This is a genomic window from Vreelandella halophytica (assembly GCF_968193635.1).
In genome coordinates this window covers 2,736,305-2,793,737 of the sequence record NZ_OZ309107.1, presented here as the reverse complement: position 1 = coordinate 2,793,737, position 57,433 = coordinate 2,736,305, and the positions used below count along the sequence as shown (strand labels likewise).

Here is a 57,433-nt window from a genome sequence, read left to right as displayed (position 1 = left end):
CAGAAAATAGTCCTGCTCGCGGACCAGCGACGAGGCAATAAAGGCAAACAGCAGTAGCGTGACCGTGGGCCATACTTTTAACACCTGGCGCACATAAATCAGCATGAGGCAGCAGGTCGCCAGCACCGCGGTTTGGGTCAGCTCGGTAAAGCCGTTTTCGCTAAAGCGAAGCACGGGCATATAGAGCGCTTCCAGGTAGGCGCCCTGGGCGATTGCACCGATGAACAAAACATAAAGCGTTGCACGCATGAGAGTCGTTTTAAAATTGATGGGCCAGTTGGGTGGGGGGAGTGACATTGAGCTTCCTTACAAGACATAGCGTCGGCTATAAACATTCATTGATGAATGTTCATTATATCGTCACTTCTTCGTGCTCGCACGCTGATAATGCCGTCAAGGCGCTCCATGGGCGCTTTTGTCACCCGATTGTCACTTTTTAACCTGGCGCCGCGCGTGGGGGTAGCTTTTTTTCGATATGCGCCGCGAGATAGTCGACCAACTGACGAATTTTGGGCGAAAGATGGCGGTGGCGGGGGTAGACCGCCCAGACGGCAGTATCGTGGTGTTGAAACGGCTCCAGTACCGCGATTAGCTCGCCACTTTCAAGGTAAGGCGCCACGTAGTAGTCGGGAAGCTGGGCAAGGCCGAGCCCTTTCAAGGCGGCGTCCAGTAGCGCAGGCCCGGAGTTGCCGCTCCAGCGACCCTCCAGGCGAACCTCGCGGCGCTGGCCGTTGACCTCGAAAAGCCAGTAGGGCCGCGAGCCCAAAAGGCAGGGGTGCTGGCTGAGTTCCGAAAGCGTATGGGGGCGGGGCGCCTGGCGAAAGTAGCTGGATGCGCCGACGATATATTCGCGGCGCTCACAAAGACGCTTGGCGATCAGCGAGGAATCCTTCAATACGCCCATGCGGATCGCGATATCGAAACCTTCGTCGATCAGCTCGACTTCGCGATTGGTGAAGTGCATGTGCACTTCGAGCTCCGGGTGCTGGCACTGAAACTCGTTGACCAGCGGTGCCACGAAGCGCTCGCCGAAGGTGGTCGCGCAGGTCAGCTTTAAAAGGCCTTTGGGTTTAGCCTGAAGCTCGCTAATGGCCTGCTCGGCATCGCGCAGGCCATCGAACAGATGGCGGCAGTGCTCGACATAAAGCGAGCCGGCATCGGTAAGGCGGATTTGGCGCGTGGTGCGATAGAGAAGCTGCACGCCGAGCTGGTTTTCCAGTTGGCTGACCAGCCGGCTGGTGTGCGAAGTGGATACTTTCAGATGGCGCGCGGCGGCAGAAAACGTCCCTAGCCGTACGACTTCGACAAACGCTTCGATACGATCCCAGTGCTGCATGAAACTCCTCGAAGCCCATTGTTGCTGTCCAGCAATAATGTTGTGAGTATATCCCTATTTATCCCTGGCGCCTAGCTGACTACACTTACCCGCATCGAGTAAGGTCTTTGCTCTTTGTCCCAGGAGATATGGTATGAAATCACGCGCTGCTGTAGCGCTTGAAGCGGGTAAGCCGCTCGAGCTAGTCGAGATCGATGTAGAAGGCCCCAAGGCCGGTGAAGTGCTGGTCAAGATGGAAGCCACCAGCGTTTGTCATACCGATGCCTATACGCTGTCGGGTAAGGATCCGGAGGGTAACTTCCCTGCGGTACTGGGCCACGAAGGCGCGGGTATCGTCCAGGAAGTAGGCGAGGGCGTAACCAGCCTGAAACCCGGCGATCACGTCATTCCGCTTTATACCGCCGAGTGCGGCAAGTGTAAGTTCTGCCTTTCCGGCAAGACCAACCTTTGCAGCAGCGTACGCGCGACTCAAGGGAAGGGTGTCATGCCCGACGGTACCTCGCGGTTCTCGCTGGATGGCCAGAAGCTGCATCACTATATGGGCACGTCTACCTTCAGTGAGTACACCGTCGTACCGGAAGTATCGCTGGCCGTGGTCTCCAAAGAAGCGCCCATGGACAAGATTTGCCTGTTGGGGTGCGGCGTGACCACCGGTATCGGCGCGGTGCTCAATACCGCTAAGGTTCAGCCCGGCGACACCGTGGCGATCTTCGGTTTGGGCGCGATCGGCCTGGCGGCGATTCAGGGCGCGGTAATGGCCAAGGCGGGCCGTATCATCGCCATCGACGTCAACGAAGACAAGTTCGAACTGGCCAAGCAGTTCGGCGCCACCGACTTCGTCAACCCGAAGAAGTACTCGGACCCGATCCAGCAGGTCATCGTGGATATGACCGACGGCGGCGTAGACTACTCCTTCGAGTGTATCGGCAACGTCAACGTCATGCGCTCGGCGCTCGAGTGCTGCCACAAGGGCTGGGGTGAGTCGATCATCATCGGCGTGGCCGGCGCTGGCGAAGAGATCTCCACGCGGCCTTTCCAACTGGTGACCGGCCGAGTCTGGAAAGGCTCCGCGTTCGGTGGCGTCAAAGGGCGCAGTGAGCTTCCGGGCTACGTGGAAAGCTACATGAACGGCGAGATCAATATCGACGATTTCATCACCCACGACATGCCGTTCGAGAAGATCAACGAAGCGTTCGACCTGCTTCACAAGGGCGAAAGCATTCGCACCGTTTTGCACTTCTAACGTGTCGTCAGACGGCCGTATGCATTTAACGCTATCGTCACAAGCGTGACCAAACGCGGTGGGCTATCCCGCCGCGTTTTCATCTTTAGGAGCTTACTCATGAGCATGAGCGAAACTCTGGAGCTCGTCTCCGCCAACCGCAGCTTCGGCGGCTGGCACAAGCGCTACCGCCACTACTCGCGGGCGCTGGACTGCAACATGGTCTTTGCCGTTTACCTGCCGCCCCAGGCTGAAAACGAGCGCGTGCCGCTGGTCTGGTGGCTTTCCGGGCTTACCTGCAACGACGAAAATTTCATGCAAAAAGCCGGCGCTCACCGCGTGGCCGCCGAGCTTGGCATCGCCATCGTATGCCCGGATACCAGCCCGCGGGACACCGACCTGCCCGGCGAGCACGAAAGTTTCGATCTGGGCTCCGGGGCGGGCTTCTACGTCAACGCCACCCAGGCCCCCTGGAAGAGCCACTACCGCATGTACGACTACGTGGTCGAGGAGCTTCCCTCCGTGGTGCGCCAGCACTTCCCGGTGAACGGGCGGGAGTCGATCAGCGGGCACTCCATGGGCGGACACGGTGCGCTCATTCTGGCGCTGCGCCATCCTGGCCGGTTTAGTTCGGTATCCGCTTTCTCCCCGGTCGTGAATCCGATGAACTGCCCCTGGGGCCAGAAGGCCTTTAGCGCCTACCTGGGCGAGGATGAGTCCCGCTGGCGCCAATACGATGCCTGCGAGCTGGTCGCCAACGGCGCCTCGCGTCAGCGTTTGTTCATCGACCAGGGCGACGCGGACCAGTTTTTGGAAGAGCAGCTCAAGCCGGAGCGTTTAGAGGCCGTGTGTGAAGAGCACGACCATCCGCTAACGCTGCGCCGCCAGCCAGGGTACGATCACAGCTACTTCTTTATCGCCTCGTTCATCGAGGAGCATCTGCGTTATCATGCGCAGCACCTCATGAAACCCTAAGGATGTCGTAATGCTCAATCGTGCGCTTCGCCGCTATTTGCGTCTTCTATGGCGCGTTGTATGGCGTGGCGCACTCGCCTTCGTGCTGCTATCCGTAGCGCTGGTGCTGCTCTTTAGCGTGGTGCCGCCGCCGGGGTCGATGATCATGGCCGAGCGCAAGGTGCAGAGCATTATCAACCGCGAGCCGATCACCATTACCCGCCAGTGGCGAAGCTTCGAGGATCTATCGAGCAACGCCAAGCTCGCCGTGATCGCGGCGGAAGATCAGCGTTTTCCCCAGCACCGCGGCTTCGATTTGGTCGAATTGCGCCGCGCCTGGCAGGCCCGCCAGGAAGGATCTCGCCTGCGCGGCGCCAGCACCTTGAGCCAGCAAACCGCCAAGAATGTCTTTCTATGGAGCGGGCGCAGCTGGCTGCGTAAAGGGCTCGAGGCATGGTTTACGCTATTGATCGAAACCTTCTGGAGTAAAACGCGCATCCTCGAGGTGTACCTGAACGTGGCCGAGTGGGACACCGGCGTATTTGGCCTGGAGGCCGCGGCGGATCACTACTTCGGCGCCTCGGGCGGTGCCATGACCGAACGTCAGGCCAGCTTGCTGGCCGCGATCCTGCCCGACCCACGTAACCGCAGCGCCTCGCGCCCGGACGGCCAGGTCGAGCGGCGCAGCCAGTGGATCCGCCAGCAAATGCGCAACCTGGGCGGCGTGGGCTACCTCGAGCGGCTCTAAACCTTCTCTAAGGGCTTCATCGGCGACGCCCGTCGCCGGAACGCTTTGCGCTGTCACCTCTTAAAACGCTAAAGCACCACGACCTGTAAGCTGCTTGGTTACATTTATTAACACTTTGTTGCGTATAATTTCACTAAAAGTTGAACCTGTGGAAGCATGTCGCGTCTGAATCACCACATACATAATGCGCAAAGAGGTTTCTTATCATGCAACGTTTGACTGCTTTGTTTTCAGCTGCACTGCTTGCAACCGGCCTGATGGCAGGTACCGCCAACGCCCAGCAAGCGCAAGACCCGGCGCAAGACCCGATGGCCACCCAGCAAGCGCCGGCTCAGGACTTCTCTGATCAGCAGCTACAGCAGTTCGCCGATGCTTCTCAAGAAATCGCCGTGATCTCTCAAGAGTACACACAGCGTCTGCAGGAAGCAGAAGACGAGTCCGCACAGCAGGAAGTACGCGCCGAAGCCAATGACCGTATGCTCGAAGTCGTCGAGGACAGCGGTTTGGATGTCGATACCTTCAACGCGATCGGCCAATCCATTCAGCAGGATCCGGAAATGATGCAGCGCGTTCAGGAAATGGCTAACCAGTCGTAACTGAATAAGTGCCTGGCATGGCGGGCGTATAGCAATCAATAGTGCTTTAACGCTCGCTTGCCGCTGCATTACCCGAAAGCCCGGTGCCTTGCACCGGGCTTTTTTGTGCGCGCTGCTTTACCGAGTGCTTGAATACCGCCAAACTTGATCCACTGAAGTGAGCGTTGCACTCAAGGAGTCGCTATGGATGTGGAATTGTGGGAAATACGCCAGCACATGGGACAGTTCCCGCCCTTCGATGGACTGTCGGATGAGCTGCTGGACGCGATTGCCGAATGCGTAGAAGTTCGCTATTACAAAACCGGTAGCGAAGTGCTAACGCTCAACGAAGTGCTCGATGAGCTTTGCTATATCCGAAGCGGGGCGGTCGAAGTGTACCGCCGCCGGGGCGAGCTCTATAACCGGCTGGGCGAAGGCGATATTTTTGGTCATTTCAGCCTGTTGAGAAATCATCGCGTGCGATTTCCCGCCACGGCGATCGAAGATACGCTCATGTACTTCATTCCCAAGCATATCTTCCAGCGCCTGTGTGAAGAGGACGAGGACTTCGCCGACTTCGTCGAACTCGAGCGCCCCAGGCTCGAAAGCGCCGCCCAGCAGCAGCAAAAATCCAACGACATGATGGTCACGCGGATTCGCAAACTGGTGTCGCGCTATCCGGTCATGGTGGAGTCCACCATCAGCGTGCAGCAGGCGGCGGTCCAGGTCAGCCAGGCCCAGGCCTCGGCCGTGCTGGTCATCGACGAAGGCAGCGAGAACCCGCGCTACAGTTTCAAGGATAGTGAAGGCAAGACCTGGCAGATGTGCGGTATTTTGACCGACAGTGACTTTCGTAACCGGGTCGTCGCCAAGGGCCTTTCGCCGCAGACGCCGATAGGCGAGGTGGTGTCGGATAAGCTGATTACGGTCCAGTCCGACGCCTCCATTTATGAAGCCATGCTCATCATGCTGCGAAGCAATGTGCACCATTTGCCGGTGCTCTATCGCCAGCGCCCGGTGGGCGTGGTGCATCTCTCCGACATCATCCGCTACGAAACCCATAGCGGGCTTTACCTGGTCAGTAACATTTTCAATCAGTCGAGCGTTCAGGGCCTGGCCCGCTTGGCGTCGGATGTTCGCGCCTCGTTCGTGCGCATGCTGCAGGAGGGCGCCAACTCGGTGATGGTGGGAAGCGCGCTCTCGACGATCGGGCGCAGCTTCTCCCGGCGGCTTTTGGAATTGGCCGAGGAAGAGCTGGGCCCGCCGCCGGTGCCGTACTGCTTCATGGTCAATGGCTCCATGGCGCGTAACGAGCAGGGCATCGTGACCGACCAGGATAACGCGCTGGTACTTTCGGACCGGTTCGACCCCGCCCAGCACGACGACTACTTCAAGGCGCTGGCCGCCTTCGTCAGCGACGGCCTCGACGCTTGCGGCTATACCTACTGCAAGGGCGATATCATGGCCACCAACGAGCAGTGGCGCCAACCCTTGCACGTTTGGAAAAATTATTTCGAGGAGTGGATCGCCAACCCTACGCCGGAGAAACTGCTACATAGCTCGATCTTTTTCGATCTGGACAGCATTTACGGCGAGGACCACTACGTGGAAACCCTGCAGGACCTGATTGCCCAAAGAGCGCCGGAGGCCCCGCGCTTTTTGGCCGCAATGGCCCGCAATGCCCTCAATCGCACGCCGCCGCTCGGGTTTTTCCGCACGTTCGTGATGGAAAAAGATGGCAAGCACAACAACTCGATCAATCTAAAGCGCCGCGGCACTGCGCCCATGGTGGATCTGATACGCGTTCACGCCCTGGCGTGTGGCTCCAAGGCCCAAAATAGCTTCCAGCGCTTGAACGATATCGATAATACGCAGCTGCTTGCCTCCGGGGTGAGCGACAAGCTCAGCTATGCGTTCGAATTTTTGTGCATATCGCGGCTTCGCCACCAAATGATCGACCTTCAGGAAGAGCGCGAACCGGATAACAACATCGAGCCGGAAAACGTCGACGATAGCGAGCGCCACACGCTCAAGGACGCGTTTCAGATGTTGAGCAACGCGCAGAAATTCCTGAAGTTCCGCTACCCCATGCCGACCCAGCGCTAGAGGCTAAATTATGAAAGGAATACGGCCGCGCCAGCGCATCAAACAAGCCGACTGGGCCGGGTATATGGCCAAGCGCGCTAACCACGCTAAAGATCCGGCCCTCAAGGCCTTTTTCGATACCGCGTTGCCCGGCCCGGACACGCCCATCTCAGACGTACCCATGGTCGCGCTGGATATGGAAACGACCGGACTGGATGAGCGCCGTCACGCCATCGTCAGCATCGGCTTGATCCACTTCACGCTCGACCGTATCCCGCTCTCGACGCGGCGTTACTGGCTGGTCAAACCCTCGAGGCCGCTTAACGGGGAGTCGGTGGCCTATCACCACATCACACACTCGGAAATCAGCCACGCCCCGGATCTGAACGAGATTTTGGGCGATCTTTTGGACGAGCTGGCCGGTCGGCTGGTGGTGGTGCACTTTCGCAATATCGAGCGGCCGTTTCTGGATGCAGCGGTGAAGTCGCGCCGCAAAGAGGGCGTACTGTTTCCCATGATCGATACCATGTCGCTGGAAGCGCGCCTTCACCGCCAAACGCTATGGTCGCGATTTCGCCGCTGGTTGGGCAGGCCCCCGGTCTCGATTCGTCTCGATGCCAGCCGTCAGCGTTACGGTTTGCCCACCTATCAGGGCCACCATGCGCTGGTCGACGCCATGGCCACCGCTGAGCTCTTTCAGGCCCAGGTAGCGCACCGTTATTCGCCGGATACCCCGCTCAAAAACTTCTGGTGCTAGCCGCCGCCATTTGTTGAGCGCAAAAAAACGGGCAGCCCTGGGGCTGCCCGTTTTCATTTTGCCTGCTAAAAACGTTTGTCTAAACCGCTTTGGGTTCGCTCATCAAGCCCTTGATGATGGCATAGCACGCCACCAGAAGAATAAGGGCGAACGGGAAGCCGGTAGACACCGCCATGGTTTGGAGAGCCGTCAATCCGCCGCCCAGCAGTAGCGCGATGGCAATGGCGCCTTCGATGATGGCCCAAAACACGCGCTGGGAGGTGGGGGCATCCACTTTGCCGCCCGCCGTGATGGAGTCCACCACCAGGGAGCCCGAGTCGGACGAGGTCACAAAGAAGATGATGACCAACAAAATCGCGACGAAGGACGTGATTTGTGCCAATGGGAGTTGCTCCAGCATGACGAAAAGCTGAAGGTCGACGCCCGCATCGCGCACGGCGCCAATACCCTGACTCACAACCTGGTCGATAGCTGTGCCACCAAAGGTGGTCATCCAAAGTACGGATACCAGCGACGGTATGATCAACACGGAAATCAGGAATTCCCGGACCGTACGGCCCCGCGATACACGGGCGATGAACATGCCGACGTACGGGGACCAGGAGATCCACCATGCCCAATAGAAGGTGGTCCAGCCCTGGCTGAAGCTTGCATCCTCGCGGCCAAAGGGCGTTGAAAGCGCGGTGAAGTTAGTCGCGTAGCTCCACAGGTTTTCAAAAAAGCCCGACATGATGAACAGGGTAGGGCCAACGGCAATCACGAAGAACAGCAGCAGCGCCGCCATGATGATGTTGATCTTGGAAAGCAGCTGCATGCCTTTATCGACACCGGCCGCAAGGGACGCGATGGCCAGCATCGTGATGCCGATAATCAACAGGATCATCGTAATGTCGCCTTCCGGCGCGCCGAACAGATAGGTCAGTCCCGCGGCTGCCTGGCTAGCGCCTAGACCGAGCGACGTCGCCAAACCAAAAAGCGAAGCAAACACGGCCAGAATATCGATTAAATGGCCGGGCCACCCCCAAACGCGCTCGCCCAAAATAGGGTAGAACACCGAGCGCATCGAAAGCGGCAATCCCTTGTTGTACGAAAACAGGGCCAGCGAAAGTGCCACGATGGCGTAAATCGCCCAGGGGTGCAGACCCCAGTGATAGATAGTGGCGGCCATGGCCAGTGACGTAGCACCCGCAGCGTCACCCGCGGCGCCCCCCAGCGGTGCCCCACTCGCACCCTCAAACGAGGTTCCGAAGTGGGTGATGGGCTCATTGACAGCGAAGAACATCAAACCAATGCCCATGCCCGCGGCAAACAGCATCGAAAACCAACCCATATAGGTGTAGTCGGGTTTCGCGTTGGTGCCACCCAAACGTATTTTACCCAGCGGGGAGAAAATCAAGCCAATACATAAAATAACGAAGATATTGGCAGCAGTGATAAAGAACCAGGACAGTTTGCCCGTTAAAAAGTCAAAAATGGCATCGTATATCGGCGAAATCGTATCTTGCAGCGACAAGGTCAATACCACGAATAGCAATATGACGATCGCTGAAATGCTGAATACCTTGCCGTGCAGGTCAAGGTTGAGACCCATTTTATTGGTCGTAAAGTTGTCCTGGCCGACGACATAGTCGGTATCGATCAGGTTCGCTGCTCCTTCGGGCGCAGGAATCCCCTCCGACCCCGGTTCCTCCGGGGCATCATTTGGTTCTTGTTTATCCACGGGTACCTCTCCGTTTTGGTTAGAAATACGCCCTCGAGCGCTGTGTCGTGCTTGCGGCGCCATATATTAACAAGGATTGTATTGATGAGTCGTGGTGATTGTTGTTTGTAAAATAATTGATGATAAAAAGCGCCAACCGTCCAATGGCTGACACGGGTGCCACTAAACCGGTTATCTCGCCATATACGCTACGCATACAAAACGGGCGGCCCCAGAGGGCCGCCCGTTTCGTGTTGCTGCGCTGTACGCGTTTGGCTTAAACCGCCTTGGGTTCGCTCATCAGACCCTTAATGATCGCATAGCTTGCGACCAACAGGATGATGGTGAACGGGAAGCCGGTAGAGACCGCCATGGTCTGCAGTGCGGTCAAGCCGCCGCCAAGAAGCAGCGCAATGGCGATGGCCCCTTCGATGATGGCCCAGAACACACGCTGCGGCTTGGGAGCGTCCACTTTACCGCCAGCGGTGATCGAGTCGATGACCAGTGAACCCGAGTCCGAGGAGGTCACGAAGAAGACGATGACCAGCACGATCCCGATGAAGGAAGTGATCTGCGAAAACGGCAGTTGCTCGAGCATCAAGAAGAGCTGGAGATCGCCGTCGCCTTCCCGTACGGCTTCGATGCCCTGGCTGATGAACTGGTCGATGGCGGTGCCGCCGAAAGCGGTCATCCAGAGGACCGATACAACGGTGGGCACGATCAATACCGAGATCAGGAACTCACGTACCGTACGCCCGCGGGATACCCGGGCGATGAACATACCGACGTAGGGCGACCAGGAGATCCACCAGGCCCAGTAGAAGGCGGTCCAGCCTTGGGTAAAGCCGCTGTCATCGCGCCCGAAGGGGTTAGCGAGCGCAGGCAGGTTGACCACGTAGTTGAACATGTTTTCGAAGAAGCCCGTGGCGATGAACAGGGTCGGGCCGACAGCGATCACGAAGAAGAGCAGCGCCGCCGCCAGGGCGATGTTGATCTTGGAGAGCAGCTGTACACCTTTATCGACGCCGGCAATGATCGAGCAGATGGCGATCATCGTGATACCGATGATCAACAGGATCATCGTAATGTCGCTTTCCGGTGCGTTAAATAGATAGGAGAGGCCAGCGGCTGCCTGGGTAGCGCCCAGCCCCAACGAGGTGGCAAGACCGAAGAGCGTCGCGAATACCGCCAGGATATCGATGACGTGGCCCGGCCAGCCCCAAACACGCTCACCCAGAATAGGGTAGAACACCGAGCGCATCGAGAGGGGAAGCCCCTTGTTGAACGAAAAGAGCGCCAGCGAGAGCGCGACGACCGCGTAAATTGCCCAGGGGTGTAGGCCCCAGTGGTAAATAGTGGCCGCCATGGCGAGCGCTGTCGAGGTGGCCTCATCGCCCGGGGCGCCCATCAAGGGAGCGCCGGAGCCCCCTTCCAGAGCGGTACCGAAGTGGGTCAACGGCTCGCTGACACCAAAGAACATTAGCCCGATACCCATACCCGCAGCAAAGAGCATGGAGAACCAGCCCATATAGGTAAAATCCGGCTTGGCGTCGGCTCCACCAAGGCGAATTTTGCCTAGAGGGGAGACAATCAACCCAAGGCAGAGAAGCACGAAGAGGTTGGCGGCAAGGATGAAGAACCACGCCAGGTTACCGGTCAAAAAGCTGAATATAGCGTTATAAAACGGCTCGATCGTGTCCTGAAGGGCGAGGGTTATAATCACGAACAGCAGGATAATCACCGCCGAGATACTAAACACCTTGCCGTGAAGGTCGAGGCTGAACCCCATCTTGTTGGTGGTGATATTGTCCTGACCGATGACGTAATCGGTGTCGATGAGATTGGCGGGGCCGTCGGGCGAGGGTATCCCCTCGCCAACGGGCTCTTCCTGGGACTGATTGGGTTTTTCGTTTTCCACTCGGTCTTTCTCCATATTGAAGCGAATTCATGACATGGGGCCGGGTTGCTATCCAGCAAGATAGGTCATGCGAGAAACTTTTACTGCATCAGAAAGTATGATTTTCTACGAACAATTTATGCATCAGGCCGAGAAGAGCCTTGCCCTTCCCGGCCATGGCAGCGGGGAGCGCTTAGGAATCGAGCCACTGCTCGACCACATCCTGGTTCTCTTCGACCCACTGCTTGGCGGTTTCGTAGGGGTCGCTGCCATCTTCCTGGTTCATCAGCATGACCTCGCCCATCTGCTCCGGCGTCCACTCGAAAGCGTCGAGAATGGCGTAGGCTTCGGGCATTTCGTCTTCGAAACCGTTGCGTACCACGGTGTGGATCTGTTCGGCACCGCCGAAGACGCCTTCCGGGTCGTCAAGGTATTTGAGATCCCAGCGGGCGAACATCCAGTGCGGGGTCCAGCTGGTGACGACGATATCTTCTTCGTTATTGATCGCATTGCTGAGTGCGGCGACCATGGTGGCATCGCTGCCGCTACGCAGGTTGAGCTCAAGGTCATAGGTATCGACGACTTCCTCGGCCAGGCCCATCAGGCCAGCACCCGGGTCAATACCGATGATCTCGTTGTCGAAAAGGGCTGCGTTATCGTTTAGCGCGTCGATGGAGTCCACATCGGTGTACTCGGGGACGACCAGGCCGAGCTTGGTGCCGTCCAGGTTGGGACCGAGGTCTTCTACGTCGCCGTCGATGCGCTCCATGTATTCGGCGTGGGTGGTCGGTAGCCAGGCCGCCACGATGGCATCGGCATCACCGGTAGACAGCGCCTGGAACATGGCCGCCGCGGACAGTGAGGTCATGTTTACCTCGTAGCCCGCCTGTTCGAGCACCGCGGCGATCACGTTGGTGGAGGCTACTTCCGAGGACCACTCGACGTAGGCGAGATTGATCGTGCCCTGCTCCTGGGCCTGGGCAAGCGTGCCCGTCATCAGGGTGCTACCGGCAAGCGCGCCAAGGGTGGCGAGACGAATCGAACGATTGATGCGTGTTTTCATGTTGTTTCCCTTATTGATGAATGACGCTTTTATAAGAGGTCAACGCCTCTACTTGATGAGAGCCAAAACATACTGGAACGCGTCCCGTTTTGGCCTCTCAAGCCTGGTGGCTTATACGCCGGGCTTCAACTTTCAAGCCCGGCAATAAGCCGAAGGTTCTACTGCTTACGCGTTTTGCGCAGCGATTGAGTCAAACGGTCCAGCAGCATGGCCAGAATGACCACCGCGATACCGGCTTCGAAGCCGTCGCCTGGCCGCAGGCGCTGGATGGCGCGCCATACTTCGCTGCCCAGGCCGTCGGCGCCGATCATCGCTGCGATCACCACCATCGAGAGCGCCAGCATGATGGTCTGGTTGATACCGGCCATGACCGTGGGCAGCGAAAGCGGCAGCTGCACTTTGAAAAGCTTTTGAGCGCGGGTCGCGCCGTAGGCATCGGCGGCTTCGATCAGATCCGTCGGGACCTGGCGAATCCCCAAGGTCGTGAAACGAATGGCCGGCGGCATGGAGAATATGACGGTGGCAAAAATGGCCGATACCGCCCCAATGCCGAAAAACGGGATCGCCGGAATCAAATAGACGAACGCGGGCATGGTCTGCATGAAATCCAGAATCGGCATGATGACGCGATAAAGCCGGTCCGAGAGCGCTGCCAGAATGCCGATCGGTAGCGCAATCACCACCGCCACCAGGGTGGCGATCACCACCAGCGTCAGCGTCTCGATCATCGGGTTCCAAAGACCCAGATTCCAGATCAGTGCCAGACCCGCTACCGCGCCAATGGCCAAGCGCGTGCTGGCCAGTCGCCAGCAGAGCAGGGCGATCAGCGCCATCAATGCCCACTCGGGTAGCCACATCAGGCTGTCATTCAGGCTATTGATACCGGTTTGGGTAAAACGGGAAATAGCCCGCGTGACGACCGAGTACTCGCTGGTTAGCCATCTCAGCGCCGTCTCGATCCAGTTACCCAAGGGAATGCGTGGAATATCCATTACTGCTCTCCTGCTCGTGCCAGTTCATCGAGTACCGCGCCTTTAACGACCACCCCGAGCAGCCGCTTTTGTTCATCGACCACGGCAATCGGGAAGCTCTTTTCGCTGAACATGGCGAACAGGTGCTGCAGGGGCTCCTCGGGGGGGACCTGACGGAAGTCCTGGGTGAGATACCCGGCGAGCGAGTCGGCGCCGGCCTCTATTGCTTTGCCCGCGGCGTCTGCGGTTAATAGCCCGTGCAGGCGGCGGTCGCGGCCGGTCATGTAGATAGAGTCGAGGCTGTATTCGCGCATACGGCGAAGCGCAGTGCGCGGGCCGTCGGTGTCCCGGGCACTGGTGCGCACCGGGCGCATGGCGCTTTCGGCGGTCAAGATACGCGAGCGGTCCACGCCTTCGATAAAGCGGCGCACGTAGTCATCCGCCGGTTTGGTCAGAATTTCTTCGGGGGTGCCGATCTGAACGATTTCACCATCTTTCAATAGCACGATGCGATCGCCAATGCTTAGCGCCTCGTCCAGGTCGTGGGTGATGAAGACGGTGGTTTTTTGCATGCGGGTCTGCAGCTGAAGAAGCTCTTGCTGCATGTCCTTGCGAATCAAGGGGTCCAGTGCGGAGAAGGCTTCGTCCATGAGCAGAACGCTGGCATCGTTGGCAAGCGCTCGGGCAAGGCCCACGCGCTGCTGCATGCCACCGGAGAGCTGGTTGGGGTAGGCGTCCTCCCAGCCTCCCAGCCCCACCTGCTGGAGGGAGCTATGGGCAAGCTCCCGGCGCTTGGCCTTCTCAATACCGCGAATCTCGAGACCGAATTCGGCGTTTTGTTGGACCGTTCGGTGAGGGAAGAGCGCAAAGTTTTGAAAGACCATCGAGAAATGGCGCCGACGGCACTCCAAAAGCGCTTTTTCGCCGAGGGAAGGGATGTCTTCGTCGTCGATGACGATTTCACCTTCGGTGGTTTCGATAAGCCGGTTCAAACAGCGGATGAGCGTTGATTTACCCGACCCTGAAAGCCCCATGATGACCAGGAGTTCGCCTTCATAAACATCGAAAGAAATGTTGGAAAGGCCCAGGGTTTGTCCGGTTTTCTCGAGAATCTCGGAGCGCTTTAGGCCCTGATCGCGAAGCTCGAGTGCTTTCTTTGGTTGTTTCCCGAATACCTTGCTTAAATTCCGAACCCGAATTTTAACAGGACGTGTTTCATCCATTGACCGTGCCTTTTATTGAAGTGACTTGTCGTTGGGCATCCTTGTGGCGCAAGCGCCACAGCAACCGTTGATCCTACGGACCCCAAGGGATCATAAAAGCAAATTAACTATTACACTTTGATTTATTAAATTTTATTATACATAAACGATGCCGGTGTGTCACAACGCCCTGGTCACACGGTTAACTAACGCTACATGTGTCATTTTGATCCCACCTCAATCAGCATAGATGAAACCTGGAATACGCGAGTTATTTTTTTAAATAACTGTTTTATAATGATTTAATTTTTTAAAGAGCGATTTTGGCACATAACATGTAACAGTTTTATCAAACACTATTTTCGTCGCTTCAAATGCCTATCGAGTCTTGACGACTCACTGGCTGGATTCGATAAAGTTGATGAAGCAATCGATGAATTAATGGAGACAGGTCTTATGGATAAGCAAGCGAAACCGTTCAAGCGCAAGTCGCTCATCGCACTCGGTATGTTGGCGACGGTAAGCTCGCTAGCGCTTGCAGGCTGCGGCAACGATGACGAAGAAGTGCCGCCGACCCAACAGCCCGAGACCATGCAGCAAAACGATGGCGTCACGAATGAGCCGGGTACCATGAACGATGACCCCGCCATGAACGACGACCCGGCCATGGGCAACGACCCTGCCATGAACGACCCCGCGACGACGGACCCGGGTCTTGACGACAACGCCGCCACGTCGCAAGAGCCGATGCCCGGCGATGAGACCGAGCCCATGAACGATCAAGACCCCGAAGAGAACCCGGGCTTTGGTGAAGGTACCGACCCCATGCCGGGTGACGAAACCAACGACGACGAACAACTGAACCAGTAAGTTTTTTACCGCTCCCTACGGTGGTGATTCGGCACGGCTGTCTGTTCCCTGCGGCTGTCACTAGCGGATCATCACCATTACCCCCGCCCCCCGCGGGGGTTTTTTTGGTTACTACCCTGGTGAATGTGCCTAAAAGCCCATTGACCGAAAACCGCTGCCCGGCTGGGCGTTTAGCGCGCTAATCGAGCTGGTAAAAACCCGGCGCTAGCGCTACGTTAAGTAAGCCCCGTTCGGGATTACCGATTCAAGGATTGCCTTAAGGTCAAGGAGAAGGACATGGCGACAAAACGTAATAATCGCTTTACGGCGCTTTTGTTGAGCGCCTTGCTGGCGCTGGGTGCACTTGGGCTGGCGGGCTGTGGTGACAACGACGCACCCAATCCGGATGCAGAGCCGGAAGAAGAGCAGCCCATGGGGACCGGGCCCATGTCCAACGATGACGCAGGGGAAACACCCAGCGACGACGTTTAAATCTCGGGCATTAAGCGCTGATAGGCAAAAAGCAAAAGGGCCAGGCAGTTACACTGCCTGGCCCTTTGCCGTCGAGAATGCCGGTTTCGCAGCGAATGGCTGCGCGCAGCCCGGCGTTTAGCTGTCGTCTTCCAAACGCCGGTATAGCGTGCGCCGGGCAATCCCGAGTACCTCCGCCGTACGGCGCTTGTTGCCGCCGGTCGCTTCCAGCACCTTGCGGATATAGCGCTTTTCGACCTCTTCAAGACTTGGCCAGCGGTGCTGCGCCGGTGCTGGCGCCTGGATGCCGGGGAGTACCTCGCCGCTTAGCGTGGGCGAGAGCTCGGCCTCGGAGTGCGAGCCCGCATGGTCGCGAAGCCGTTCGGGCAGGTCGCCGTGCTTCAACAAACCCTCTTCGCTCAGCGTGACCGCGCGCATTACCGCGTTCTCGAGTTCGCGCACGTTGCCGGGGAAGGGGTAGCTTAAAAGCGTGTTCAACGCATCGGGTTCGATCTGTTCGATCTGCTTGCCCTGGGCTTCGGCGTGCTTGTCGATCAGGGCGAAAATCAGGTGCTCGATGTCGCTTCCGCGTTCGCGCAGCGGCGGTATGCGTAGCGAAAACGTCTCCAGGCGGTAGAACAAGTCGCTGCGAAAGTTCTGCGCCTCGATCTCTTTTTCCAGATGACGGTGAGTGGCGGCGATAATGCGCACATCCACCGGCTCTTCGCGCTCGCCGCCCACCGGGCGTACGGTTTTCTCCTGCAACGCGCGCAACAGTTTGGCCTGCAGGTTGATGGGCATTTCGCCGATCTCATCCAGAAACAGACTGCCGCCCTGGGCGCTTTGGAAAAGGCCCTTGCGCGCTTCGTTGGCGCCGGTGAAAGCGCCTTTCACGTGACCAAAGAACTCGCTCTCCATCAGGTCGGCGGGAATGCTTGCGCAGTTGACCGGCACGAACGGCGCCTCGGCTCGCGGGCTTTCCTGGTGAATCGCGCGGGCGAGCAGTTCCTTACCGGTGCCGCTTTCGCCCAGAATGAGAATCGGGGCGTTGCTTTTGGCAAGCCGAGAGGCGTCGTGAAAAAGCGCCTGCATGGCGTGACTTTTACCCACGATGCCGTGGAAGTGGTTGAGCTCGTTGTCGTGATTGAGCGCCAGGCGCTGGCGCTCGAGCACCCGAAATACCGCTTCGCGTATGGCGTCCAGGTCCAATGGTTTGGTGAGAAAATCATCGGCGCCGAGTTTGAGCGCCTCGACCGCCTGGTCGATGGTGCCAAAGGCGGTAATGACGATGATACCCAGCTCCGAGCCGCTTTGGCGCAGTTGCTGTAGTAGCTGGATACCGGTCATGCCGGGCAGACGTACATCGGTGATCATCATGGCCACGGGCGTGTGGCTTAAAAGCGCCATGGCCTCTTCGGCGCTGGGTACGCCCAGCGTCTGATAACCCGCGTCGTGCAACTCCTCTTCCAGGAGCTCACGGATCGCGGGGTCGTCTTCGACGACCAGTAACGGTAAAAGGTGGTCCTGTTCGGTCACAAACGTCTTCCTCAAGCGGATGCGGTTTCACTCAAGGGGAGGGTGATTTCAAACCCCGCCCCCCCGAGGGCGCTATCGAACACGCCAATCGTCCCGCCGTGATCGTTGATAATGCGGTGTACCATGGAAAGCCCCAGGCCACTGCCCTGGCCTACGGGCTTGGTCGTAAAGAACGGGTCGAACACCTGCTGGTGATTCGACGCCGGAATGCCCGGGCCGTCGTCCTCGACCATCAGCGTAATTTCGTCTTCCTGCTGCTGCGCGCGTACCTGCACGAGGCTGACATCCGGCGCTTGCGCTGCGTTGCGCAGCAGGTTGGTCAGTACCTGCACGATCTGTTGGCCGTCGACCAGCACGCAAAGCGACGGGTCGGGGAGCTTGATATCGAGGCGGATGCCGCGCGGCTCCAGCTCCTCTTCCACCAGTTCACTGGCACTCATGATCAGGTGGTCAAGCGACTGTCGGTCTTTCTCCACATTGTGCTGGCGGCCAAGCTCCATCAGCTGGCGTACGATCTCCACGATGCGCTCGACCTCGCCACGAATGCGGCCAAGCCTTGCCCGCTCGTCGTCGCCGATCACATCCCGCCGGGCCAGACGCTGCGCCTGGCCGTTGATGACGGTAAGCGGCGCGCCGATTTCGTGGGCAACGCCGGCGGCGAGTACGCCGAGTTCGGCAAGCTTTTTGGATTTGCGCAGACGCTTCTCGAGCTCGATTTCGCGCCGGCGCCGGGCATCGATGTCCTGGTCCTTTTCGGCCATGGCGTCGAGCATACCGTTGAGCCCCGAGGCCAGGCGGCGGTACTCGACCGGCCCCTCGACACTTGCCCGCTGGCTACGATCCCCGTCTTCGACCAAAAGCATAACACGCAAGAGCTGGTTCAAAGGCCGTTCGATATAGCGGCGAAAGCCCCACCAGATGCTCAGCACGATGCCGCCGGCACCAATGATGAACACCAGCACCGCGACGATACTGATAAAGCCCGTATAGTTTTCGATGCCGGTGTTGAGCCGGTTGACCTGCAGGACGCCATACACGCTGCCGTCCTGGGTGCGCAGCGGAATCAGCGCCGAGTAGTAGGTCCAGCCGTCGTGCTGGCGGTAGTTGCTGTAAAGGTCGTCGCGCTCGATCACGCTTTGAATTTCATCCGGGGTAAACAGGTTTTTACCCAGCCCCAGGCCGTAAATTTCCCGGCCCTGCACGTCGAATACGTAAGCGCCGTAAATACGGTGAAACGAGAACGCGGACTGTAGCGCCTCCTCGAGGGGGGCGGCGCTGTCGCGGGCTACTGCGTAGCTCAATGAAGTGCTCAGCGCCCGGGTGATGATTTCGACCTCGGTTTGAAGCTTGGAACGGACGTTATCCTCGAGCGCTTTGATGGCCACGAAACTAAACACGACCAGTGCCATAAATAGCGGCACGATGACCGTTAAAATCATTAAGTTACGTAAGCGCATCGGGTATCCATCGTGCCAGAAAAGGTGTCAAAGGTTAATCGACCGGCATCAGACGATAAAGCCCGGCCTGGTCGCTATCGGTCAAAAGGTAGATGCCGCCATCCGGGCCCTGGCGCACGTCGCGAATACGCCCGATCTGACCTTCCAGTACGACCTCGCTTTCGACCACGCGCTCGCCGTCGATCACGAAACGCTCGAGCTTTTCGCTGGCAAGCCCGCCGGCCAGCAGGTTGCCCTGCCAGCGGGCAAAGCCTTCGCTTGAGACTTCCGCAAGCCCGGAGGGCGCAAAGCGCCCCTCCAGGTCCACCGCCGGGTCCGTCATGCCGGGGGCCGAGTTCGCGCCCAGCGGCTCATTGGTGGCGTAGTCGTTGCCCAGAGTTACCTCGGGCCAGCCGTAGTTGTGGCCGGCCTTGATCAGGTTCAGCTCGTCGCCGGTGCGCGGGCCATGCTCGGAGACCCACGCCTGGCCGTTTTCGCGCACCACCATGCCCTGAATGTTGCGGTTGCCAAGCGTATAGATCTCATCGAGGGTGTCGGCATCGTCGATAAAGGGGTTGTCCTGGGCGGCGGCGCCGGTGTCGGTCAGGCGAAGGGTAGAGCCCGCATGGTCATCGCTTGCCTGGGCGCGGCTGGGGTCGGAGCCCCGGTCACCCACGCTCATCAACAGCGTGCCGTCATCGAGCCACGCCAGGCGCGAGCCGTAGTGGCGGCCAGGGCCCGAGGCGCGATCCTGCTCGAAAAGGTGCTCGACACCCCCCAGCTCTTCGCCTTCCCAATGCACTCGCGAAAGTGCGGTACGCGTGCCGTTGGCGTCGGGCTTGCTCCAGGTGAAATAGATCCAGTCGTGTTCTCCGTCGCCAAAATCCGGGTGGAGTACGACGTCCAAAAGCCCGCCCTGGCCCTGACTGCTCACATCGGGCATGCCGCTGAGCACCTGCGCCTGGCCCTCGCTATCCACCAGGTTCAGATGACCGCTACGCTCGCTGACCAGGTACCGCCCGTCGGGTAGAAAGGCGACCGCCCAGGGGCGTGTAAAGCCCTCGGCCACGCGTTCGATGGAAAACGTGGCGGCATCGGTGGTCACGGCGTCGGTGATGACCTCGGCCTGGGCGCTATGCAAACCGCCCAGCAGCAACAGCCCGCCCAGTAACGGTGAAAAAAACGGTGAAGCACGGCGGTCGAGGTGCGTGAGCGCCAAGGCAGGCGTTGTCGTCATGAGCGTGATCTCCGGCTTGGGAATTATACTTAATCTAGCAGTGACTACGCTCAACGGGGTAGGTTCCGTTAAACGCTACATCATCAGCGCCAGCAGCGCCGGCAGATAGAAAAGCGCCAGCAGGGTCGAGCAGAACACCAGGCTTGCCACGTAGACCGGCTCGCGCTTGGCGCGCTGGGCGAACAGGTAATTGAACACGGCCACCGGCATGCACATCTGCAAAATCAAAATACTCTGACCCAGCGGCGGCAGATTCAAAAGCGTCGAGACGAGCCAGGCAAGCCCGGCGGCCAGTGGAATGCGGACCAGGCTAAAGCCAATGCCGGAGCGCAGGTTCTTGACCTGGATGCTGGCAAGCGACACCCCCAGGGTGATCAGCATCAGCGGGACGGTAAACCCGGACATCAGGTCCACGGTGTTGGCAAGCCAGGCCGGCAGCGCCGTGTCGGTCAAAAGTAGCGCCGTGGCGATCAAAATCGCGTAGACCGTAGGGGTTTTGACCAGGGTTTTGAGCGGATTGCCGCGGCTCGAGAGCATCGCGCCGATCGTGAACTGAAAAAGCGAGACGGTCACCATGATGGTGATGCCGTAGATAAACCCGGCACTGCCAAAAGCGTAGAGCACCACCGGCAGGCCCATATTGCCGGTATTGGGATACATCATGGGCGCCAGGATGACCCGCCAGTCCTTGCGCAAAAGCCGCGCGGCCCCAAAGGCCATCAGCCCCATGAGACTCAGCACCAGGGCCGTGGCCAGCATGGTTTTACCGAACGTATGGGCATCGATCGAGGCACCGGCAAGCGAGGCCAGTACCAGCGCCGGGGTGCCGATATTGAATACCAGCCGGGTGACGAAATCGATCGGGTAGGGGTAGCCCAAACGGACCCACATAAAGCCGAGCCCGGCCCCGGCGAGCACCGGGGCCATGACGGCGAAGAGTTCAACGAGCATGGAGCGTCCTTGGCGAGCGTAAGCGCCTATTGTCGGCAATTAGGTCGTTAGCTGGCAAGGTTTCCCGGCGCGGCCCGGCAAAAAGCCCGGCTTTCCAGCTAGGCTGAAAGGGGCGGCACCTGCCAAGGCGTGGGCACGCGCTCGCGCAGAAAGCTTAGCAGCGCGCTGACCCGGCGCGAATGATGGCCGTAGGCGTAAAGCAGCGACACCGGCAGAGGTTTGGGCTCCCACCCGGCCAGGCAGTGCACCAGCTCGCCCGGGTGATGCGCTTCGCGCTGGTCGACTATCCAGTGGGGCAAAAGCCCGATGCCCTGGCCGCTGGCGATCGCGTTGATATGCATCACGGTCAAATCCACGCGCAGCCGCGAGCGGGGCGGGGAGAAAACGTATTCCGGCGCATCCGCGTGATAAAGCGCCAGCCCCTTCGATGCGGTATCGAGCAGGTCTATCCAGGCATGTTGGTAGAGCTCGCCTGGGTGGGCCAGCGCAGGCGCTTGCGCCAGGTAATGCGGGCTTGCGTAAAGCCCTCGGGTAAGTTGGCCCAGCCGCTCCTGGTTCAGGCCGCAGTCGTCGATGCTACCCAGCCAAATATGCACGCTGTTGCTATCGAGTTTGGCGGAGGGGGTTTCGCGACAACGCAGGGTCAGTTCGATCCCGGGGTAGCGGGCCAGAAACGTCTCGGCCACGCCGGCGACCCAATCCCTTGCCAGTACGCCGTGCGCTTCCAGCGTGATCTTGCCGCTAATCTCTTCGCGCAGCTCCGAAAGCGCTTCCTGGCTTTGCCCGGCCAACGCTAAAAGTTCGTTGCAGTAGCCGTTGAATAATAGCCCCGCCTCGGTTGGAATCAGCTGGTTCGCCTGGCGTCTTAAAAGCGGCTGGTTTAAGCGCGCTTCCAATTGGCTGATACGCCGGCTTAAGGTGGATTTGGCCAGACCCATCTTCTGAGCGCTGCGCGTTAGACTGCCGGTCGCCATCACATCCGAAAATGCGGCAAGTTCATCGAAATCAAACATGAGAAAGGCCCGCGGGCAGTGATATTGCGCTCATTGTGCCAGTTTGCCGTGTAAATGAAAATAAGAGACATTCCTGTTCCACCTCGTTGAACGGCGTGTCCCACCGCGACACCGCGTGAGTATGTGACTATGTGAATGCTAATAATTAGCATTCAAAAACCCATTAAAAAATGGATCACATAGGAACATCGTCATGGCTTTCCCCTTGAGACGAACTCTGATCGCAAGCGCCGTCTCCGCGCTTGCTTCACAGCCTTTATGTATGGCTGAAAACGGCTACCTACGGGTAGCCATTTTTGCGTTGGAGGAGCCGGGGGCGGGGTGTTCGTAGCGTGCTAAAAAAGCCCCGGTGTTTGCCGGGGCTAAAATCAGTAAGCGAGATCAGAGAGCATCGATCGAAAGCAACCAGCCTTAGAAGTCGTAGGTGGCGGAGAGCCAGTAGCTGCGGCCATCCACCGCCACGCCGGTATTCGAGCGCCCGGTTTGCGTGTAGCGGTAGGCGACGTAGGTATCGCCGTCGAAGGTGTAGGTGTCGTAGTCGGAGAAGTCCTTGTCGAGCAGGTTGTCGACCCGGCCGGTCAGGCGAACGTTGTCCGAGAAGCGGTAAGATGAGCGCAGATTGAATAGCTCATAGCCATCCAGATCGTTACCCACTTGTTCGACCAGTGCGGCGGAGTTCCCCGAGACGCTGCCGCTAAAGCGGTCGCGAGAAGCGTAGTATTCGCCTTCGAGCGTTGTGGTCCAGCGCGCGTTGATCGCCCAGGAGAGATCCGCGGTTAGCTTGTGTTTGGGCGCGTTGGTCAGCGCCTGGCCTTCGTTGTCGCCGGAGGTCACTTCGGTATCGGTGTAGGTGTAACCGCCGCTGATGCTCCATTGGGGGGCAAACTGGTAACGGCTGGTCAGCTCGATACCGCGGGTTTCGGCGCGGTCGACGTTGATTTCCTGATTGAAGCTATCCTGGGTGGTGAAGTCGCCCACGCTGATGCAGTTGGCCGCATCCGCAAACGGGCGGTTGCCGCTGCTATCGACAAACTGGCAGTTCGGAAGGTCGTCACCATTGGCGATACGGTCACGGAACTGGGTAAAGAAGACCGTCGCCCCGGCGGAGAAGTTATCCAGGTTGTCGTAGATCGCGCCGATTTCGTAGTTGGTGCTCTTTTCCGGCGACAGGTTGGGCGAGCCTAGACTCGCCGAGAGCCCTTGGTTGCCAAAACCGTTAACGCCGTCGTGCAGCTGGTTCAGCGTCGGGGTCTTATAGCCCTGGCTGATGCCGCCCTTGAGCGTCCACTCGTCGGTGGTATTCCACACCAGATAGCCGCGCGGGCTGAAGTGGCCGCCAAAGGCGTTGTGGTGCTCAAAGCGCCCGCCCAGGGTCAGCGCCAGGTCGTCGCGTAAAAACCACTCGTCCTCGAGAAAGACCGCCCAGCTCGACTGGCTGAATTTTTCATCGCCTGCAGTGGCGTCGATCAGCTCGGCGTCAATGTACTGCCCGCCCACGGTGACCATGTGATCATCCAGCGGCGCCACGAATTTGGTATCCACCACGATGTCCCGGTTTTCGAGCTGGCGCGGCTCGCCGCCCTGGGCCACGTAGCCGTAGGCCGGGGCGTTACCTGCGGGCAACGTGCGGCCCAGCGACTCGGTTTCGTTGCGGGTAATGCTGGTGTCCCAGGTGCCCGCGCTCAAACGCGCGGAGTGGCCCAGGGCGATCTGGTCGCGGTTGAAGCGCAGCTCGTCCTCGTAGCCGAAGAAGGAATTCGGCTCCGGCGTCTCGCAGTCGCTGCGGCGCAGGCCGTCCAGGCTTCCCAGGCGGCAGTCGTCGTTATCGTAGGTCTGGCGGGCGCGCTCGGCGTCCAGCCAGATTTCGTGGGTATCGTCCGGGGTGAAGCTCACCCGGCCGCCGATCGAGTAGATGCGTGCCTCCGCCGGGCGGGGGTCACGGCCGACGCTGTCCTCGACCAGGCGCTCGGAGCTTGCGCGGTCGAACAAACGCCCGCGTAGTTGGACGCCGAGGGTGTCTTCCACCAGCGGGCCCGAGGCGTAGAGGTTGAGGGTAGAGCTGTTGCCTTCGTCGCGGTCCTCCTGGAAGGAAGTCTCGACGCTGACCGACCCCGCCCATTCGGTCCCCACCCGGCGGGTGATGATATTGATGACCCCGCCCATGGCGTCGGAGCCGTAAAGCGTCGACATCGGCCCACGGATGACTTCGATACGCTCGATAGCGGAAAGCGGCGGCATGAAACTGGTGGAGGTCGAGCTAAAACCGTTGGGCGTGACATCGCCGGAGGTATTCTGGCGGCGCCCGTCGATCAGGATCAAGGTGTAGTCGCTGGGCATGCCGCGAATCGAAATCTCCCGCCCGCCGGTTTTGCCGGTACCGGCGCGGGTATCCACGCCGGGAATATCGGCAATGGCCTCGGCCACGTTGGTGAACTGGTTCTGCTCGAGTTCCTGGCGGGTGACCACCGAGATACTGGCCGGCGCATTGTTCAGCGTTTGCTCGTACCCGGCGGCGGTCACGACCATATCGTCGAGGTTGTTGGTCACCTGCTGGGCGTGCGCGGCAGTAGCAAAAGCGCCCAGGGCGACGGCGCTGGCAATGGCGGTGCGAGTAAAACGAGGCATTGAAGAACCCTTGCGATGAAAGTGGTTATCTTGTTAATGAGACTTGTTATCAAATGTAATTGGAAGTCTAAAAATAATAGTTCCCGATATCGAGCGAAAATTGAGGAACACAGTGTTGCTTTATACGGAACGCTTGGCGAAAAGTGCGCTGCATCGCTGGTCCGCCGCTAACGGCGCTCCGGCATTTTTGCAAAGAGGGGCGGGGGAAAGGATAAATTGGTAATGCAATTGCTTTTGAGAATCGTTACTATCAATGGCATTAACAAACAGGAGAGTTTCGATGGCGGGTACAGCGCGGGGTAACACGGTAGGCCGTTTGGCAATGGCGGGTGCTTTGGTCAGCGCACTTTTCGCGGGGCACGCCCAGGCGCGGACGCTCGAAACCGGCTTTGGCGAGGTGGAGGTCGAAGGCACCCCCGAGCGCGTGGTGACAGTTTACGAAGGCGCGCTGGACACCGCCATTGCCGCCGGCATCATACCGCTGGGCGCTGTGAGTACCCGTGGTGGCACCGATGTGGCCAACTACGTGACCGAGTACTTCGACGATGAGCGCCCGGAGATGGTAGGCGTGGTACGTGAAATCAATATCGAAGCCGTACTTTCTCAAAAACCGGATTTGATCCTGGCCGCCGCCCAGCTCCCCGAAGAGCAGTACCAGCTGCTTTCGCGCATTGCGCCCACCATCGTGCCGCCGACTCAGACCTTCAAGCCGGACAACTGGGAAGCCGAAGCGCGCCTGTTTGGCGAAGCGCTCAACCGCCAGGAGGCGGTGGAAGAGGTAATTCAGGCGGTGGAAGCGCGGGTCGAAGAACTTTCACAAAGGATTCAGGAAAACCACCCGGACGAGAACGCCTTCGTGGTGCGCTGGATGCCCAGCGGCCCCATGGTCATGTCACAAAACCTGATTGCCACCGGGCTTCTCAACCGCGTGGGTATCGATGTGAGTGATGCCGGGCTGGTCGAAGAGGGCAGCGCGCACAGCGATGCGCTGAGCCTGGAGAATATTTCCATGGTCGACGGCGACTGGCTGTTTCTGGCCACGCTCAACGAAGACGGCCAGGAGGCGCTGGACGCCGCCAAACAGAGCAATGCCTTCAACCGCCTGAATGTCGTACAGCAAGACCGAGTGATACCAGTCGATGGCCAGCTTTGGAGCAGTGCCAGCGGCCCGTTGGCGGCCATGGCCATTCTGGATAGTATCGAAAACGCCTTGCTGCCGTGACCGGAATCGCCCACGCACTTAGCGGGGCCGTCACACGCCAAACGCCCCGTGTTCTGATGATGTATCTGCTCACCGCCCTCGTGGCGGTGAGTGTGTTGAGCCTGTTGATCGGCGCTGGCAGCGTGGGGCCGGTGCGAGTGCTGGCGCTTTTGCAGGGCAGCGCCGACAGCGAAGCGCGCTTTGTGGTGCAAGAGCTACGCGCGCCGCGCATGCTGATCGGCATCGTGGTGGGGGTTGCCCTTGGCGTGGCCGGGGCGCTTTTACAGGCGGTATCGCGTAACCCCTTGGCCGAGCCGGGGCTTTTGGGCGTGAGTGCCGGGTCGGCGTTCGCCGTTGCGTTGGCGTTGGTGCTCGGCGCGAGCGCGGCGACGCTGCGTATTTCCGTGGCCCAGCTGGGGGCGCTGGCCGGGTGTGTCTGTGTGCTGAGCGTGGCGCGCTTTCGCGGCGTGGGCAACGACCCGGTGCGCCTGGTGCTGGCCGGTGCGGCGTTTTCCGGGCTTTTGGGCTCGCTGACCTCGCTGATTTTGCTTTATGACCAGCGCGCCGCGGACGAGATCCGCTTCTGGGTCGTGGGTAGCTTGGCCGGGCGGCGCCTCGAGGATTTGGCCGCCGTGCTGCCAAGCCTGGCCGTGGCCGCGGTAATGGTGGCGTTCACCGCCCGCCCGCTGGCGGCGCTGGCGCTGGGCGAGCGCGCCGCCTCCGGGCTTGGCCATCATCCTTCATTGATCCGCTGGGTCGTGATCGGCTGTGTGGCGCTTTTGGTCGGCGCGGCTACGGCAATCGCCGGGCCGATTGCGTTCGTGGGCCTGGTGGTACCGTTCGTCGCCCGGGCACTGGCCGGGCCGGACATTCGCCGCACGCTCTGGTTCTGTCTGCCCATCGGGCCCCTGATCGTGCTGAGCGCCGATATCATTTCGCGGGTCGTGGTCGCCCCTTCGGAGTTACCGCTGGGGGTGTTGACCGCGCTTTGCGGCGCGCCGGTGCTGATCGCGGTGGTGCGCGCCCGGCGTTTACCCATGCTTTGAGCCCACGCCTTTGCGGGGTGGTCTTCTACCACGGTAACTATTTACACGATAACTATTTACACGGTAATTATTGTTAACAGTGACGATGGCAACCAAAACGACAGCGAGCCCCGAGTACATGCCGGAGCTCTCTTCCCAACACGAGGCGGTGGACGACGTGCGCGCACGCAAAGCGAGCGACCCGGCGCTGCCTGGCTACTGGCGCCTGGCCTGGCACGCCAATGGGCAGGCGTACAGCGTACTGTTCGAGCGCCGCGCGGTATGGGTCAACTGCGCGCTCGTCCTCGCGCTATTGGTAGCCGGGGTCGTGTATCTGGCCTTTGGCAGCGTGCCGCTTTCGATTAGCGAAGTGATTCCGGCGCTGGCGGGCCAGGGCGACATCATGACCACCTTCATGGTGCAGGAGCTTCGCCTGCCGCGCCTGGCTGGCGCCTGCCTGACCGGCGGGGCCTTTGCACTGGCGGGTATCCTGATGCAGACGCTGGCCGGCAACCGGCTGGCAACGCCTGGTATCATCGGTATCGATAACGGCGCGACGGCGTTCGCGGTCGCCTCGGTCATCGGTATTGGTACGTCTATCGCCCCGCCCGCCATGGCGCTGGCCGGGGCCACCACCGCCGCGGCGATTACCTTTGGCCTTTCCGCGGGCAGCGGCACCCAGGGGTACCGGTTCATCGTGGCGGGCATTGGCGTAGGCGCGGTGTTTGGCGCGCTGACCCAGTTCATTTTGGCTCGGGTACCCATCGACGACGCCAACGCCGCCTACCCCTGGACCGTCGGCACCCTCAACGCCCGTTCACCCGATGCGGTACTGCTTCTGGCCTTGGGGTTGGCGGTGGGTATCGTGCTGGCCATGGTGCTGGCACGCTCGCTCACGCTGCTGCGCTTTAGAGACGCCGTGGCCAGCGGGCTGGGGGTGAAGGTCAAGGCTTGCCGCATACAAGTGTTGGCGCTTTCCGTGGTGCTCACCGGCCTTGCCGTCGCGGTGGCAGGCCCGGTGGGCATGGTCGCGCTGATCGGCCCGGAAATCGCCCGTTCGCTTTCAAGCTCACGCCACGTACCGGTGCTGGCCGCCACGCTTGCCGGCGCGCTGGTCATGGTACTGGCGGATTTGGCCGGGCGAACGCTTTTATCCCCCATCGAAATTCCCGTGGGCATCGTGACCGCCGTGGTGGGCGGCCCCTGGCTTTTATGGATCTTGATGCGCCCGCAACGGAGCCACCCATGAGCACCTCGCACGACACGCCTACGCTTGCCACCCAAGCGCTGAACATGAACTACGGCGCACGCCGGGTGATCAACGAGCTGGGCCTTCACCTGCCCAGCGGCCAGGTGACGGCCATTGTGGGGCCCAACGGCTGCGGTAAGTCCACGCTGCTTTCGGGGCTTGCCCGGCTGCACAAGCCGGAAAGCGGTGCGGTACTGCTCGACGGCGCCGATATCCAGGCATTACCCGCCAAGGCGCTTGCCAAAAAGCTTGCGCTGCTGCCCCAGGAGGCTGTGGCACCGGAAGGGCTCACCGTCACCGAGCTGATCCGCTTTGGCCGCCAGCCCCATCAGGGGTGGCTGCGCCAGTGGTCGCCGGAGGACCAGCAGGTCGTCGAGTACGCGCTCAAGGCCGCCGGCTTGGAGGCGCTGGCGGACAGGCCGCTCGAGGCGCTTTCCGGTGGGCAGCGCCAGCGCGCCTGGATCGCCATGACCATCGCCCAGCAAACGCCGCTGCTGCTGCTTGATGAACCCACTTCCGCGCTGGATTTGGGCCACCAGATCGAAGTGTTCGAACTGGTGCAAAAGCTTGCCCGTAAAGGGCGCACCGTAGTGATGGTCCTACACGATTTGGCCAGCGCCTGTCGCTACGCCGATCATCTCATTGCCATGTGTGAAGGGCGTATCGTCGCCGAAGGCACGCCCGCCGAGGTCGTGACCCCGGCGCTGGTACGTACGCTTTACCAGGTAGACTGCACGCTTTTGAAAGACCCGGACACCGGCAGCCCCTTGATTGCCAGCGTGCGCCGAGCGGCGGCTACTTAAGCGCTAACGGTTGATCAGCACTGCATCGAGGGTGACCGGCACATGGTCGGCAATTTGCTGGTAGCCCAGCAGCGACATCACCGTGCGCACCGTGTTGTTGGCCATGAGCGTGCTGCCATTCAAGGCCATGGGCTCGGCGTGGGTCACGCGTACCTGGTTCAAGCCTTCCCGGGTGAAGCGCAGCGGCACGTCTTCTTGCTGATTGATACCCTCGGTTTGCACGCGAAAGGTCAGCGTTTCGACCATCGACTCGCCGATATCCAGACGATCGAGGCGCTCCGGCGGCATCTGCGCGGTCAACGTCACCAGCGTGGAATCAGTGAGAAGCCGCGCCCATACCGGCAGCTCGCCAAAGCGCGAGAGCAGGTCGGTCTGGCTGAGTTTCAGCGGCAGGCGCAGGGTGCCGTCCGGCGAAATCTCGCCCTGCAAATCACGCACCTGATGATGATGGGTTTGCGGCGAGCCGCCGTCGAGCTGGGTAATACTCGCCTGCACCTGGGACTGGCTCGAATCCAGCTGCCAATCCGCCGACACCGGCATCGCCAGCACCAGCGGTAAAAGAGCAAACAAGGCTTTCATGGCATGTCTCCATAGTAAGGACTCATCAGCAGACTCGCCCGCGGTGTAAAAGTGCCGCAATAAGATCAAGATAGCGCCCCAGGGGTAGCCTCGCCCCGCCACATTCGCTATGATATGCACGCCTTTCGGGCCCATAGCTCAGTTGGTTAGAGCAGGGGACTCATAATCCCTTGGTCGTCCGTTCAAGTCGGACTGGGCCCACCATTAAAATCAGTAGCTTATCAATTTTATGTGGTGAGTCCCCTGTTCCAAGGGTACAGTTTCGGTACAGTGCCGATCTGTCAGGCCCTGGAGATTTTTATGGCCACCATCGTTAAGACCCCTTCTGCAACCTGGAAAGCCGTCATCCGCAAGTCGGGTTGGCCCACCACTGCAAAGACCTTCCGTACCAAACGTGACGCCCAAGATTGGGCACGCCGCACTGAAGATGAAATGGTGCGCGGCGTTTATATCCTCAGAGAGAATGACGCTTGAAGCAGCGCTAAAGCGCTATTTGGCCGATATCCCCCCTACCAAGAAACCCAGCAGCCAGAAAAGCGAACGCCTCAAGGCTGATACGCTCATCGAACATTTGGGCAAATACTCCTTGGCCGCTCTCACGCCAGAGTTGGTCGCCAACTACCGCGACAAGCGTTTAAACAGTTAGGGACGCCGAGGGGAACTAATTAGCCCGAGTACCGTGCGTCTAGAGCTTGCTCTGCTTGGCCACCTCTTCACCGTGTCTATTCAAGAATGGAGGCTAGGCCTGACGTATAACCCTGTCCAGAATATCCGCAAGCCTAGCAGGTATACCTGTCGTTGATGGTACTAACTGGTGCCGTTGGAGAAGGATTTGGGCAGGTGTCGTCTTAATAGCAGTATAACGGCCTAAGTAGACTTCCCATTGTATCCTTGAAGCGCTAGGCTATTACGCATAATTATGCCAAGCGCGGGTGATAACATGGCGAGCAGCAGGTAAGCTCAGTTTAGGTGGGTATACAAAGGCATGACGACCTGCGGCTGAAAGTTCGGCACGGTCGGCGGCTACGGTCATAAGGGGGAGGGTGTCAGCGAGCTTGAGTTGACTCACTACCGTCTCAATAAGCGTGAAGAAAAGTGCCTGCGCCAAGGGGTGATTAGTGCTTCACCCCGTTCAGCAAAGGGGGCTTAGTCGAGCCCTAATACCCCGAGAAGCAGCGCCCGACCGAGATCATCTATAAACTCAAAGAGCTCCAAAGCACGGAGTTCCGAGACGAGGGTAATCTACGCTTCGCAAATGGCATCGAGCGAGATGAGGCGGTGATTTACTAGGTGTGTAACAAGGGAGGTCAGGTAGTGGCTTTTTTTTGCTGAGTAGCAATCTACGGAAGGGCCTATTATAACTGATCACGACCCAAAGCGACCCTCTCGGCAAAAGCAGCATGCTGTTTCATCAGTGTTATGCAGCCGGCACGATAATCTATGTTATGCAGCCTATTTATGCTTAATTTATTGTGATTTCAATGAGATAGGCCGTAAATAAATGGCGGTATAACCTGAATGAACGTGCCGTCGGGGTCAATCAGGTTATGTAGTGGGGTGTATAATCACTGTTAAGTTCACAAGGAGAAATCGAGAAAATGCCAAATAGTGAAGTCGTAATTCAAACAGTTCAGCTATCAATCATCTCCGATGTTCTAGCGATTATTTTATCTATCGTAGCCCTAATCGTTACGGTTATTGGGTTTTTTGCCTCGTTAAAGTTCTATCGAGATGGTGTGGAACTACAAAAAGCGGCAAATGATGCTCTAACAAAAGTAGAAGAGAAAATGTCTGGACTGCAATCTCATATTGTTAGCATGTTTGATAAAACATTAGATGCTGCTATTTCTCCTTCTTCAGAAGTTAATAAAAGCTTTGATGACTTAGATGAGTTTCTAGAGAAAGTGAAAAGCGACGTACTTAAAGTTGCTAAAGAAGAGCTTGGCGAAAAGGAAAATAAGAACGCTTCTGAATTAAAAGAGGTTTTGAACAGCCAGCTTTCAGCTCTAGAAGAGAAAATCAACCAGACCCGTGAGATAGCAGAATCTTCAAACGTTATTGTCCACCCTTCGAAATGCTCAGAAGATGATGTGACCTCAGAGCAAATATTTTCACTTTTACGCGAAGCTGGGAAGCCTCTAACTCTTATGCAAGCACATAAAATTCTTGGCGGAACGGGTCGCCAGCGAATGAGCCTTAAAAAGAAGCTACACGCACTTATAGATGCTGGCTTATTATCAAAAAGGTATCAGGATAATGGCGAAACTCCAGTAATGTACTATCTGCCTGAAGATAGTGCCACGTAAACTTAACAAAGCCATGCAATCGACCGCCTTCGGCGGCTATTGAAGGCGGCGTTAAATTCAATATGGAGTTTTCATGAAGAAGCGACTACAGGTGTTCATTTCTTCCACGTATACGGACTTAATTGAAGAAAGGCAGGCTGCAGTAAGTGCCGTTTTGAAATCTGGTAATATTCCGGCAGGTATGGAACTCTTTACCGCTGGTGATCAAAGTCAGCTAGAAGTGATCAAAAGATGGATCGACGAATCCGACGTCTACATGTTGATTCTTGGGGGAAGATATGGAAGCGTCGAAAAGGAGTCAGGGGTCAGCTATACAGAGCTAGAGTGTAACTACGCTTTGGAAATTGGAAAGCCTCTATTTGCTGTAGTCATTAAAGAAGATGCGCTTGAGGAAAAAGTTAAAGTTCATGGCAGTTCTGTTTTTGAAAAAGACCGACAGGCAGAGCTGGAGCTATTCAGACAAAATGTTCTTTCGAATATGTCCTCCTTTTTTGAGGATGAGAAAGATATCCGCCTTTGTGTGATGGAAAGCCTATCAGATATCGCGGCTTCACGAGACCTTTCCGGTTGGGTATCAGGTGATGAGGTTCCAGACACGAAAGCGCTTGTTGAAGAAATAAATAAACTTTCAAAAGAGGTCGATGAACTATCTAAAGAGAATTCTGATTTAAAAACGAAGATGGCGAGCGGCAAAAAGGATAGCACAGAAGAAGAGTTTCAGGCGCTAGAAAAGATACTAGAATCAATAAAAATTAAAGTCCCTCCAAATGCTACTGAAAAGGACGACGATATTGAGATTAGCTTGTATAAGTTATTCATTAAACTCAAAGATGTTATCGTTATCGGGATAACTAACAAGGCGGGCCAACATGATGGCTATGGTTTTATATACAATAACGTTTGCCCGAAACTCCAAATTCATGGGCTTGTACAAAACGAAAAAGTCGCGGGTGTAAGGTGGCGACGCTTCTCGACAACAAAGCTTGGTCAAGAGTTTCTGGCTTATGTCGAGAGAAAGAAACTTCAGGAGCAGTAGAGATTTAACAGTCGGCTGCACAGCGACCGGTTTTCCGCTGCTTTGCAGCTCCAAACCGGCGCGTGAACCGAGCGTTATATCAGAGATGTCTAAGAAACCGCTTCTGGACGATAAAAGTCGCACCAAATTTGGTAGTTTTCTTTACACATAGTGTCCGCCCATCAAAGGGACGATCTTGCGTAAATATTTCTACGTACAGAACAGCAATGTTTTTAAGCGACCTCAAGTACGCGCATTTCGACATGCAGCCCAGCCGCCACTACCATATTCACCAGTGTATCAAGACCAAATAGGTGGATTTTGCCACACATCAGATCGGATACCCTGGGTTGAGTGACGCCCAGCCGCTTAGCAGCTTCGCCCTGAGTCCAGCCCTGCCGGTTAATGTGCTGCTCAAGGGCCATCATCAGGCCGGAGCGAAGCTTCATATTTTCCGCTTCGGCGGCAGTATCCTCGATGGCGTCCCACACGCTTTCAAAAGTTTCATTACTCATCGTTTCACCTCGCTTAGCAAGGCGCGATATCTGGCTTCGGCCAGGTCGAGATCCGCCTTACTCGTCTTCTGGGTTTTCTTCTGGAAGCAGTGCAGAATATAGACAGCTTCGGCAAGCTTGGCTACGTAGATCACTCGAAATGCACCACCAGCGTCTCTGATGCGAATTTCCCGCATGCCCTGACCAACAGTGGCCATTGGCTTCCAGTCGTTCGGATTAAGCCCTCTTTGCACCTTATCAAGCTGGTAACCTGCTTCCTGCCGGACAGTCGCAGGGAAAGCGCGGAGATCGGCGAGGGCGCTACCTCGGAAATTTAGGGGTTTGTATTCTGACATGATGTAAGTATACAAAATTCTGTATAGTTCGCAATGTAGGTGCTACCCATAGGCATGCTGTTCGAGAGAGGTGAGAACTCAAAATCAGTACACCCTCGGTACACATATTAGCTGCACATGCTACTCTATAACTTCGCTAAATTACTGATTCTAAAAGACTATTCCCTTTGCTATATTAAGGTTAATTTCTTTTTTTCAGTAACTTAGTGCTATAGCGCTAACTCATAATCCCTTGGTCGTCCGTTCAAGTCGGACTGGGCCCACCAATTCTTTTCCTGATTTCTCGTTCCCGAAAACGAGCTTTCAAGCAATCTTCCAAACCTGTTTCAGCCTTTCCACCGTATGCTCCCACTTTGGTGTCGTCGGCTTGCACACTGTATTCTGATTACCAAATAGCCCCACTTCGCGAAATGCCGCCATCGCGGGAACGCTTTTGATCCAGCGAACCGGCACGAGATACTCCAGCGTGTCTTCGTCATCAGACATATTCGCACGATGCAGGTGGGGGTAATCGGCTGGGGTCGTTACTTCGTGTAGTGCTTGAAGGCCGCTCGACGTCTCGACCATGAATTCATCTGCCCGAAGCCGCTCGCCGGTTACTTCCGCAACGCCGACGTAGCCGGTTTTGGGAATGTTAACCCAGACCCGGTCGCCTTCGGAAAGCAGGTTGAGCGTCTTGGAGTACCAGTGGGCGCCGCCACCGGCGATAAAACCAAAACGGCGCGCCAATTCCCAAGGCCGATCATCGCCAAACGAGGCGTAGAACTCGCCGTTCCACGGCGCCTTTTGCGCCTTGCGCGCGGCGGGCTTGGGCGGCTCGTCCGGGTCGATCATCCAGGCGCGGCTCAGGTAGTGGTTGCCGCCGTCTTCGAACGCCGAGAAGAACATCGCGTTGATCGAAAGCTGAGCGTGGTCATTCAAGTAGTTGATGATCCGCTCACTGCTGGCGTCGAGCCGTGTCGCCACCACAACCATCTGGTGGCTGTCATTGAGCGAGACGTCATCAAGCGGTACGCCAAACTTGGCGGAAAAGGCATCTTCCAGAGTCGGGTGAGGGCGTGGATAGCGCTCATTGAAGGCCTGGTAGATATCGATCAACTGATAGTCGGCCAAGTGACGACCCAGCTGGCGTAGTCGATGGCTTGGGCGACCACGTCGCGGGGCGTTTTATCACGTTTAAGCTCGATGATGATCACGTTACCGTTGGCATCCAGCGCGAGCAGGTCGATGAGCTTATCGAAGCCGGTGCGCACCTGACGGCCGATCAGCAGCCAGTCCCGGTTGAGGATCGAGACATCCTGCATGATCTGATCTTCCAGCTTCCCCTCGTCGGCTAGCCCCATAGGGCGTAGTTTTTGCGGTGCCTCGTCGGTATCGCTTGCCAGCTTCCAGATGCCTTGTTCGATCGCCATTCAGGTGCCTCGCTCACAGGTGATATAAAAAAGCCGCTACCTTCAAGCCGCCGCCAGCTCGCTCAGCCGCTCGGTGTACCAGTTTTCCTTGCTGCTGGTCACCATCAGGCGGCGCCGGGCACGGGTCATGCCTACGTAGAGCAGACGCGCTTCCTGAGCCTGTTTTTCCTCATCAAGACTGAGTGCCCCAAGCCCGCTGAGCAGTACCGTGTCGAACTCTAGCCCCTTGCTGCTTTGACGGCTGAGCAGTACTACCTCGTCGGCTTCCGGGTCGTAGCTGCGCTTGTCGGCAGGCGTTTGCAGGCAACGGCAAGGAATGCCGGCGGCCTGCAAGGCTTTGTGGAAGAGCTTTCCTTGGGCGTTGCTGGTATAGACCACGGCAATAGTGTTCAGCTCGCTGCCTTGGCGCTGCCACGTCTGAATGCAGTGCACCAGATAGCGTGCCTCGAGATGGGCATTATCGAAAGCGCGAAATGCCGGCTTGGGCCCACTTACCCCGGCCACTTCGGGGGTGATCAGCGGTATATGGTCATCGTCGGCCTCACAGGCTTCCAGGAAGTCTCGTGCAAAATCGTAGGCGAACGTAAGGATTTCCCGAGTATTGCGATAGTTCAGTTTGAGAATGGTGGTGCGCCCACGGGCCTGAACACCGGCCGAAGAAAGCGGAAATTTCAGCGCGCCTTTCTGGTAGATGGACTGGGCATCGTCGTAGAGCAGCAACAACGAGTTGGTGTCCGGGTCGATCATCTGTACCACCAGCTTCAGCCACTCGCGCTCGAAGTCGTGGCCTTCGTCGATCATCACCGCAGCATATTGCGCCCGCGGAATGCGCGACTCGTCGACGGCTTGAATCACGCTTTCCACTTGGCGCTCGTAGGCTGGTTTGCTGCCTGTCAGCAGGTCGACGTTATAAGTCTTCAACTGCTGGCCGCACCACTCATGGAAGTGGTGAACCATGACTTTGTCGGCGATACCTTTTTCGGTGATAAAGCAGCGAAGCCTTGCCGCCAGCGTAATATTGAAACACAGCACTAAAATCGGTTTGCTCGTTGCCTGGGCCAGATGCAGGCAGCGGTAGCCAAGGATCAAGGTTTTACCGGAGCCGGCCACGCCGTGAATCACCCGGTGGCCGTCGCCCATACTGCGCGCCAGCTGCTCCTGATGAATGTCCATGACGCGCACGATATTGGGCACGACCTCCGTGGCCGGGGCGGCATTGGTCTCGTGTTCCTCGCCGTCACCGAACAGATCCCCGGTCGGGGCGTCGATGCGCACCTCCGGGAAGAGCTGCCAGCGAATCCGGTCGAGCTGGGGGAGAGTGAGCTTCTCGCCAAACTGGTAGCCGAACATACTCCAGAGGCGCTGCTGAAACGCTTCGGGGTCGGTGGTGGGGGCCATCTCGTCCTTACAGATCACCAGGTGGCCCGGCAGTACGATCTCTTGCTCCGCCTCGGAAATGGCCTTGTTCCACTGCAGGCGTGTGATGTTGGGAAAAACGACGCCATGCCCGTAGGGAAAGCAGAGCTTACCCTGATAGCGCTTATCGGTCTGGGTCAGCTGCGGGTCGCGCTTTAGTTGATCAATGGCGGCAAAGGCGCATTGGCGCGCTTGAAATAGCGGATTGCTGACCGTTTTGCGCCCTTGTTGGGTGTCGATCTCTACGCTGTCCGGCGTGATGAAGCGCAGGGTTTCGATCTTCCAGTCCTTGACCTCGAGAAACAGCAGGCCCCGCGCCGGGTGAAGAACGATGAAGTCCGGATAGCGGCGCTTTTGCCCCAGAGGAATGTCGTACCAGACGATATAGTCTTCTTCCAGCAGGCTATCGAGTCTTTGCGCGACGCGCCGTTCGCCACGGGTCATTCGAGGGGCGGTCGTAAGGGCGGGAATGAACGTGGCCATAGGTGTCGGGGTTCCGGCATCGGGCCGTCCACCCAATGGTAAAGTTGAATTAGAGGCTACATTCTAACCAGCCCGCCATGGCGCTTCAATTGGAAAAATGGATGTGTTAGAAAAGCTTAAATGCGCGCACGGCTTTTGCAGAAAGAGCGTTGAGGAGACTTTCACGCGTTACCCAGTAAAAAGTCCGCGCCACTCTGCAATGACATGCTGTGAGTGGCGCGGGGCTATTATCGGCGGTTAGGTGTGGAACGGGGCGTCTATGCGCCGGTTCGGATTAACGCGAATAGTTCAAGCTCCAAAGGTCCAGCCAATCCTGGCGATTCTCCCAGTCCGCGTTGGTCGTAGCGGTGTTATACATCATGAGCTGATCCTTGAATTGATCGATACCGGACGCTTCTTCATCGGGTAGGCTAAACGTCGTGTTGGTCGACATTTTGCCGTCCATGCTCTGTAGGGCGATGCCTTCCTCGATCATCAGGTAATGAATGAAGAGCCTGGCGGCATTGGGGCTTTTGGTCTGAGTAGTGATGAGGCCGAAAGTGGGGTAGCTCACGCCAATGAACGGCTGCATGTCGTTGCATATGCCCATCGTCATGCCGTTTTTATTTTCCCGAAATGCCGCGGTGCTGATCATTCCTACGAAGCTATCGTCGACATCCGGGGCGCCTATGGCCTGGGCGGCATCGCTGTCGGAAGGTGTTATCAAGGGGGCGTTTTGGGCAAGGCGTTTGACGAATTCAGCGGTTGCTGAATCTTCGTCGGTGACGAGGGCCTCGCCGTTCAAGGCCAGAAACGCATCGGCCATCGCTTGGTCGTGATGAGTGGCCATCTGATTGAACCAGTCGATATAAAGCGGCTTGAGCGATGGGTCCTGTAGTGTGACCTTATTGCGCCACTCTTGTTGGGTGAGCTGCCATATATTCGTAATCGGGCAAGTGTCGTACTCTGCCGTGTTATAGGCCCAGAGATTGGGGGCCAGAATAACGGTGAGCGGGTTCTGATACTCGTTGATGATCTCGCCCAGCATGTCACCGGGTGTCCAGCTGGTCACGTATTCCGGGTCGATCAAGAGCTCGGTGGCACCGGGGGCGTCCTCTATCATGATCACATCGGCCTGGACATTGTTGGCGCGTGATCCACGGCTTACGATCTCGATGGTTTGGGGCGCTTTGGCTTTAACGCCTGTCGCGCTTACATCGTATTGGGCGGTAAAGTCCTGCGCCTGTTGAACGATTTTGCCGGTAGGTGCGTATACGGTAATCGGCGCTTCTTGTCTGGCACGCTCGATTAACGCTTGTAAATCAAAGCTATCATTCGCCTGTGCCGCTGTTGCCATGCTCACAGCGATAGCGGGGAAGGTGCAAAGCGCTCTTTTAATGCCCATCGGTTTTCCTTTATCAAGGCCCGGGATCGCTCGATCGCGGCGGGCGGCCGCCTTTGGGTTTTATCGTCGCGCCGGTAAGCGCGGTTTCGCGTTTTTCGCGATAAAACCCTGGAAGCTATTTAAATTAAAAGTGGCACTTGGTTGCATTCATGGAGAATTAATAATTAACAATATAATTAGTTATTTATGCAGTATCTTATAAGCTAATTGTTACAAAGCGGTTTATTTTGCAACTATGTGCAGTAGGATTTGAGCGTTTTTAGGGCCGACCGTGGCACCCTTTATGCATTGCTTTTCGTATACGTTCGCCCACTCACTGGCGAGTGGCTCGAACGGCTCGCCTACGAGGAAGCCTCATGCGCTCACTAACAATGCTCAGACCGGTCAAATCGATCCTCCAAAGCGTGGCGCTTCTGCTGCTGGGCAACGGCCTACTCAACACGCTGCTTACACTCCGCGGCACAAGCGAGGGGTTTTCGACCACGCTGTTGGGCATGGTGATGTCCGGGTATTTCGTGGGCTTTATTTGCGGCACCTGGATGAGCCGGCGGTTGATCAAGCGGATGGGCCATATCCGCACGTTCGGTTTTTGCGCCTCGATATGCGCCACCATGGCGCTTTTGCACCTGGTGTTCATCAACCCCTGGGTGTGGCTGGTGCTGCGTATTATTTATGGGCTCTCGTTTATAACCCTGATTACGGTGATCGAAAGCTGGCTCAATAGCCAAGCGGCAAGCCACGAGCGGGGGCGCATCTTTGCCGTTTATATGGTGGTCAACCTGGGGGCGCTGGCCATAGCGCAGCAGTTTTTGCGGCTGTCATCGCCGGAGGGCTTTCTGCTGTTCGTGATGATCGCGATTTTGATCAGTTGGGCGGTGCTGCCGATTACGCTGACGCGCCGCGTGCAGCCGAAGATCTCCGAGCGGCCGAAAAGCAGCCTGCGGGCGCTTTTGGGGTTTGCGCCGCTGGCGGTGGCGTCGGCGGCGCTCTCCGGGTTTGCCATGGGGGCGTTTTGGTCAATGACGCCGATCTACGCGACCCACTTGGGGTTCGATATCGCCGGGGTGGGGCTGGTGATGAGTACGGCCATCGTCGGTGGGGCGCTTTTGCAGATTCCCATCGGGCGTTTTTCCGATCAGCACGACCGGCCACTGGTGTTGATTTGGGTGGTACTGAGCGCGGCGCTGGTGGCGGCTGCAATTCCATTTGCGCCCAGTCATAACGTGCTATTGGGGCTCTACTTCTTGTGGGGCGGGCTGGCGTTTTCGCTCTACCCGCTGGCGGTGGCGCAGTTGATCGACCAGCTCCACCCGGATGAGATCGTCGCGGGCTCGGCGGATATGCTGGTGATGCACGGCGCCGGCTGCGCGGTAGCCCCCTTGGCGGCGGGCTCGCTGATGCACGCGGTGGGCGATCACGGCTTGCCGCTCTATATTGCCTGCGTCTTCACGCTGCTGGGTGTGTACGCGATCTATCGCCGACGCCGCGTGCGAGCGCTGAAAACCCACACTGCCCACTTCGAGCCGATGGTGCAGAGCAGTGCCGAGGTGCTGGGCATGATGTTCGACGCCGTACAGCCGGATCTCTTCGATGACCCGAGCTTTTATGAGGAGCACGAGCGCCGGCGGCTGGCGGATATCTTTCATGCCGGTAGCCGAAGGTGAGGGCAGGGAAGTAGGCCTGTTGGCGCTCTCGATAAAGCCGGGGCTGGCGGGCTTTTGATCGTGCAACGCCTTGTTCCGGCAAAGCGGCTTGAGTCGGCCTCGATATTGTGATTGTGAATAATAATCCGTATCATTCAGCTTTGCTGACCGCCCATTTTGCTCTTTAATGAGACTGCCCTCATGCTCCGACCTCCGTTTGCAGCCGCACCGTTATCGTTTGCCGTTCGCCGTTCAATGCTTATCTCGTTAGGAAGTGCGCTGAGCATGGCGCCCCTGGCCGCACTGGCTCAGGAAGAAACGGTGGATATGGGCACGACGGTGGTCACCGCCACCGCGCTCAAGGTCGCAACGCCGGATATCGAAACGCCGCGGGCTATTTCCACGGTCAGTGAGCAGGAGCTCGAAGATCGCGGCGTCAACAAGTACGACGAGACCTTCCAGTACCGCTCTGGTGTCACCTCGCAGCCCTACGGCAACGACAACAACGCGGACTGGTTCTTCCTGCGCGGCTTTAGTGCGGAAAACGCCACTTACCAGGACGGCCTGCGCCTGTTTCGTACCGGCGGCTACTTCTGGTGGATGAACGAAACCTTCGGGCTAGAGCGGGTCGATCTCTTGAAGGGCCCGGCGTCGATTCTTTACGGCGAGGCGCCTCCCGGCGGTGTGATCAACGCGATCAGCAAGCGCCCGACGGATGAACCCCAGGGTAATATCACCGTAGAGGCGGGCAACGACGGTCACCGCCAGGTGGGCATCGACGTGTCCGGCCCGGTGGGCGAACGCGACGATATGCGCTATCGCACCGTGGCGCTTTATCGCGACCAGGACGGCGAACTCAACGGCAGCGAGAAAGAGCGCTACTACTTCGCGCCGAGCCTGGCCGTGGATTTCAGCGATGACACCACGGTCACGTTTTTGGCAAGCGTCCAGAAAGACGAAGGCACCCCTACCTCGGGCTTTTTCCCCGCTTTTGGCACGGTGAACGACTCGCCCTTTGGCAAGATCGACCGCCATACCAACTACGGCCAGCCCGATTACGACCACCTCAATCAGCGCCAGGTAGCGCTGGGTTACGAGCTTGAGCACCAGATCAATGATACCTGGGAGTTTCAGCAGAACGCGCGCTACACCAATCTCGATCTCGAGCTTAGAAACGTCTACCCCAACTCCTACGTGACGCCGCCGCGGGGTATCTCGCGGGGCGTGATCGACCGCGACGGCGAGTACGACGGCTTCACGATCGACAACCGCCTGATCGCGCGCACCTATACCGAAAACACCGAAAACACGCTGCTGTTCGGCGCGGACTACCAAAAGCTCGATTTGAACTACACCAACCGCGACAGCTTCCGCACCGCCGGGGACGGCTCGTCGCTGTTCTCCAATATCGACACCGTGGATCTCTACAACCCGGACTACGCCTCGTTTAGCGCGCCGGATACCGGCGACCCCACCGAGCACGATGTCGACCGCCGCCAGCTCGGCTTTTACGTGCAGGACCAGCTGCGCGTGGCGGACAGCTGGGTATTTTTGGCCGGAGCCCGTTACGACAACGTCGACAGCAGCGACGACTTCTCGGATGCCACCGGTAGTTCCAGCGAAAGTTATGACGACGAGCAGCTCTCGCTGACCGCCGGCGCCATGTATCTGGGCGACAACGGCGTTTCGCCCTACGTAAGCTACAGCGAATCCTTCACGCCGGTGGCGGGTATCGGCCCGAGCGGCTCGAGCTACGAGCCGCTGGAAGGCCGCCAGCTAGAGGCGGGGGTTAAAATCGCGCCCTTCGATGTCGACGGCTACGTCACCATTGCCGCCTTCGATATCAAGGAAAGCAATACGCTGATTTCCACCGATGCCCCGGTGCAGGAACAAGCGGGCGAGCGCCGCTCCAACGGTTTTGAAGTAGAGGGCGTGGGCTACCTGACCGATGAGCTACAGCTGACCGCCGCCTACACCTACACCGACGCGCGCTATGACGAAAGCGACGACCAGCAGGACGAGCGGGTGCCGCTGATTCCGCGCCACTCGGCTTCCGCGTGGCTGGGTTACGACATGAGCCGGGCGCTGCCGGGTCTGTCGATTGGCGCCGGCGTGCGCTATCTGGGCGAAAGCGAAGCCAGCCCCGGCAGCAGCGTCGAAGGCAACGTCTCCTCGACCACGCTTTATGACGCCATGGCCCGTTATGAGATCGACGAGAACTGGTCCGCCCAGGTGAACGTTAAAAACCTCACCGATAAAGAGTACGTCAGCGGCTGCGATTTCTACTGCTACTACGGCGACTCGCGAAGCGTGATCGGAAGCGTCAGCTACCGCTGGTAAGCCCAACGCCCGGCATCAAGCGCAAAAAGCCCGGCACGCCGGGCTTTTTTTATGCAAGTCGCAAGGCCTTAGGCCTGAAGGGCCTGGCCGTCGAGGTGAGTGGCTCGCCACACCAGGCTTTCGGTGGGCCCTTGATCGAGATCGGCGCAGGAATCGACACGCATCAGCGGCGTGGCCTGACAGTGTACCTGGGCCTCACTTTGCGCGCCTTGCTGCTCGCAGCGCCAGCGCAGGGTGCGTTCATGCTCGCCGCCGCTTTCGTCCAGCAGGGTAAGTTGGGGCTGGGAGGCCTGCGTGCTCAAGCGCTCGAGCAGTGCAAGCTCGGCGCTTTGTTGGGCGGGGGTAAGCTGCGAGCCACCCCGGTAGCCGGGCAGAAAGCGCAAGCCGTTGGCTTCGGTTTGCAGAAAATCCAGCGTTTGCTCCGGGGTGATGCGCCCGTATTTGCGCGCGTTGGGCAACAGGATAACGCTGGCAGCCAGTCGGCAACCGCCCAAGTGGCTGCTCTCCCATACGTCAAAGGGCAGGTGATGCTCGGCAACGGTGTGCGCTAGCGCCTTGAAGGTTTTATAGCCGTATTTGGCGCAGCATTTATCCTTTTTACCGTGGGTGCAGCAGAGTATGAGGTCATGCACGGGCGGGGCCTGCTCCCACCGTTCAAGCGAGTCGGCGTTCTGCCACGCGGCCAAAAACAGCGTCAGCTCATCTCGCGCGACGCTAAAACGTTGCCTTTCTGGCATTAAAAAGACCGTATGCCGAGTGGCGTCCTGGCCCTGACGGTGGATGAGATTGACCCGCCGCCCGTTGCCCGCCATTTGGTCGAGCATCTCGACCAGCGTATCGCTCATATCGCTTGCGTGGCGCAGGTTGCGCTGCCATTTGGCGCGTGGCCAGCTCAGCAGCAGGTTGCGCTCGGCGTGGGCGGCACTACCCGCAAGTGGGTCGCTCTGTTCACGGCTTAAGTCGGCGCAGAAAGTCTGTTTCATGAGGCGCGCCTCGTCGCTTGCAGGCTAGCGGCGCCGCCCCCTTTGCGCGGTACACAAAGGGGATGGCCGCTTTCCGGGTCAAAAAGGATTTGGGCATCGAGATTGAACACGCGCTCGAGGTTTTCCGCCGTAAACACCTGGCCGGGCGCGCCACTGGTGATGATTTGCCCGTCGCGCATCAGCACCAGGTGGTCGGCGTAGGCGGCGGCCAGGTTCAGGTCGTGAAGCACCAGCAGCAGCGTGCGATTCTTTTCATGGGCCAGCCGGGAAAGCAGCTCGAGCAGGTCGACCTGCACCTTCAAGTCCAAAAAGGTGGTGGGCTCGTCGAGCAAAATCAGATCGGTTTGCTGGGCCAGTACCATGGCAATCCAGCAGCGCTGGCGCTGGCCGCCGGAGAGCGCATCCACACTGCGCTCGGCGAATTCGCCGACATTGGTATAGGCCATGGCCTCATCAACCGCTGCGCTGTCCTGGCGCGTGTTTTTTTGCCAAAGCCCCTGGTGCGGAAAACGGCCCATACCGACCAGTTGTTTGACCGTTAGCCCCTCCGGCGCCACTGGCCCCTGGGGCAAAATGCCCAGCCGCCTGGCGACATCGCGGGTATTGCTGCGGTGAATGTCCTTGCCGTCCAGGTAGACGTGGCCGGCGGTGGGGCTAAGCGTGCGGGCAAGCGTTTTGAGAAGAGTCGACTTGCCGCAACCGTTGGGCCCCAGCAGCACGGTAAGCCGACCCTCTTCGACGGCGATATCGACTCCCTTCAAAACCGGTGCAGCCTCGTAGCCAACGTGTAAATCGTCGCCGGTCAGGCGCGGCTCAAGAGCAGGTGGAGAAGGCATTCGCGGGCTCATCGGGTGATCAGGATAGCCAGACCCTAAGATAAAATATTCTCATTTTCAATGGTAACCCTCGTTGCTCGAGGCGGGCATTGGCGAGGTATTAAAAGCGGAGTGTCATTGACCGGAAATTATTTTCGATTTTAGCCGAACGTGGTGTTCCATTTTGCGCATAACGAAGGCCTAATATGCGCAATATAATCATTATCATTTGTAAGCGTGTTTTAGTTGGGCGCGCGTTCGAGCAGAAGGAAACTACACAGTGCAGGTCAAAAAACGCTTGATAATGTGGCCAACCGTCACGCTGGCAGGGCTGGTCGCAGCTACTCAGGGCTACGCTCAACAAACGGTGACCGACCAGACCGCAACGGGGCGCGCCAACGCTGAGCAGCCCATGGTGGTGACCGCCTCGCGCACCAGTGCCACCCCGCAAGACTCGCCGCAAACGGTGCGTATCATCAGCGAAGAAGAGATCGGCCAGCAGCGCCAGTTCTCGAGCGACTCCTCGCAGATACTCAGCAACCTGCTGCCGTCCTACTCGCCCAGCCGCCAAAAGATGAGCGGCAGCGGCGAAACCCTGAGAGGCCGCACGCCGCTGATATTGATCGATGGCATTCCCCAGTCCAACCCGCTGCGCCCGACCGGGCGTGAAGCGCACGCCATCGATTTTTCGATGGTCGAGCAGATCGAGGTGATCCAGGGCGCCAACGCCACCAACGGTGTAGGGGCGGCGGGCGGCGTGATCAACCTGATCACCAAGCGACCCGAGCCCGGCTCGTTCAATCAGCACGTGGAAGCGCAGATCACCACGCCCACCCGCGAGCTCGACAGCGATACGCTAAGCTATAAAACCAGCTACGGCGTGAGCGGCAATAGCGGCGATGTCGACTACCTGTTCTCGGCAAGCCATGAAGACCAGGGGCTATTTCTGGATGGCCACGGTGACGCGGTCGGGGTGGATAACACCCAGGGCGACCTGATGGATTCCCGCTCTTTCGATATTCTGGGCAAGCTGGCCTACTGGGTGGATGACGACCAGCGCCTGCAGTTCAGCGTTAACCACTACAACATCGAAGGGCATAACGATTACGTGAGCGTGACCGGCGATCGCGCGGGCGGCGTGGTCACGACCTCTGAGCGCGGTACGCCAGAAGGCGATGCGCCCTACAACCGGGTGTGGACGACCGGGCTTGGCTACGACCACTATGACCTGGCCGGCATGCACCTAAGCGCCCAGGTGTTCTACCAGGACTACGAAGCGCTGTTCGGCGCGACCGACTCCGCCACCTTCCAGGACGCCAGCATCGCCCCGATCGGCACGTTTTATGACCAGACCATGGCCGCCACCAGCAAGTTTGGTACCAAGGTGTCGCTTACCCGGGATGATTTTTGGGAGGAGCGCCTAAAGCTTACCGTCGGCTTCGATACCCTGTTCGATGAAACCGAGCAGTACCTATACCAGAGCGATCGCACCTACGTGCCGCAAACCGACTACACCGATCTATCGCCGTTCGTTCAGGCCGATCTGCGCCCGGTCGAGTCGCTGCTGCTCTCCTTCGGGGCGCGCTATGAGTATGCCAAGCTCGATATCGACGACTACCAAACGGTGGCCGCCAACAACGGCGTGGCGGTCGAAGGCGGCTCGCCAAGCTTCAACGAAACGCTCTATAACCTGGGCGCGGTTTGGAATCCGGTCGACCACTGGAGCCTGTTTGCCAATTATTCCGAAGGCTTCTCGATCCCCGACGTAGGCCGTGCCTTGAGGGGAATCAGCACGCCCAACCAGTCCGTGGGCAGCATCGACAACCTAAGCCCGGTCGTGACCGACAATGTCGAAACCGGGGTGCGCTTCGAAAACGACCGGTTGGCGGCGGAGCTTAGCTATTACCAGTCGTCGTCGGACTTTGGCAGCCGCCTGACCGAAGTGGACGATGTGTTCTACATGCAGCGCCAGGAAACCGAGATCAAGGGCTTCGAGGCCTCGGTCGACTATCAGTTTACCGATCGGCATTCGGCTCGTGTGGCCTACTCGCGGATGAAAGGGCGCTATGACAGCAACGAAGACGGAAACCTGGACGCCAAACTGTCCGGGCTGGATGTTTCGCCGGATCGTATGACGGCTCGCTGGTCGGCCAACTGGACCGACGATCTTTCGACCTTCGTACAGGCCAACTACGCCTTCGATAAAACCTTCGACGAAGCCGACCGCGAGTTCGATGGTTATCTATTGATGGACGCCGCCCTGGGCTACCAACTGCCGGTCGGCCAGGTAAATGTAGGCGTGGCTAACCTGCTGGACGAGCAGTACGTCACCTACTATTCGCAAAGTGCGCTGGTCAACGACGAGCGCTACTTTGCCGGGCGTGGCCGCACGCTGACCCTGGGCTACCGGCTGGATTTCTAAAGGTTAGCGCGGTTTTTATCACTGAGGGTTAACGCGTTTTATAGAGAAGGAAGACGAAAAACGGCGCGCCGATGCCGGCCACGAAGATACCGGCGGGCAAGTCCTTGGGAAGAAAGGCCACCCGGCCTAAAAGGTCGGCGTAGAGCACGATCAACGCGCCGACCAGCGCCGAGGCGGGGATGAGCTTTGCCAGTTTATGCCCCACCAGCCTGGCCGCCAGGTGGGGCGCAATCAGGCCGACAAAGCTCAAGCCCCCGGCAAACGCCACCGCCGCGCCTGCCAGCACCACGCTACAGGCCAATAGCGCCAGCCGGCTTTTTATGATCGCCACCCCCAGCCCCTGCGCCACGCCATCGCCCAGCGCCATGGCGTCGGCGTGACGGGCCAACGCCAGGCAAACGGGCAGCGTCACCACCAGCCACGCCAGCATCCCCAGGGCATCCTTCCACTGCGCAGCGTAAAGACTCCCGGTCAGCCATACGTAGGCCGCCATCGCACTGGAATCGTCGCTCATCACGATCAATAGCGTGGTGGCCGCGCCCATCGCCGCCGCCAAACCGATACCCACCAGCACCATGCGCGAAGGGTTAAGGCCGTTTCTCCAGGCAAGGCTTGCGACCAGTAGCGCCGACACCAGCGCCCCGAGCATCGCCGCCAGGGGGAGTAAGTGAATGCTTAGCGTCGTGCTCGAGAGCGTCAGAAACAGCACCGCGGCAAAGGCGGCGCCGCTGGTAATCCCGATGACATCCGGGGAGGCCAAAGGGTTGCGCACGATACGCTGAAGAATCGCCCCGGCGATGGCCAGCGCCGCACCAACCAGTATCGCAAGCGCAATGCGTGGCAGGCGCAATTCCCAAACGATAAAAGCGATATCACTACTCGCAGGCGCGGCCAGGGCGCGCAGTACCTGGCGTAGTGAAGTGGGAAAACTGCCCAGACATAGCGAAAGCAGAGCGCTTGCTGCCAGAAAACAACTCAACAGCAGCAGCCGTCGCGAAAAGGAGAGGGCGGGCGGGGCGCTGCGCTCGGCGCTACACGAAATGCCTGTTTTCATCGCGCCGTCAGCCTGCGTCGTGCCAGGTAAATAAAGAAGGGCGTGCCGATCAGCGCGGTCATGACGCCCACCGGGATCTCCTGGGGCGGTATCAAAAAGCGCGCGGCGACATCGGCCAGCAGCAGCAAGGCGCCCCCCAGCAAGGCACAGGCGGGCAGCAGCCAGCGGTGGTCGATACCGAACAGCCCGCGCGCCATGTGCGGCACGATCAGCCCCACAAAGCCGATCATACCGGCCAGCGCTACCGAGGTGCCCGCCAGCACGATCACACAAAGCCCCAGTAGCAGCTTCAGGGTGTTGGCTTGTAACCCCAGGTTGGTGACCATGTCGTCACCCAGCAGCAGCGCATTGGCGCGCCCGGCCAGCAACGCGCTCAGCACGAAGCCTGCGAAAAACAGCGGCAACAGCGGTGCAATAAGCGCAAGATCGCGCCCGGCCACCGAGCCTGCCAGCCAGTAAAGCACGCTCTCGAAGCTTTGCTGGTCGATCACCAAAAGCCCCTGGCTGAACGAAACGAACAGCGCCGTGACCGCCACGCCGGCCAGCACCACGCGCAGCGGCGAAAACTCGCCCTGGCGGCCGCGGCTTAGCAAAATCACAAGGCCCGCGGCGACCAGCGCCCCGAGTAGCGCGGCCCCCACATAGTGCACCGGGGCATGCAGCGGGAGTAGCGATACCGACACCACCACAAAGAACATCGCCCCGGCATTGATGCCCAAAATACCGGGCGAGGCGAGCGGGTTGCGCGTCATGGTCTGCATCAGCGCCCCGGCGGTCGCCAGGCTTGCGCCCACCAGGGTGGCCACCACGGCGCGGGGCAGGCGCTCGGTCAGTAAAATGATCTGGTCGACCTGGCCCGGGTCGTAGTGCAGCAGCGCACTCCAGATAGTCCCCCACGCAATAGACGTCGTACCCAGCTTGACGCTCGATATAAACGCGAACAGCAGAATACCCGCGCCGCCCAGCAGGCCGATGAGTTTGCTCGACCTGCGCCTCAACACGGCGGGGTTTCCCGTACTTCAGTGCCTAACGCCAAACATGCTTGGGGGCTGGCGGGAGTGAGTTCGTAGTGGCGGTAAAGGTCATCGAGCATGGCGTTGGCGGCCAGGATGCCGCCGCCCATCATCCAGCTCACCGGGTCCGCCTCGAAAACGCGCTGCTGGCGCACCGAACTCAGCCGCTGCCAGAGCGGGTGAGCGCGCCAACGCCGGTAGTTGGCCTCTATGGCCGGGTCATCCGGCTCGAGCAGCACGAACATCACGTCGGCCTCCAGCACCGGAATGTTTTCGCTGTTGGTAAGCTTCATGCCCCAGCCCTGGGTTTGCAGCGTATCCGGCTGCTCGAAGCCCAGCTCGTCGAGAATCGAGCCTGCAAAGCCGCTGGTGTAGATGCGCAGATGGTCGCTTTTAAAGCGCACAACGGCCGCGCTTAAAGGCCACTGCTCGCCAAGCTTCGTCGCCATCTGCTGGCGGAAATCGGCGACGCGCGCATCCCACTGTTGTAGGAGCCTTTCGGCCTGGGCTTCGCGCCCGGTGGCATCGGCTACCAGCATGAGCGTGGTTTTGAAATCAAACACCGTGGGGGCGAATACCGTCGGTGCTATAGCGCGTAGCAGCGGCGCGACGCGCGCGTGACGAAAGTCGCTGGCGATCACCCGATCCGGCGCAAGCCAGGCGATTTTTTCCAGGTTGGGCTGGGTCTCGAGCCCCACGTGTTCTACATCGGTCAGCGCATCTCGCAGGTAGCGGTACATGGGGGGCTCGAGCCAGGAATCGACCACGCCAATGGGGGGCACGCCTAAAGCGACGGCGCTATCGGTGGCGCCCTGGTAAAGCGTCACGATGCGCGGCGTAGCATCCTCTGTCGGTTCGGCGGCCAACGAAGGGGGACAGCAAAACGCTACGAGCAGCAGCCCGCCACACAAGGCAAGTAGCCGCTGGCGCTGAAAGCGGCCGCTAAGACAACGCTGTGTGTTGGCCACGAAGGGTATCCGAGCAAAAAAAGCGATGTTGGCACGCGCTAGAAGAGAATGCAAAGCGTTATCGATTCTATGTTTTGGGCGCAAACGTGTAAGCGCAAAAAAGCCCGGCGTGCGCCGGGCTTATTTCGCGTCTCGCGTTTATTGCTGGCGCCGAGCGCGCCGCCGGCGCACCAGCCAGACCCCCATCAGTAACAGCGCGAGCACCCCCGCGCCCAGGCCAATGCGGGCCAGCAGCACCAGCGGCGAGCGTGGCCCGCCTTCGCGGATCTCCTGAACATCGTCGGCGGAAACCTCGAGGGCGGGGCGGCCCTCGGCATCGGTTTTACCGAAGTGGCGCAGCAGGTAGTTGGAAAGCGCGGCGATCTCGTCGTTGTCCAGCGAATTGAACGCGTTGGGCTGCTCGCCGAAGGGCGGCATGAACACGTGCTCATCGCCTGCTTCGCGGTCGACGCCGTAGAGGATCGTGGCGATCAGGTTGCTGGCGTTTTCGTCCCCCAGCGCGCCGTTTTGATAAAGGCGCGGGTAGTAACCGTCTTCGGTGCCGCGGCCATCCAACTGGTGGCAAGAGGCGCAATTGGCCGAGTAGATCTGCGCGCCGCGGCTGTCGCCGTCGAGCCCTTCGGCGTAGCCGTCGCCTCGAAAGCTTGCCAGTTCGTCGCCGGCCTCGCCGTGGCCAAAGCGGTTGGCTACGGCATCCTCTTCGTCGCTGCCCGGCACCGCTTCGAGATAGGTGGCAATGGCGCCGAGGTCATCGTCGGTCAGATGCTGGAAACTATGCTCGACCGCTTCCGCCATGCTGCCGGCGGCTTGGGCCTGATCAAGCTTGCCGGTGCGCAGGTAGGTGACCAGCTCGTCGTGGTCCCAACTGCCGATGCCGCTCTCCTCGTTCGGGGTGATGTTGGGCGCGTACCAGGGGCCTACCTGGGCGCCGGTCAACGCCTGGTCGCGCTTCTCCTGCATCAAAAGGCCCCGCGGCGTATGGCAGCTACTACAGTGGCCGGGGCCTTCGACCAGGTAACGCCCGCGGTTCCAGGCCGCAGAGCGCTCCGGGTCGTTCTCCAGCGGCTCGGCGTCGTGGAACAGCAGATTCCAGCCTTTCATCGCCACGCGCAGGTTCATGGGGAACGGCAGCTTGGTCGGCGCCGTGGGCGCGTCCACCGGCTCGACGCCCTCCATGAAGTAGACGTAGAGCGCGTGAATGTCCTCATCGCTCATGTGCGCGTAGGCGGTGTAGGGCATCGCCGGGTAGAGGTTGGCGCCATCGGCGCGAATGCCCTGGCGCAGTGCCCGGGCGAACTGCGCTTCGCTATAGCCGCCAATGCCGTGGTTTGGCGCAGGCGTGATATTGGTGGAGACGATGGCGCCAATGGGCGAAGTGATCTCCAGGCCACCCGCCATCGGCTCGCCGCCGGGGGCGGTGTGGCAGGCGGTACAGTCTGCGGCGGTGGCCAGGTAGGCGCCACGGGCCAGGGTCTCGTCATCGAGGTCTGCGCCAGGCGCATCGGCCAGTAGCGGCAGCGGGGCAATGAGGCAAGCCGCGGTCAGCGTGCGGGCGAACAAACGTTTGGACATCATGCACCCCTCGCCTGGCCGATCAGCGCCTCGGCGGCCTTGAAGGCCAGCGCGACCATGGTGATCGTGCTGTTGCCGGTGGCGGTGCTCGGCATCGCGCCGCCGCCGGGCAGAAAGAGGTTGGCGTGATCGAAGGAGCGGCAGTCCGTATCCACCACCGAGTCCGCCGGGTCGGTGCCCATGATGGTGCTGCCCATCAGGTGTTTGCTCTGGGCGAAGGTGGTGGGTTCCTGGACGTCGACCGCGCCCATGGCCTCGGCGATGCGCCGGGCGATCGGCATCGAGTAGACCTCGGCGGAGCGCCGCGTGTAGTCGCCCACGTCGTAGTAGACGTGGGGCTTGGGCAGGCCAAGCCAATCCTTTTTAGCGGAGAGCGTCAGCCGGTTATTGGGGTCCGGCAGGATCTCGTGGGCGGCCACGACGTTGACCGTGCACGCCGCGCGACGACGGATCTCTTCGTCCAGCGCCCGGCCGACCTTGCCGGTTTTCAGCGCGTTGAAGGTCTCGTAGCGGTTGCGCGCGAAGTTGTTCATGCGAAAGTAGGCGCCGGCGTGTTCGGCGCGGAAATCGCCCTGGGAGGTCTCCATGATGCCGCTGTTGACCACCGGCCCCTGGCCCAGCCAGTAGGGTTCGTCCAGGGTCAGCGTCAGGCCCATCTGCGGGTGGTCCATCATATTGCGCCCCACCTGGTCGGAGCTGTTGGCGATGCCGCTTGGGTTGCGCGAATCCGCGGACATCAGCAAGAGCTTGGGCGTTTCGATGGCGTTGCAGGCGATTACGAAGTGGTTGCCAGTCACCCGGTGGCTCTGGCGCTCCGGGTCCAGGTAGTGCACCGCCTCGATGCGGTTGCCTTCGCCGGTTTCGATGTGGTTGGCCACGGCGTTGGAAAGGATTACCGCACCTTTCGCTTCCAGCCGACCCAGCGCGGTGGCGGCGTCGTACTTGGCGCCAATCGGGCACACCGGCACGCAGTTGTTGTTGCCGCAGCACGCCGGGCGATCGTCATAGGGCGAGCCGCTGTTGCGCGCCTGAGCCACCGGCAGGTTGGTGTAGCCCAGGGCGTCCTTCACCACCTGGCTGAATTTCTCCTCGCCCGGGGAGAAGGGCAGGTGGGGCATCGGGTAGGGCGCCGAGCGCGGCTGGGGCGGCCACTGCAGCGCCGGATCAGAAGGCCCACAGATGCCCAGCTTCTGCTCGGCCATGTTGTAGTAGGGGTCGAGGGTGGCGTAATCGAACGGCCAGTCCCGGCCGACGCCGTAGAGCGAGTTCAGGCGCATGTCGTCCGGGGTCAGCCGCCAGCAGGTGCCGGCCCAGTGCCAGGTCGAGCCGCCGGCGTAGCGGATATAGGTCTGGGCGTAGGAATCCGGGCCGTCGAGCTGCAGGTAGTCGTCGTTCGGCATCGGGTGTGGCGCCCAGGGCTTGGGCGGGTAGCTCGACGAGGCGCTGCCCTTGATACCCAGCGGCAGATTACGGTAGTTCTCGACGATTTCGGCGCGGGTCACCCGCGGGCCGGCGTCGAGCATTAGCACGGAGTGGCCGGCGTCGAGGAGCTGTTCGGCGACGACGACGCCGACGACGCCGGTACCGACGATGACCACGTCGGCGGAAGCTGTTTGAGTCATGGCGAGTCTGGGGTCTTTTTTAGTAAAGGTGTTGGCTTAGAAACTCGGAACGGGCAAGAGCGGGGCCGGTGGGCGGCTCCAGGCATTCGGCGCCGAGTAGGCGTAGGTGGGAATCGGCACGATGTCGATCGTGGTCTGATACGTCAGCGCGTGCTCGAAGGTGAACTGTTCGGCATCGGCGGCGCTGCTCGAGGCGCCGCTGTACCAGGCGGCAATCACCCAGTAGGCGAAGTCCCGGGGCTCGCCGTCGGGAATTGCCTCGAAAAACTGCTCGACCTCGACGGCATTGTGTTGCTCGGCAATGGCGACGATCTGGTCGATACGCTCGTCCAGGTGGGCGTACTTCTGGGCGGCGAAGGCGGCGATGCGAAGCCCGGTGCCTTCGTGGAGCTCATGATTGATCAAAAGCTTTGAAAGCTGCATGAAACGCTGGTGAAGGGGCGTGCCTTCGAAGGCCTGCGCCCAGGCCCTGGTGGGGCCCGTGAAGGTGAAATAGCCCAGCAGGCTGGCGCCGCCGATCAGCAGTTGGCGGCGAGAAACACCGGATGAAGAGTGACGTTTTTGCACGCGTAATCCCTTGATGATGCGAGGTCGGACAACCGTATTTGAAACAAAGGCAACGCGGCCTAAAAGCTTTCATGGGGAGGTCGTTTGCGGGCTAATTGTATAGGCAAATACGTCAGACATTAAGCCGCTTTTCAAAGTGTTGGGCGCCCTCGCTGCTCGAGGGCCTGGGATCACTTCGTATCGAGCGCTAAAACGGATACTAGACCTCGTTATAGGGCCATTGATGGGGTCAATTCGGCTTATAACTAATAGTGTCGGTGTGGCGCGACTAAGGTATAATATGCGCCGATTAATAGCGTGTTAAGACGTAATCGGCACGCTGATTTAGCCGCAAAGCGGTCCACTGCCGCCGATGCTGATCGGCGGCGGGTACGCAAGGGAACGAACGAACATGGCAACTATTACTCGCCGCCGCGTCATCCAGATGGCCGGCGGCTTTGCGCTTACGGGCGTGGCCGGGCGCTGGCTAGCAGTGCCCGAAGCCCTGGCCGGGCCCCAAGACGCCTCCGCCAATGAAGTGAGCGAGTTCCTCGACGTCTCGCGCCGGCTGATTGCGCGCGACGAGCTCGACGAAAACCTCGCAAGTGCGTTGGTGCATGCCTCCAAACTCGCCCTGGAGGATTTTACCGAGCACCTGACGCGCCTAAAAACCCTGCTCGATGAGCAGCCGGCGCTGCTTCAGGCCTCGCGCCTCGATTTTGGCGAAGAGTACGCGGTGGAAGAGGCCACGGCCCGTTACATGCTCAGCGGCTGGTACACCGGCGTAGTCGGTACCGGCGAGCAGACGGTCTATGTCACCTACCTCAACTCGCTCTCCAACCAGATTGTCGCCGACAAGCTGGTGCCTTCGAGTTTCTCCTACGGCCCCTGCGGCAGCTGGCATCGAGCCCCTTAAAGAAGGTTTTTTCAAAGGCAGAGCTTTCCAAAGAGAACGCTTGCCAAAAACCAGGGCTTTCTAAAAACCAAAGCTTTCCAAAGACCGTAGCTTTTTGAAGAGAATAAGTGATCCCCATGAGTAACGATAAAGTTGCCGACGTCGTCGTGGTCGGTGCGGGCATTTGTGGTTCCTTGCTCGCCACGCGCCTGGCCCGGGCCGGGCGCTCCGTGCTGCTGCTGGAATCCGGCCCCCGCAAGGGCCGCGGCGAGCTGGTGCAGAACTACCGCGAGTCCGCCTTCAAGTCCGATTACATGGCGCCGTACCCCTATTCGGAGATGGCCCCGCACCCGCGCTTTTCGCCCACGGCCAACGAATACCTGGACCAGGCCGGGCCGCACCCCTACAACGCCCAGTACATTCGCATGCTGGGCGGCACCTCCTGGCACTGGGCGGCGCAGATGTGGCGCTTCGTGCCCAACGATTTTCGTACCCAAAGCCTTTACGGGGTCGGCGTGGATTGGCCGATCAGCTACGACGATCTCGAGGACTACTACTACCAGGTGGAAGTGATCACCGGCACCGGCGGCGAGCCGGATAACGGCTCGCCGCGGGCCAAGCCCTACCCCATGGAGCGCGTGCCGGCCTCTTACTTGCAGCAGCGGGTCACCGAGCGGCTGGCGCCGGATTATCGCGTCATCGACGACTCCACCGCGCGCAACAGCCGCAACTTCGACGGCCGCCCGGCGTGCTGCGGCAACAACAACTGCATGCCGATCTGCCCGATCGACGCCCAGTATCACGGTGGCATCGCCGCCCAGGAAGCCGAGCGGGAAGGGGTCGAGATCATCACCGAGGCGGTGGTCTACAACCTCGAGCACGATAGCGAAGGCCGGATCAGCGCCGTGCACTATTACGATTGGGAAAAGGTGAGCCACAAGGTCACCGCCCAGACCGTAGTGCTGGCCGCCAACGCCATCGAGACGCCCAAGCTGCTGTTGATGTCGTCAAGCGACACCTTTGAGCACGGCATCGCCAACGTGCGTGACAACGTCGGGCGTAATCTTTGCGACCACCCGGCGATTGGTATCAACTTCGATGTCGACGAGCCGATCTGGCCCGGCCGCGGCCCGGTCAGTCCGTGCTCTATCGGTGACTTCCGCGACGGCGATTTCCGTACTGAATACGCGCCGTTCCGGATCGATATCTCCAACGGCTCCAAGGTCGATACGGTCACCAAGGAGCTGCTCGCCGAGGGCTACCACGGCCGTGAGCTGCAGGAGCAGGTGCGCTACCGCGCCGCCCGCCGGTTGGGGATCAAAAATGCCATGGAACAGCTGCCGGACCCGAACAACCGCGTCACCCTGAGTGACAAGCGCGACGCCCTGGGCCTGCCCACGCCGCGCATGCACTGGAGCATCGGCGAGTACGAGCAGCGCGGCACCGAAGTGACCCGCGAGCACTACGACCGCATTGCCGAAATGCTGGGGGGCACCAACATCAAGCACAGCCGCAGCGGCGCGTTCTCCAATCGCCAGCACATCACCGGCACGCTCTCCATGGGCAATGACCCGGCCACCAGCGTGACCGACCAGTGGGGCCGCGCTCACGATCATGAAAACCTCTTCATGGTCGGCACCGGCGTGATGCCCACGGTGGGTACCTGCAACGTCACCCTGACCGCGGCGGCGCTGGCGCTACGCACGGCGGACCGCATTCTGGAGGAGACCCAGCATGGATAATCGCCTCAAGGCAGGGCTTTTATTGGCCGCAAGCGGCTTTGCGAGTGTCGCCATGGCTCAAACGGATGAGCCGAGCCGCGAGCTGATCCAGCGCGGCGAAGCGGTGGCCATCGCCGGTGACTGCGCCGCTTGCCACTCGGAGCCGGGCCGGCCGGCGTTTAGCGGCGGCCACCCCATCGAGAGCCCGCTGGGTACTATCTTCACCACCAATATCACGCCGTCGGATGCGGGCATCGGTGGCTATTCCCTCGACGAGTTTTCCCGCGCGATGCGCGAAGGCGTGCGCGCCGATGGCGGGCATCTCTACCCGGCGATGCCTTACACCGCCTACGCCAAGCTCACCGATGACGACATCGAGGCGCTCTACGCCTACTTCATGCACGACGTAGCGCCCTCCGATGACGTTGCGCCGGAAACCGAGCTGCCGTTCCCCTTCAACCTGCGCTTCTCCATGGCGGCCTGGAACGTGCTGTTTCTGGACAGCGGCCCCTTCGAGCCGGACCCGGAGCGCTCCGAGCAGTGGAACCGCGGCGCCTATCTCGTTGAAGGCGCCACCCACTGCGGCACCTGCCATACGCCGCGTAATTTGCTGATGGCCGAGAAGTCCGGCCAGGCGCTCAGCGGCGGCTCGTTGGGTACCTGGTACGCGCCGGATATCACCGATGACCCGGAAAGCGGCATTGGCGGTTGGAGTCGCAGCCAACTGGTCGACTACCTGCGCACCGGCCACGCCGATAACGGCGCCACCGCCGCCGGCCCGATGCTCGAGGCGATCGACCTGAGCTTCTCGCGCATGCCGGAGGACGACATCGAAGCGATCGCCGTCTACCTGCTGCCGGAAGGCGAGAGCGAAGAAGCCAGTGCGCAGGCCGGGGTAGCGGATGAAGAGGGCAGCGACAACGCTGACTTTTCTAACATCGGCCAGCTCATGGATGACGATACCCCGGCCGCCCTTGCGGATATCGGCCCCGGCGAGCGCATCTATCGCGACCAGTGCGCGGCCTGCCACGCCCCCAATGGCAGCGGCTTGAACGGTTTGCCCCCACTGGCCGGTCATCCGGTGCTCGACAAACCCAACGCGGATAACGTCGCCATGGTGATTCTCGAGGGTGTCTGGCCGGAACACCGCCAGGGCATGCTCGGTTTCGCCGACGAGCTCGACGATGGGCAGGTGGCCGAGGTCACCAACTACCTGATGAGCGAGTTCGGCGAAAGCGACGTCACCATGGAAACGGCTCGGGTGTCCGAGCTGCGCGCCGGCGGGGCGGACTCGGACCTGCTGCTGCTGGCCCGGGCGGGCATGGTAGCAGTCGGCGTTGCGATCATCGCGCTGCTGGGCTTTTTGCTCTGGCGCCGGCGCCGCCATTGAGCCGCCGGGCCCTTTTAAAAGCCCGAACCAGCAACCCCGCTCCACGGAGCGGGGTTTTTTATGCCCGCCCGCCGTGGGAATGCCTCAGCCCCCTTCTGG

49 protein-coding genes and 1 tRNA gene (1 of these 50 only partly in view) are annotated in these 57,433 nt (G+C 59.5%); 22 read left to right on the top strand and 28 right to left on the bottom strand.

Features of this window, described 5'->3' with window-relative positions; translation table 11 throughout:
• Positions 1-297, bottom strand: partial view of a hypothetical protein gene (locus tag ACWHXT_RS12910; protein ID WP_447926682.1) — the 5' end (the start) only. The gene continues 363 nt to the left of window position 1, outside the view; the window shows 297 of its 660 coding nt (coding positions 1-297); the start codon lies at positions 295-297; the stop codon falls past the left edge of the window.
• Positions 298-436: 139 nt separating this feature from the next.
• Complete coding sequence (locus tag ACWHXT_RS12905) at positions 437-1,336, bottom strand: LysR family transcriptional regulator (protein WP_447926681.1); 900 nt, start codon at positions 1,334-1,336, stop codon at positions 437-439.
• Positions 1,337-1,469: 133 nt separating this feature from the next.
• Between ACWHXT_RS12905 and ACWHXT_RS12900 the strand changes: the two genes are divergently transcribed.
• From ACWHXT_RS12900 to ACWHXT_RS12875, 6 genes are all read left to right on the top strand, one after another.
• Entirely contained in the window at positions 1,470-2,579 is a 1,110-nt protein-coding gene (locus ACWHXT_RS12900; protein ID WP_447926680.1) for an S-(hydroxymethyl)glutathione dehydrogenase/class III alcohol dehydrogenase, read from the top strand.
• A gap of 99 nt (positions 2,580-2,678) precedes the next feature.
• A complete protein-coding gene (fghA, locus tag ACWHXT_RS12895) occupies positions 2,679-3,533 on the top strand; it encodes an S-formylglutathione hydrolase (protein WP_447926679.1) in 855 nt (284 codons plus the stop codon).
• A gap of 10 nt (positions 3,534-3,543) precedes the next feature.
• Complete coding sequence (mtgA, locus tag ACWHXT_RS12890) at positions 3,544-4,260, top strand: monofunctional biosynthetic peptidoglycan transglycosylase (protein ID WP_447956135.1); 717 nt, start codon at positions 3,544-3,546, stop codon at positions 4,258-4,260.
• A gap of 206 nt (positions 4,261-4,466) precedes the next feature.
• Entirely contained in the window at positions 4,467-4,856 is a 390-nt protein-coding gene (locus tag ACWHXT_RS12885; RefSeq protein ID WP_447926677.1) for a DUF4168 domain-containing protein, read from the top strand.
• 183 nt (positions 4,857-5,039) lie between these two features.
• Positions 5,040-6,941, top strand: a complete 1,902-nt coding sequence (locus ACWHXT_RS12880) for a DUF294 nucleotidyltransferase-like domain-containing protein (RefSeq protein ID WP_447956134.1) — start codon at positions 5,040-5,042, stop codon at positions 6,939-6,941.
• Between the two features lie 10 nt (positions 6,942-6,951).
• Positions 6,952-7,677, top strand: a complete 726-nt coding sequence (locus ACWHXT_RS12875) for a 3'-5' exonuclease (protein ID WP_447956133.1) — start codon at positions 6,952-6,954, stop codon at positions 7,675-7,677.
• A gap of 79 nt (positions 7,678-7,756) precedes the next feature.
• On the opposite strand, the gene ACWHXT_RS12870 is transcribed toward ACWHXT_RS12875, so the two are convergent.
• From ACWHXT_RS12870 to ACWHXT_RS12850, 5 genes are all read right to left on the bottom strand, one after another.
• The gene (locus ACWHXT_RS12870; RefSeq protein ID WP_447926674.1) at positions 7,757-9,460 is read right to left on the bottom strand and encodes a BCCT family transporter; all 1,704 of its coding nucleotides are present in this window, start codon (positions 9,458-9,460) and stop codon (positions 7,757-7,759) included.
• Positions 9,461-9,653: 193 nt separating this feature from the next.
• Entirely contained in the window at positions 9,654-11,309 is a 1,656-nt protein-coding gene (locus ACWHXT_RS12865; protein ID WP_447926673.1) for a BCCT family transporter, read from the bottom strand.
• A gap of 157 nt (positions 11,310-11,466) precedes the next feature.
• Positions 11,467-12,336, bottom strand: a complete 870-nt coding sequence (locus ACWHXT_RS12860; RefSeq protein ID WP_447956132.1) for a glycine betaine ABC transporter substrate-binding protein — start codon at positions 12,334-12,336, stop codon at positions 11,467-11,469.
• Positions 12,337-12,494: 158 nt separating this feature from the next.
• Entirely contained in the window at positions 12,495-13,328 is an 834-nt protein-coding gene (locus ACWHXT_RS12855) for an ABC transporter permease (RefSeq protein WP_447926671.1), read from the bottom strand.
• Complete coding sequence (locus tag ACWHXT_RS12850) at positions 13,328-14,530, bottom strand: quaternary amine ABC transporter ATP-binding protein (protein WP_447956131.1); 1,203 nt, start codon at positions 14,528-14,530, stop codon at positions 13,328-13,330. Before ACWHXT_RS12850 ends, ACWHXT_RS12855 begins: the two co-directional genes overlap by 1 nt.
• 435 nt (positions 14,531-14,965) lie before the next feature.
• Here ACWHXT_RS12850 and ACWHXT_RS12845 point away from each other — a divergent pair, with 435 nt between their 5' ends.
• Both ACWHXT_RS12845 and ACWHXT_RS12840 read left to right on the top strand, forming a co-directional pair.
• Complete coding sequence (locus ACWHXT_RS12845) at positions 14,966-15,379, top strand: hypothetical protein (protein WP_447956130.1); 414 nt, start codon at positions 14,966-14,968, stop codon at positions 15,377-15,379.
• Between the two features lie 276 nt (positions 15,380-15,655).
• Positions 15,656-15,850: a hypothetical protein gene (locus tag ACWHXT_RS12840; protein WP_447926668.1), complete on the top strand. Its 195-nt coding sequence runs from the start codon at positions 15,656-15,658 to the stop codon at positions 15,848-15,850.
• Between the two features lie 117 nt (positions 15,851-15,967).
• Here the strand turns inward: ACWHXT_RS12840 and ACWHXT_RS12835 are convergent, their stop codons facing one another.
• From ACWHXT_RS12835 to ACWHXT_RS12810, 6 genes are all read right to left on the bottom strand, one after another.
• The gene (locus ACWHXT_RS12835) at positions 15,968-17,365 is read right to left on the bottom strand and encodes a sigma-54-dependent transcriptional regulator (protein WP_447956129.1); all 1,398 of its coding nucleotides are present in this window, start codon (positions 17,363-17,365) and stop codon (positions 15,968-15,970) included.
• Between the two features lie 11 nt (positions 17,366-17,376).
• On the bottom strand, positions 17,377-18,822 hold the full coding sequence (locus tag ACWHXT_RS12830; RefSeq protein ID WP_447926667.1) for an ATP-binding protein: 1,446 nt from the start codon (positions 18,820-18,822) through the stop codon (positions 17,377-17,379).
• Positions 18,823-18,856: 34 nt separating this feature from the next.
• Positions 18,857-20,038 (bottom strand): PQQ-dependent sugar dehydrogenase, encoded by a 1,182-nt coding sequence (locus ACWHXT_RS12825; protein ID WP_447956128.1) that lies wholly within the window; start codon positions 20,036-20,038, stop codon positions 18,857-18,859.
• A 75-nt stretch (positions 20,039-20,113) separates the two neighbouring features.
• Positions 20,114-20,989, bottom strand: coding sequence for an AEC family transporter (locus ACWHXT_RS12820; RefSeq protein WP_447956127.1), 876 nt, complete (start codon positions 20,987-20,989; stop codon positions 20,114-20,116).
• A gap of 98 nt (positions 20,990-21,087) precedes the next feature.
• Positions 21,088-22,002, bottom strand: coding sequence for a LysR family transcriptional regulator (locus ACWHXT_RS12815; RefSeq protein WP_447956126.1), 915 nt, complete (start codon positions 22,000-22,002; stop codon positions 21,088-21,090).
• A gap of 411 nt (positions 22,003-22,413) precedes the next feature.
• Positions 22,414-24,627 (bottom strand): TonB-dependent receptor domain-containing protein, encoded by a 2,214-nt coding sequence (locus tag ACWHXT_RS12810; RefSeq protein WP_447956125.1) that lies wholly within the window; start codon positions 24,625-24,627, stop codon positions 22,414-22,416.
• Between the two features lie 280 nt (positions 24,628-24,907).
• Here ACWHXT_RS12810 and ACWHXT_RS12805 point away from each other — a divergent pair, with 280 nt between their 5' ends.
• From ACWHXT_RS12805 to ACWHXT_RS12790, 4 genes are all read left to right on the top strand, one after another.
• A complete protein-coding gene (locus ACWHXT_RS12805) occupies positions 24,908-25,849 on the top strand; it encodes an ABC transporter substrate-binding protein (RefSeq protein ID WP_447956124.1) in 942 nt (313 codons plus the stop codon).
• A 56-nt stretch (positions 25,850-25,905) separates the two neighbouring features.
• Positions 25,906-26,874 (top strand): FecCD family ABC transporter permease, encoded by a 969-nt coding sequence (locus ACWHXT_RS12800; protein ID WP_447958044.1) that lies wholly within the window; start codon positions 25,906-25,908, stop codon positions 26,872-26,874.
• Between the two features lie 118 nt (positions 26,875-26,992).
• Complete coding sequence (locus ACWHXT_RS12795; RefSeq protein ID WP_447958043.1) at positions 26,993-28,102, top strand: FecCD family ABC transporter permease; 1,110 nt, start codon at positions 26,993-26,995, stop codon at positions 28,100-28,102.
• A complete protein-coding gene (locus ACWHXT_RS12790; RefSeq protein ID WP_447956123.1) occupies positions 28,099-28,905 on the top strand; it encodes an ABC transporter ATP-binding protein in 807 nt (268 codons plus the stop codon). The genes ACWHXT_RS12795 and ACWHXT_RS12790 overlap by 4 nt, the downstream gene beginning before the upstream one ends.
• A 3-nt stretch (positions 28,906-28,908) precedes the next feature.
• On the opposite strand, the gene ACWHXT_RS12785 is transcribed toward ACWHXT_RS12790, so the two are convergent.
• Positions 28,909-29,484: a hypothetical protein gene (locus ACWHXT_RS12785; RefSeq protein WP_447893972.1), complete on the bottom strand. Its 576-nt coding sequence runs from the start codon at positions 29,482-29,484 to the stop codon at positions 28,909-28,911.
• Positions 29,485-29,611: 127 nt separating this feature from the next.
• Here ACWHXT_RS12785 and ACWHXT_RS12780 point away from each other — a divergent pair.
• From ACWHXT_RS12780 to ACWHXT_RS12765, 4 genes are all read left to right on the top strand, one after another.
• Positions 29,612-29,688: transfer RNA gene (locus ACWHXT_RS12780), tRNA-Ile, on the top strand.
• Between the two features lie 96 nt (positions 29,689-29,784).
• Positions 29,785-29,958, top strand: coding sequence for a hypothetical protein (locus ACWHXT_RS12775; RefSeq protein ID WP_447956122.1), 174 nt, complete (start codon positions 29,785-29,787; stop codon positions 29,956-29,958).
• Positions 29,959-31,082: 1,124 nt separating this feature from the next.
• Positions 31,083-31,790 (top strand): hypothetical protein, encoded by a 708-nt coding sequence (locus tag ACWHXT_RS12770; RefSeq protein ID WP_447956121.1) that lies wholly within the window; start codon positions 31,083-31,085, stop codon positions 31,788-31,790.
• Between the two features lie 73 nt (positions 31,791-31,863).
• On the top strand, positions 31,864-32,826 hold the full coding sequence (locus tag ACWHXT_RS12765) for a DUF4062 domain-containing protein (protein WP_447956120.1): 963 nt from the start codon (positions 31,864-31,866) through the stop codon (positions 32,824-32,826).
• 212 nt (positions 32,827-33,038) lie between these two features.
• Here ACWHXT_RS12765 and ACWHXT_RS12760 read toward each other — a convergent pair whose 3' ends face one another.
• The 6 genes from ACWHXT_RS12760 to ACWHXT_RS12735 all read right to left on the bottom strand — a co-directional run bounded on the left by ACWHXT_RS12760 (position 33,039) and on the right by ACWHXT_RS12735 (position 38,350).
• Positions 33,039-33,320: a helix-turn-helix domain-containing protein gene (locus ACWHXT_RS12760; protein WP_064234381.1), complete on the bottom strand. Its 282-nt coding sequence runs from the start codon at positions 33,318-33,320 to the stop codon at positions 33,039-33,041.
• Positions 33,317-33,655: a type II toxin-antitoxin system RelE/ParE family toxin gene (locus ACWHXT_RS12755; protein WP_447956119.1), complete on the bottom strand. Its 339-nt coding sequence runs from the start codon at positions 33,653-33,655 to the stop codon at positions 33,317-33,319. Before ACWHXT_RS12755 ends, ACWHXT_RS12760 begins: the two co-directional genes overlap by 4 nt.
• A gap of 303 nt (positions 33,656-33,958) precedes the next feature.
• Positions 33,959-34,768, bottom strand: coding sequence for a hypothetical protein (locus ACWHXT_RS12750; protein WP_447956118.1), 810 nt, complete (start codon positions 34,766-34,768; stop codon positions 33,959-33,961).
• The gene (locus tag ACWHXT_RS12745; RefSeq protein WP_447956117.1) at positions 34,750-35,067 is read right to left on the bottom strand and encodes an endonuclease NucS domain-containing protein; all 318 of its coding nucleotides are present in this window, start codon (positions 35,065-35,067) and stop codon (positions 34,750-34,752) included. Before ACWHXT_RS12745 ends, ACWHXT_RS12750 begins: the two co-directional genes overlap by 19 nt.
• Positions 35,068-35,109: 42 nt before the next feature.
• Positions 35,110-36,966: a 3'-5' exonuclease gene (locus ACWHXT_RS12740; RefSeq protein WP_447956116.1), complete on the bottom strand. Its 1,857-nt coding sequence runs from the start codon at positions 36,964-36,966 to the stop codon at positions 35,110-35,112.
• Between the two features lie 274 nt (positions 36,967-37,240).
• Positions 37,241-38,350, bottom strand: a complete 1,110-nt coding sequence (locus tag ACWHXT_RS12735) for an ABC transporter substrate-binding protein (RefSeq protein ID WP_447956115.1) — start codon at positions 38,348-38,350, stop codon at positions 37,241-37,243.
• A 287-nt stretch (positions 38,351-38,637) separates the two neighbouring features.
• Here ACWHXT_RS12735 and ACWHXT_RS12730 point away from each other — a divergent pair, with 287 nt between their 5' ends.
• Complete coding sequence (locus ACWHXT_RS12730; RefSeq protein ID WP_447958042.1) at positions 38,638-40,014, top strand: MFS transporter; 1,377 nt, start codon at positions 38,638-38,640, stop codon at positions 40,012-40,014.
• Between the two features lie 264 nt (positions 40,015-40,278).
• Complete coding sequence (locus ACWHXT_RS12725) at positions 40,279-42,333, top strand: TonB-dependent siderophore receptor (RefSeq protein WP_447956114.1); 2,055 nt, start codon at positions 40,279-40,281, stop codon at positions 42,331-42,333.
• Positions 42,334-42,401: 68 nt separating this feature from the next.
• Here ACWHXT_RS12725 and ACWHXT_RS12720 read toward each other — a convergent pair whose 3' ends face one another.
• A complete protein-coding gene (locus ACWHXT_RS12720; protein ID WP_447956113.1) occupies positions 42,402-43,316 on the bottom strand; it encodes a sucrase ferredoxin in 915 nt (304 codons plus the stop codon).
• Positions 43,313-44,152: an ABC transporter ATP-binding protein gene (locus ACWHXT_RS12715; protein ID WP_447956112.1), complete on the bottom strand. Its 840-nt coding sequence runs from the start codon at positions 44,150-44,152 to the stop codon at positions 43,313-43,315. Before ACWHXT_RS12715 ends, ACWHXT_RS12720 begins: the two co-directional genes overlap by 4 nt.
• A gap of 259 nt (positions 44,153-44,411) precedes the next feature.
• Between ACWHXT_RS12715 and ACWHXT_RS12710 the strand changes: the two genes are divergently transcribed.
• Complete coding sequence (locus ACWHXT_RS12710; RefSeq protein WP_447956111.1) at positions 44,412-46,553, top strand: TonB-dependent receptor; 2,142 nt, start codon at positions 44,412-44,414, stop codon at positions 46,551-46,553.
• Between the two features lie 28 nt (positions 46,554-46,581).
• On the opposite strand, the gene ACWHXT_RS12705 is transcribed toward ACWHXT_RS12710, so the two are convergent.
• The 6 genes from ACWHXT_RS12705 to ACWHXT_RS12680 all read right to left on the bottom strand — a co-directional run bounded on the left by ACWHXT_RS12705 (position 46,582) and on the right by ACWHXT_RS12680 (position 53,349).
• On the bottom strand, positions 46,582-47,607 hold the full coding sequence (locus ACWHXT_RS12705; RefSeq protein WP_447956110.1) for a FecCD family ABC transporter permease: 1,026 nt from the start codon (positions 47,605-47,607) through the stop codon (positions 46,582-46,584).
• Positions 47,604-48,608, bottom strand: coding sequence for a FecCD family ABC transporter permease (locus ACWHXT_RS12700; protein ID WP_447956109.1), 1,005 nt, complete (start codon positions 48,606-48,608; stop codon positions 47,604-47,606). The genes ACWHXT_RS12705 and ACWHXT_RS12700 overlap by 4 nt, the downstream gene beginning before the upstream one ends.
• Positions 48,602-49,519, bottom strand: a complete 918-nt coding sequence (locus ACWHXT_RS12695; RefSeq protein ID WP_447958041.1) for an ABC transporter substrate-binding protein — start codon at positions 49,517-49,519, stop codon at positions 48,602-48,604. The genes ACWHXT_RS12700 and ACWHXT_RS12695 overlap by 7 nt, the downstream gene beginning before the upstream one ends.
• Before the next feature lie 207 nt (positions 49,520-49,726).
• A complete protein-coding gene (locus ACWHXT_RS12690) occupies positions 49,727-51,163 on the bottom strand; it encodes a c-type cytochrome (protein ID WP_447956108.1) in 1,437 nt (478 codons plus the stop codon).
• Positions 51,160-52,782, bottom strand: a complete 1,623-nt coding sequence (locus tag ACWHXT_RS12685) for a GMC family oxidoreductase (protein ID WP_447529514.1) — start codon at positions 52,780-52,782, stop codon at positions 51,160-51,162. The genes ACWHXT_RS12690 and ACWHXT_RS12685 overlap by 4 nt, the downstream gene beginning before the upstream one ends.
• A 36-nt stretch (positions 52,783-52,818) precedes the next feature.
• Positions 52,819-53,349, bottom strand: a complete 531-nt coding sequence (locus ACWHXT_RS12680; RefSeq protein ID WP_447956107.1) for a sugar dehydrogenase complex small subunit — start codon at positions 53,347-53,349, stop codon at positions 52,819-52,821.
• 391 nt (positions 53,350-53,740) lie between these two features.
• Between ACWHXT_RS12680 and ACWHXT_RS12675 the strand changes: the two genes are divergently transcribed.
• The 3 genes from ACWHXT_RS12675 (at position 53,741) to ACWHXT_RS12665 (ending at position 57,334) form a co-directional block, all read left to right on the top strand.
• Entirely contained in the window at positions 53,741-54,244 is a 504-nt protein-coding gene (locus ACWHXT_RS12675; protein ID WP_447529512.1) for a sugar dehydrogenase complex small subunit, read from the top strand.
• A gap of 116 nt (positions 54,245-54,360) precedes the next feature.
• On the top strand, positions 54,361-55,965 hold the full coding sequence (locus tag ACWHXT_RS12670) for a GMC family oxidoreductase (protein WP_447956106.1): 1,605 nt from the start codon (positions 54,361-54,363) through the stop codon (positions 55,963-55,965).
• Complete coding sequence (locus ACWHXT_RS12665) at positions 55,958-57,334, top strand: c-type cytochrome (protein ID WP_447956105.1); 1,377 nt, start codon at positions 55,958-55,960, stop codon at positions 57,332-57,334. Before ACWHXT_RS12670 ends, ACWHXT_RS12665 begins: the two co-directional genes overlap by 8 nt.
• Positions 57,335-57,433 lie beyond the last annotated feature (99 nt).

Bases quoted from the DNA above. Each gene is read 5' to 3' on its own strand.
- ACWHXT_RS12905 (WP_447926681.1), bottom strand. From the start codon at position 1,336: ATGCAGCACTGGGATCGTATCGAAGCGTTTGTCGAAGTCGTACGGCTA.
- ACWHXT_RS12900 (WP_447926680.1), top strand. From the start codon at position 1,470: ATGAAATCACGCGCTGCTGTAGCGCTTGAAGCGGGTAAGCCGCTCGAG.
- fghA (WP_447926679.1), top strand. From the start codon at position 2,679: ATGAGCATGAGCGAAACTCTGGAGCTCGTCTCCGCCAACCGCAGCTTC.
- mtgA (WP_447956135.1), top strand. From the start codon at position 3,544: ATGCTCAATCGTGCGCTTCGCCGCTATTTGCGTCTTCTATGGCGCGTT.
- ACWHXT_RS12885 (WP_447926677.1), top strand. From the start codon at position 4,467: ATGCAACGTTTGACTGCTTTGTTTTCAGCTGCACTGCTTGCAACCGGC.
- ACWHXT_RS12880 (WP_447956134.1), top strand. From the start codon at position 5,040: ATGGATGTGGAATTGTGGGAAATACGCCAGCACATGGGACAGTTCCCG.
- ACWHXT_RS12875 (WP_447956133.1), top strand. From the start codon at position 6,952: ATGAAAGGAATACGGCCGCGCCAGCGCATCAAACAAGCCGACTGGGCC.
- ACWHXT_RS12870 (WP_447926674.1), bottom strand. From the start codon at position 9,460: ATGGCGCCGCAAGCACGACACAGCGCTCGAGGGCGTATTTCTAACCAA.
- ACWHXT_RS12865 (WP_447926673.1), bottom strand. From the start codon at position 11,309: ATGGAGAAAGACCGAGTGGAAAACGAAAAACCCAATCAGTCCCAGGAA.
- ACWHXT_RS12860 (WP_447956132.1), bottom strand. From the start codon at position 12,336: ATGAAAACACGCATCAATCGTTCGATTCGTCTCGCCACCCTTGGCGCG.
- ACWHXT_RS12855 (WP_447926671.1), bottom strand. From the start codon at position 13,328: ATGGATATTCCACGCATTCCCTTGGGTAACTGGATCGAGACGGCGCTG.
- ACWHXT_RS12850 (WP_447956131.1), bottom strand. From the start codon at position 14,530: ATGGATGAAACACGTCCTGTTAAAATTCGGGTTCGGAATTTAAGCAAG.
- ACWHXT_RS12845 (WP_447956130.1), top strand. From the start codon at position 14,966: ATGGATAAGCAAGCGAAACCGTTCAAGCGCAAGTCGCTCATCGCACTC.
- ACWHXT_RS12840 (WP_447926668.1), top strand. From the start codon at position 15,656: ATGGCGACAAAACGTAATAATCGCTTTACGGCGCTTTTGTTGAGCGCC.
- ACWHXT_RS12830 (WP_447926667.1), bottom strand. From the start codon at position 18,822: ATGCGCTTACGTAACTTAATGATTTTAACGGTCATCGTGCCGCTATTT.
- ACWHXT_RS12825 (WP_447956128.1), bottom strand. From the start codon at position 20,038: ATGACGACAACGCCTGCCTTGGCGCTCACGCACCTCGACCGCCGTGCT.
- ACWHXT_RS12820 (WP_447956127.1), bottom strand. From the start codon at position 20,989: ATGCTCGTTGAACTCTTCGCCGTCATGGCCCCGGTGCTCGCCGGGGCC.
- ACWHXT_RS12815 (WP_447956126.1), bottom strand. From the start codon at position 22,002: ATGTTTGATTTCGATGAACTTGCCGCATTTTCGGATGTGATGGCGACC.
- ACWHXT_RS12810 (WP_447956125.1), bottom strand. From the start codon at position 24,627: ATGCCTCGTTTTACTCGCACCGCCATTGCCAGCGCCGTCGCCCTGGGC.
- ACWHXT_RS12805 (WP_447956124.1), top strand. From the start codon at position 24,908: ATGGCGGGTACAGCGCGGGGTAACACGGTAGGCCGTTTGGCAATGGCG.
- ACWHXT_RS12800 (WP_447958044.1), top strand. From the start codon at position 25,906: ATGATGTATCTGCTCACCGCCCTCGTGGCGGTGAGTGTGTTGAGCCTG.
- ACWHXT_RS12795 (WP_447958043.1), top strand. From the start codon at position 26,993: ATGCCGGAGCTCTCTTCCCAACACGAGGCGGTGGACGACGTGCGCGCA.
- ACWHXT_RS12790 (WP_447956123.1), top strand. From the start codon at position 28,099: ATGAGCACCTCGCACGACACGCCTACGCTTGCCACCCAAGCGCTGAAC.
- ACWHXT_RS12785 (WP_447893972.1), bottom strand. From the start codon at position 29,484: ATGAAAGCCTTGTTTGCTCTTTTACCGCTGGTGCTGGCGATGCCGGTG.
- ACWHXT_RS12775 (WP_447956122.1), top strand. From the start codon at position 29,785: ATGGCCACCATCGTTAAGACCCCTTCTGCAACCTGGAAAGCCGTCATC.
- ACWHXT_RS12770 (WP_447956121.1), top strand. From the start codon at position 31,083: ATGCCAAATAGTGAAGTCGTAATTCAAACAGTTCAGCTATCAATCATC.
- ACWHXT_RS12765 (WP_447956120.1), top strand. From the start codon at position 31,864: ATGAAGAAGCGACTACAGGTGTTCATTTCTTCCACGTATACGGACTTA.
- ACWHXT_RS12760 (WP_064234381.1), bottom strand. From the start codon at position 33,320: ATGAGTAATGAAACTTTTGAAAGCGTGTGGGACGCCATCGAGGATACT.
- ACWHXT_RS12755 (WP_447956119.1), bottom strand. From the start codon at position 33,655: ATGTCAGAATACAAACCCCTAAATTTCCGAGGTAGCGCCCTCGCCGAT.
- ACWHXT_RS12745 (WP_447956117.1), bottom strand. From the start codon at position 35,067: ATGGCGATCGAACAAGGCATCTGGAAGCTGGCAAGCGATACCGACGAG.
- ACWHXT_RS12740 (WP_447956116.1), bottom strand. From the start codon at position 36,966: ATGGCCACGTTCATTCCCGCCCTTACGACCGCCCCTCGAATGACCCGT.
- ACWHXT_RS12735 (WP_447956115.1), bottom strand. From the start codon at position 38,350: ATGGGCATTAAAAGAGCGCTTTGCACCTTCCCCGCTATCGCTGTGAGC.
- ACWHXT_RS12725 (WP_447956114.1), top strand. From the start codon at position 40,279: ATGGCGCCCCTGGCCGCACTGGCTCAGGAAGAAACGGTGGATATGGGC.
- ACWHXT_RS12720 (WP_447956113.1), bottom strand. From the start codon at position 43,316: ATGAAACAGACTTTCTGCGCCGACTTAAGCCGTGAACAGAGCGACCCA.
- ACWHXT_RS12715 (WP_447956112.1), bottom strand. From the start codon at position 44,152: ATGCCTTCTCCACCTGCTCTTGAGCCGCGCCTGACCGGCGACGATTTA.
- ACWHXT_RS12705 (WP_447956110.1), bottom strand. From the start codon at position 47,607: ATGAAAACAGGCATTTCGTGTAGCGCCGAGCGCAGCGCCCCGCCCGCC.
- ACWHXT_RS12690 (WP_447956108.1), bottom strand. From the start codon at position 51,163: ATGATGTCCAAACGTTTGTTCGCCCGCACGCTGACCGCGGCTTGCCTC.
- ACWHXT_RS12685 (WP_447529514.1), bottom strand. From the start codon at position 52,782: ATGACTCAAACAGCTTCCGCCGACGTGGTCATCGTCGGTACCGGCGTC.
- ACWHXT_RS12675 (WP_447529512.1), top strand. From the start codon at position 53,741: ATGGCAACTATTACTCGCCGCCGCGTCATCCAGATGGCCGGCGGCTTT.
- ACWHXT_RS12670 (WP_447956106.1), top strand. From the start codon at position 54,361: ATGAGTAACGATAAAGTTGCCGACGTCGTCGTGGTCGGTGCGGGCATT.
- ACWHXT_RS12665 (WP_447956105.1), top strand. From the start codon at position 55,958: ATGGATAATCGCCTCAAGGCAGGGCTTTTATTGGCCGCAAGCGGCTTT.